Annotated in this window: 54 protein-coding genes and 1 pseudogene (1 of these 55 cut by a window edge); 26 read left to right on the top strand and 29 right to left on the bottom strand. The window is 71.8% G+C overall.

The genetic code is table 11. The features are described from left to right. The 6 genes and pseudogenes from ASG28_RS14160 to ASG28_RS14135 form a co-directional block, all read left to right on the top strand. A protein-coding gene (locus ASG28_RS14160) for a universal stress protein (protein WP_055976344.1) crosses the window boundary here: on the top strand, positions 1-153 show its 3' portion. Its footprint begins 318 nt before the window's first position; 153 of the gene's 471 nt are visible here — the last part of the coding sequence; its start codon lies beyond the left edge, outside the window; it ends in the stop codon at positions 151-153. After that, positions 150-890 carry a 2,3-bisphosphoglycerate-dependent phosphoglycerate mutase gene (locus ASG28_RS14155; RefSeq protein WP_158614655.1) on the top strand — a complete coding sequence of 247 codons (741 nt, stop codon included), beginning with the start codon at positions 150-152 and terminating at the stop codon, positions 888-890. The genes ASG28_RS14160 and ASG28_RS14155 overlap by 4 nt, the downstream gene beginning before the upstream one ends. 1 nt (position 891) lies before the next feature. Beyond that, positions 892-2,244: pseudogene (gene eno, locus ASG28_RS14150) on the top strand (phosphopyruvate hydratase). After that, positions 2,241-2,777 carry a fluoride efflux transporter FluC gene (locus tag ASG28_RS14145; RefSeq protein ID WP_082454848.1) on the top strand — a complete coding sequence of 179 codons (537 nt, stop codon included), beginning with the start codon at positions 2,241-2,243 and terminating at the stop codon, positions 2,775-2,777. The pseudogene eno and the gene ASG28_RS14145 overlap by 4 nt, the downstream one beginning before the upstream one ends. Continuing rightward, positions 2,774-3,151: a fluoride efflux transporter FluC gene (locus ASG28_RS14140; RefSeq protein WP_326937862.1), complete on the top strand. Its 378-nt coding sequence runs from the start codon at positions 2,774-2,776 to the stop codon at positions 3,149-3,151. Before ASG28_RS14145 ends, ASG28_RS14140 begins: the two co-directional genes overlap by 4 nt. Before the next feature lie 173 nt (positions 3,152-3,324). Further along, positions 3,325-3,768, top strand: a complete 444-nt coding sequence (locus ASG28_RS14135; RefSeq protein ID WP_055976340.1) for a hypothetical protein — start codon at positions 3,325-3,327, stop codon at positions 3,766-3,768. A 32-nt stretch (positions 3,769-3,800) separates the two neighbouring features. Here the strand turns inward: ASG28_RS14135 and ASG28_RS14130 are convergent, their stop codons facing one another. Next, positions 3,801-4,949: a TDT family transporter gene (locus ASG28_RS14130; protein WP_055976337.1), complete on the bottom strand. Its 1,149-nt coding sequence runs from the start codon at positions 4,947-4,949 to the stop codon at positions 3,801-3,803. Between the two features lie 69 nt (positions 4,950-5,018). On the opposite strand from ASG28_RS14130, the gene ASG28_RS14125 reads away from it, so the two are divergent. Beyond that, on the top strand, positions 5,019-5,927 hold the full coding sequence (locus ASG28_RS14125) for a LysR family transcriptional regulator (protein ID WP_159825012.1): 909 nt from the start codon (positions 5,019-5,021) through the stop codon (positions 5,925-5,927). On the opposite strand, the gene ASG28_RS14120 is transcribed toward ASG28_RS14125, so the two are convergent. The 3 genes from ASG28_RS14120 to ASG28_RS14110 form a co-directional block, all read right to left on the bottom strand. Beyond that, positions 5,928-6,473 carry a uracil-DNA glycosylase gene (locus ASG28_RS14120; protein ID WP_043594580.1) on the bottom strand — a complete coding sequence of 182 codons (546 nt, stop codon included), beginning with the start codon at positions 6,471-6,473 and terminating at the stop codon, positions 5,928-5,930. A gap of 671 nt (positions 6,474-7,144) precedes the next feature. Then, positions 7,145-7,726, bottom strand: coding sequence for a DUF305 domain-containing protein (locus tag ASG28_RS14115; RefSeq protein ID WP_055801328.1), 582 nt, complete (start codon positions 7,724-7,726; stop codon positions 7,145-7,147). After that, entirely contained in the window at positions 7,723-8,487 is a 765-nt protein-coding gene (locus tag ASG28_RS14110; RefSeq protein ID WP_326934206.1) for a cation diffusion facilitator family transporter, read from the bottom strand. The genes ASG28_RS14115 and ASG28_RS14110 overlap by 4 nt, the downstream gene beginning before the upstream one ends. Before the next feature lie 7 nt (positions 8,488-8,494). Here ASG28_RS14110 and ASG28_RS14105 point away from each other — a divergent pair, with 7 nt between their 5' ends. The 5 genes from ASG28_RS14105 to ASG28_RS14085 all read left to right on the top strand — a co-directional run bounded on the left by ASG28_RS14105 (position 8,495) and on the right by ASG28_RS14085 (position 12,602). Further along, on the top strand, positions 8,495-9,562 hold the full coding sequence (locus ASG28_RS14105; protein WP_055976336.1) for a sodium:calcium antiporter: 1,068 nt from the start codon (positions 8,495-8,497) through the stop codon (positions 9,560-9,562). Between the two features lie 428 nt (positions 9,563-9,990). Then, positions 9,991-10,497, top strand: a complete 507-nt coding sequence (locus ASG28_RS14100; RefSeq protein WP_158612599.1) for a COG4315 family predicted lipoprotein — start codon at positions 9,991-9,993, stop codon at positions 10,495-10,497. 298 nt (positions 10,498-10,795) lie between these two features. Next, positions 10,796-11,302, top strand: coding sequence for a sigma-70 family RNA polymerase sigma factor (locus ASG28_RS14095; RefSeq protein WP_055801561.1), 507 nt, complete (start codon positions 10,796-10,798; stop codon positions 11,300-11,302). Continuing rightward, on the top strand, positions 11,299-12,009 hold the full coding sequence (locus tag ASG28_RS16195; protein WP_082452595.1) for a zf-HC2 domain-containing protein: 711 nt from the start codon (positions 11,299-11,301) through the stop codon (positions 12,007-12,009). Before ASG28_RS14095 ends, ASG28_RS16195 begins: the two co-directional genes overlap by 4 nt. Positions 12,010-12,194: 185 nt before the next feature. Beyond that, positions 12,195-12,602 (top strand): arsenate-mycothiol transferase ArsC, encoded by a 408-nt coding sequence (locus ASG28_RS14085; protein ID WP_055801565.1) that lies wholly within the window; start codon positions 12,195-12,197, stop codon positions 12,600-12,602. On the opposite strand, the gene ASG28_RS14080 is transcribed toward ASG28_RS14085, so the two are convergent. Then, entirely contained in the window at positions 12,585-13,559 is a 975-nt protein-coding gene (locus ASG28_RS14080; protein ID WP_055976332.1) for an arsenic resistance protein, read from the bottom strand. The genes ASG28_RS14085 and ASG28_RS14080 overlap by 18 nt on opposite strands. Positions 13,560-13,654: 95 nt before the next feature. On the opposite strand from ASG28_RS14080, the gene ASG28_RS14075 reads away from it, so the two are divergent. Further along, positions 13,655-14,056, top strand: a complete 402-nt coding sequence (locus ASG28_RS14075) for a MerR family transcriptional regulator (RefSeq protein WP_055976329.1) — start codon at positions 13,655-13,657, stop codon at positions 14,054-14,056. A 30-nt stretch (positions 14,057-14,086) separates the two neighbouring features. Here ASG28_RS14075 and ASG28_RS14070 read toward each other — a convergent pair whose 3' ends face one another. The 6 genes from ASG28_RS14070 to ASG28_RS14040 form a co-directional block, all read right to left on the bottom strand. Continuing rightward, positions 14,087-14,653, bottom strand: coding sequence for a recombinase family protein (locus ASG28_RS14070; protein WP_055976327.1), 567 nt, complete (start codon positions 14,651-14,653; stop codon positions 14,087-14,089). A 301-nt stretch (positions 14,654-14,954) separates the two neighbouring features. Then, entirely contained in the window at positions 14,955-15,479 is a 525-nt protein-coding gene (locus tag ASG28_RS16680) for a signal peptidase I (RefSeq protein WP_056051210.1), read from the bottom strand. 137 nt (positions 15,480-15,616) lie between these two features. Beyond that, the gene (locus ASG28_RS16675) at positions 15,617-16,885 is read right to left on the bottom strand and encodes an RICIN domain-containing protein (RefSeq protein WP_055976319.1); all 1,269 of its coding nucleotides are present in this window, start codon (positions 16,883-16,885) and stop codon (positions 15,617-15,619) included. Between the two features lie 2 nt (positions 16,886-16,887). After that, entirely contained in the window at positions 16,888-17,451 is a 564-nt protein-coding gene (locus ASG28_RS14050; protein ID WP_055976316.1) for a hypothetical protein, read from the bottom strand. Further along, positions 17,451-18,017, bottom strand: a complete 567-nt coding sequence (locus ASG28_RS14045; RefSeq protein WP_055976313.1) for an alternate-type signal peptide domain-containing protein — start codon at positions 18,015-18,017, stop codon at positions 17,451-17,453. The genes ASG28_RS14050 and ASG28_RS14045 overlap by 1 nt, the downstream gene beginning before the upstream one ends. Positions 18,018-18,378: 361 nt before the next feature. Further along, positions 18,379-19,422, bottom strand: a complete 1,044-nt coding sequence (locus ASG28_RS14040; RefSeq protein ID WP_055976310.1) for an NAD(P)-dependent alcohol dehydrogenase — start codon at positions 19,420-19,422, stop codon at positions 18,379-18,381. 163 nt (positions 19,423-19,585) lie between these two features. Between ASG28_RS14040 and ASG28_RS14035 the strand changes: the two genes are divergently transcribed. Beyond that, positions 19,586-20,272, top strand: coding sequence for a CG0192-related protein (locus tag ASG28_RS14035; RefSeq protein ID WP_055976307.1), 687 nt, complete (start codon positions 19,586-19,588; stop codon positions 20,270-20,272). A gap of 216 nt (positions 20,273-20,488) precedes the next feature. After that, the gene (locus ASG28_RS14030) at positions 20,489-21,619 is read left to right on the top strand and encodes an adenosine deaminase (RefSeq protein WP_082454849.1); all 1,131 of its coding nucleotides are present in this window, start codon (positions 20,489-20,491) and stop codon (positions 21,617-21,619) included. A gap of 397 nt (positions 21,620-22,016) precedes the next feature. Here ASG28_RS14030 and ASG28_RS14020 read toward each other — a convergent pair whose 3' ends face one another. Then, complete coding sequence (locus ASG28_RS14020; RefSeq protein WP_157485832.1) at positions 22,017-23,258, bottom strand: M23 family metallopeptidase; 1,242 nt, start codon at positions 23,256-23,258, stop codon at positions 22,017-22,019. Positions 23,259-23,553: 295 nt separating this feature from the next. On the opposite strand from ASG28_RS14020, the gene ASG28_RS14015 reads away from it, so the two are divergent. Further along, complete coding sequence (locus ASG28_RS14015) at positions 23,554-23,940, top strand: PLD nuclease N-terminal domain-containing protein (protein ID WP_043596920.1); 387 nt, start codon at positions 23,554-23,556, stop codon at positions 23,938-23,940. Positions 23,941-24,138: 198 nt separating this feature from the next. Here ASG28_RS14015 and ASG28_RS14010 read toward each other — a convergent pair whose 3' ends face one another. The 4 genes from ASG28_RS14010 to ASG28_RS13995 form a co-directional block, all read right to left on the bottom strand. After that, positions 24,139-25,830, bottom strand: a complete 1,692-nt coding sequence (locus ASG28_RS14010) for a glycoside hydrolase family 13 protein (protein ID WP_055976297.1) — start codon at positions 25,828-25,830, stop codon at positions 24,139-24,141. A 76-nt stretch (positions 25,831-25,906) separates the two neighbouring features. After that, positions 25,907-26,833 carry a carbohydrate ABC transporter permease gene (locus ASG28_RS14005; protein ID WP_054145132.1) on the bottom strand — a complete coding sequence of 309 codons (927 nt, stop codon included), beginning with the start codon at positions 26,831-26,833 and terminating at the stop codon, positions 25,907-25,909. After that, a complete protein-coding gene (locus ASG28_RS14000) occupies positions 26,833-27,771 on the bottom strand; it encodes a carbohydrate ABC transporter permease (protein WP_055977712.1) in 939 nt (312 codons plus the stop codon). Before ASG28_RS14000 ends, ASG28_RS14005 begins: the two co-directional genes overlap by 1 nt. Before the next feature lie 95 nt (positions 27,772-27,866). Further along, positions 27,867-29,153 (bottom strand): ABC transporter substrate-binding protein, encoded by a 1,287-nt coding sequence (locus ASG28_RS13995; protein WP_200925347.1) that lies wholly within the window; start codon positions 29,151-29,153, stop codon positions 27,867-27,869. Positions 29,154-29,314: 161 nt separating this feature from the next. Here ASG28_RS13995 and ASG28_RS13990 point away from each other — a divergent pair, with 161 nt between their 5' ends. Then, positions 29,315-30,676: an ROK family protein gene (locus ASG28_RS13990; RefSeq protein WP_055976294.1), complete on the top strand. Its 1,362-nt coding sequence runs from the start codon at positions 29,315-29,317 to the stop codon at positions 30,674-30,676. Between the two features lie 127 nt (positions 30,677-30,803). Then, positions 30,804-31,460: a hypothetical protein gene (locus ASG28_RS13985; RefSeq protein WP_055976292.1), complete on the top strand. Its 657-nt coding sequence runs from the start codon at positions 30,804-30,806 to the stop codon at positions 31,458-31,460. A 138-nt stretch (positions 31,461-31,598) separates the two neighbouring features. Here ASG28_RS13985 and ASG28_RS13980 read toward each other — a convergent pair whose 3' ends face one another. Beyond that, a complete protein-coding gene (locus tag ASG28_RS13980) occupies positions 31,599-32,207 on the bottom strand; it encodes a TetR/AcrR family transcriptional regulator (RefSeq protein WP_055976288.1) in 609 nt (202 codons plus the stop codon). A 78-nt stretch (positions 32,208-32,285) separates the two neighbouring features. Between ASG28_RS13980 and ASG28_RS13975 the strand changes: the two genes are divergently transcribed. Beyond that, complete coding sequence (locus ASG28_RS13975; protein WP_055976285.1) at positions 32,286-33,083, top strand: SDR family NAD(P)-dependent oxidoreductase; 798 nt, start codon at positions 32,286-32,288, stop codon at positions 33,081-33,083. 136 nt (positions 33,084-33,219) lie between these two features. On the opposite strand, the gene ASG28_RS13970 is transcribed toward ASG28_RS13975, so the two are convergent. Continuing rightward, on the bottom strand, positions 33,220-34,830 hold the full coding sequence (locus tag ASG28_RS13970; protein WP_055977706.1) for a glycosyltransferase: 1,611 nt from the start codon (positions 34,828-34,830) through the stop codon (positions 33,220-33,222). Continuing rightward, a complete protein-coding gene (locus tag ASG28_RS13965; RefSeq protein ID WP_055976283.1) occupies positions 34,827-37,124 on the bottom strand; it encodes a glycosyltransferase in 2,298 nt (765 codons plus the stop codon). Before ASG28_RS13965 ends, ASG28_RS13970 begins: the two co-directional genes overlap by 4 nt. A gap of 219 nt (positions 37,125-37,343) precedes the next feature. Here ASG28_RS13965 and ASG28_RS13960 point away from each other — a divergent pair, with 219 nt between their 5' ends. Continuing rightward, a complete protein-coding gene (locus ASG28_RS13960; protein ID WP_055976280.1) occupies positions 37,344-38,600 on the top strand; it encodes a polysaccharide pyruvyl transferase family protein in 1,257 nt (418 codons plus the stop codon). A 431-nt stretch (positions 38,601-39,031) separates the two neighbouring features. On the opposite strand, the gene ASG28_RS13955 is transcribed toward ASG28_RS13960, so the two are convergent. The 4 genes from ASG28_RS13955 to ASG28_RS13940 all read right to left on the bottom strand — a co-directional run bounded on the left by ASG28_RS13955 (position 39,032) and on the right by ASG28_RS13940 (position 41,843). Next, a complete protein-coding gene (locus tag ASG28_RS13955; protein ID WP_055976277.1) occupies positions 39,032-39,991 on the bottom strand; it encodes a helix-turn-helix transcriptional regulator in 960 nt (319 codons plus the stop codon). 85 nt (positions 39,992-40,076) lie between these two features. After that, on the bottom strand, positions 40,077-40,535 hold the full coding sequence (locus ASG28_RS13950) for a hypothetical protein (RefSeq protein ID WP_055976274.1): 459 nt from the start codon (positions 40,533-40,535) through the stop codon (positions 40,077-40,079). A gap of 166 nt (positions 40,536-40,701) precedes the next feature. Beyond that, on the bottom strand, positions 40,702-41,256 hold the full coding sequence (locus ASG28_RS13945) for a TetR/AcrR family transcriptional regulator (RefSeq protein WP_055976271.1): 555 nt from the start codon (positions 41,254-41,256) through the stop codon (positions 40,702-40,704). Positions 41,257-41,258: 2 nt separating this feature from the next. After that, the gene (locus ASG28_RS13940; protein ID WP_055976268.1) at positions 41,259-41,843 is read right to left on the bottom strand and encodes a sugar O-acetyltransferase; all 585 of its coding nucleotides are present in this window, start codon (positions 41,841-41,843) and stop codon (positions 41,259-41,261) included. 46 nt (positions 41,844-41,889) lie between these two features. On the opposite strand from ASG28_RS13940, the gene ASG28_RS13935 reads away from it, so the two are divergent. Together ASG28_RS13935 and ASG28_RS13930 are read left to right on the top strand one after the other, a co-directional pair. Beyond that, a complete protein-coding gene (locus tag ASG28_RS13935; protein WP_055976265.1) occupies positions 41,890-43,107 on the top strand; it encodes an MFS transporter in 1,218 nt (405 codons plus the stop codon). A 16-nt stretch (positions 43,108-43,123) separates the two neighbouring features. Further along, positions 43,124-44,518, top strand: coding sequence for an MFS transporter (locus tag ASG28_RS13930; protein WP_055976262.1), 1,395 nt, complete (start codon positions 43,124-43,126; stop codon positions 44,516-44,518). A gap of 84 nt (positions 44,519-44,602) precedes the next feature. Here the strand turns inward: ASG28_RS13930 and ASG28_RS13925 are convergent, their stop codons facing one another. Both ASG28_RS13925 and ASG28_RS13920 read right to left on the bottom strand, forming a co-directional pair. Next, the gene (locus tag ASG28_RS13925) at positions 44,603-44,914 is read right to left on the bottom strand and encodes an AzlD domain-containing protein (RefSeq protein WP_055976259.1); all 312 of its coding nucleotides are present in this window, start codon (positions 44,912-44,914) and stop codon (positions 44,603-44,605) included. After that, a complete protein-coding gene (locus ASG28_RS13920; RefSeq protein ID WP_235497085.1) occupies positions 44,911-45,615 on the bottom strand; it encodes an AzlC family ABC transporter permease in 705 nt (234 codons plus the stop codon). Before ASG28_RS13920 ends, ASG28_RS13925 begins: the two co-directional genes overlap by 4 nt. Before the next feature lie 787 nt (positions 45,616-46,402). Here ASG28_RS13920 and ASG28_RS13915 point away from each other — a divergent pair. Both ASG28_RS13915 and ASG28_RS13910 read left to right on the top strand, forming a co-directional pair. Further along, positions 46,403-46,915: a BLUF domain-containing protein gene (locus ASG28_RS13915; RefSeq protein ID WP_055976256.1), complete on the top strand. Its 513-nt coding sequence runs from the start codon at positions 46,403-46,405 to the stop codon at positions 46,913-46,915. Between the two features lie 90 nt (positions 46,916-47,005). Continuing rightward, the gene (locus ASG28_RS13910) at positions 47,006-49,348 is read left to right on the top strand and encodes an alpha-galactosidase (RefSeq protein ID WP_055976253.1); all 2,343 of its coding nucleotides are present in this window, start codon (positions 47,006-47,008) and stop codon (positions 49,346-49,348) included. A 185-nt stretch (positions 49,349-49,533) separates the two neighbouring features. On the opposite strand, the gene ASG28_RS13905 is transcribed toward ASG28_RS13910, so the two are convergent. Continuing rightward, positions 49,534-50,823 (bottom strand): ROK family transcriptional regulator, encoded by a 1,290-nt coding sequence (locus ASG28_RS13905; RefSeq protein WP_055976251.1) that lies wholly within the window; start codon positions 50,821-50,823, stop codon positions 49,534-49,536. A gap of 236 nt (positions 50,824-51,059) precedes the next feature. On the opposite strand from ASG28_RS13905, the gene ASG28_RS13900 reads away from it, so the two are divergent. Beyond that, positions 51,060-51,296, top strand: a complete 237-nt coding sequence (locus ASG28_RS13900; protein ID WP_157485833.1) for a hypothetical protein — start codon at positions 51,060-51,062, stop codon at positions 51,294-51,296. Between the two features lie 152 nt (positions 51,297-51,448). On the opposite strand, the gene ASG28_RS13895 is transcribed toward ASG28_RS13900, so the two are convergent. The 3 genes from ASG28_RS13895 to ASG28_RS13880 all read right to left on the bottom strand — a co-directional run bounded on the left by ASG28_RS13895 (position 51,449) and on the right by ASG28_RS13880 (position 54,949). After that, positions 51,449-51,721, bottom strand: coding sequence for a zinc-ribbon domain-containing protein (locus tag ASG28_RS13895; protein WP_055976243.1), 273 nt, complete (start codon positions 51,719-51,721; stop codon positions 51,449-51,451). Positions 51,722-52,253: 532 nt separating this feature from the next. Beyond that, positions 52,254-54,641 (bottom strand): heavy metal translocating P-type ATPase, encoded by a 2,388-nt coding sequence (locus ASG28_RS13885; protein ID WP_255351276.1) that lies wholly within the window; start codon positions 54,639-54,641, stop codon positions 52,254-52,256. Positions 54,642-54,721: 80 nt separating this feature from the next. Further along, positions 54,722-54,949 carry a heavy-metal-associated domain-containing protein gene (locus ASG28_RS13880; protein WP_054145925.1) on the bottom strand — a complete coding sequence of 76 codons (228 nt, stop codon included), beginning with the start codon at positions 54,947-54,949 and terminating at the stop codon, positions 54,722-54,724. Between the two features lie 174 nt (positions 54,950-55,123). Here ASG28_RS13880 and ASG28_RS13875 point away from each other — a divergent pair, with 174 nt between their 5' ends. Next, positions 55,124-55,960: an alpha/beta fold hydrolase gene (locus tag ASG28_RS13875; protein ID WP_055976236.1), complete on the top strand. Its 837-nt coding sequence runs from the start codon at positions 55,124-55,126 to the stop codon at positions 55,958-55,960. Positions 55,961-56,222 lie beyond the last annotated feature (262 nt).

Here is a 56,222-nt window from a genome sequence, read left to right as displayed (position 1 = left end):
GCCGACACGCACGCCGTGATGATCGTCGTCGGATCCTCGAACGGTCCGGCCGCGGGCCTGAAGGCTGCACTGCACGGGTCCACGGCATCGTTCCTCATGCACCATCAACCCGTGCCGGTACTCGTGGTGCCGGTCTCGAAGGCATGGCCGTGACGACCCGGATCGTCCTCGTGCGACATGGCGAAAGCCAGGCCAATGCCGACGGGCTGTTCACCGGTATCACCGACTCACCCCTCACGACCGGAGGCCGGGAAGAGGCCCGCCGTGCTGCACACCTGCTCGACGAGGCGGGTTTCCGCCCGGCATCGATCCTGTGCTCACCGCTGGCCCGTGCAACTGAGACTGCCCGCGTCATGGTGGCCGAGAACAAGTGGCCCGTGCCCGTCACCGTCGACGTGCGACTCCGGGAACGCGATTACGGCGACCTGACCGGACGGACCAAGGCGGATGTTCGCCGCTCAGACGGCGAGGAGGACTTCACCCTGTGGCGGCGCTCCCTGGAAACCCCGCCCCCGCCGTCCTCTGACGCGCTGTTCGCGAAGCTGTGGGCTCAGGATGCCCTCCGTCATGTGGAACCCGAGAACCGGACCAGGGCCGAGAGCCTGCTCGACGTCATCGCCCGGGTCCGCCCCGTCACCGAGGCGGTCCAGGCCGGGACCGCCGGCGGCACCGTGCTCGTGGTGGGCCATGGCAACAGCCTCCGCGCACTCTGCCTGCTGCTCGACGCGTTGACCCCGCTCGAGGTCGCCGCGCTCAACATCCCGACCGGACACCCCCTGATGTACGACCTCGCCTCCGATGGGCATCCGCTGACGCGGGGCGGCACGTATCTCGACCCGGCCGCAGCGGCCCTCGCCGCCACGGTCATCACCCACGAAGGAGGAACCTGACATGAACGACTACATCAGCAACCGCACCATCCACACCCACGACGTCGGCACCTACGTCACCCACGGAGGTGCACACCCCGTCCAGATCGTGTCCGCTCTCGGGCGGTCGATCTTGGACTCCCGCGGCTTCCCCACCGTCCAAGTCGACCTCGAACTCGCCGATGGGTCCGTCGTGTCAGGCTCCGCCCCTGCCGGAGCGTCAACCGGTGCCCATGAAGCTGTAGAACTCCGAGACGGTGGCGCAGCGTTCGGCGGCAAAGGTGTTCGACAGGCCGCGCAGATGGTCACCACCGAGATCGGCGACCTCCTCACCTCACGCCCCTGGGCCGGGATCAGCGAGATCGATCGTGCCCTCGCCGACCTCGACGGCACTTCGAACTGGTCGAGGCTAGGCGCCAACGCCGTCGTCGCGACCTCGATCGCGGCGTCCCGGGCGCTGGCCCGCGAAGCCGGCCTGCCCCTGCACCGGTGGATCGCCCTGCTGTCGGGGACGAACGAAACGCTCCCCGTCCCGCACTTCAACGTCCTGAACGGAGGCGCCCACGCAGCTAACGACCTCGACTTCCAGGAATTCATGATCGCTCCCGTCGGAGCGACCAGCGAGGAGGAGGCGGTACAGACCGGCGCCGAGGTCTACCACGCCCTGAAGACGCTCGTACAGACCCGCTACGGCACCGCAGGCCTCGGCGACGAGGGCGGCTTCGCCCCGGCGATCAGCAACCCCGAGGAGGCCCTCGACCTCATCGTCCAGGCGATCACCGACGCTCGCCACCGGGCAGCGCTGGACGACGTCGCCATCGCCCTCGACCCTGCCGCGAACGGATTCGGCGACGGAGACGGCCGATACCGAGTCGCCGGGCAAGACCTCGATCGTGGAAGTCTCGCGGACCGGTACGGGGCCCTGCTCGAGGCGTACCCGATCAGGAGCATCGAAGACGCGTTCCACGAGGACGACCACGACGGGTGGGCGCTGATGGCGTCGCGGTTCGGCGGACGGGTTCAGCTCGTCGGCGATGACCTCTACGTGACTGACCCCAGAAGGATCGCCGAAGGCGCGGAGCAGGGCTGGTCGGACGCCGTTCTCATCAAGCCGAACCAGATCGGTTCTGTCAGCCAGACCCTCGACGCGATCGCGACGGCCCGGTCCCACGGCATGGCCTGCATGGTGTAGCACCGCTCCGGGGAGACCACCGACACGTTCATCGCCGACCTCGTCGTCGGCACCGGGGTCGGCCAGATCAAATCCGGTGCCCCCGCACGCGGGGAACGGGTCTGCAAGTACAACCGCCTGACCGACATCGAAGCCGATCAGCCCGGACTTTCCTACGGCCTCAGCACGAAGGACGATGCATGACCTCACCTTCACCTGACACACCGTTTCCGCCGCTGCCCTCGAGCAGAGGCGACGAGTTCGACGGGCTGGGCCAGAACCCCGACCTCGATGTCGACGACTCCACGGGCACCGAACGGCCCGTGCACCTGCGGTGGCGGTTCATCGGACTCGTCACCCTCGGCGGCACGATCGGCACGGGCCTGCGCGAAGGCCTGGCGTTGAACTTCCCCGCAGCCCCGGGCAGCATCCCGCTGACGATCCTGCTGATCAATGTCGTCGGTGCGTTCGCGCTCGGGCTGCTCCTCGAGTCGTTGGTGCGACGAGGGCCGGACGCGGGTCGCCGACGCGACCTGCGGCTGCTCATCGGAACAGGCGTTCTCGGCGGATTCACCACCTACAGCGCTCTTGCGGTCGACACCGCGACCCTGCTCGGTGACGCGCTGCCGATCGCCATCGCCTACGGTGTGGGATCGGTCGTGCTCGGCGCCGTGGCTTCCTGGGCCGGCATCACCGTCGGTGCCGCCCTCCACCGCCGTTCTGAGGCGGCGTCGTGATCGCCCCATGGCTCTTCGTCGCGACCGCGGTCGCCGGTGGTGTGGGCGCGGCCCTGCGCCTCGTCGTCGACGGCGCCGTACGCAGCACGTGGTCGGCCCCCATTCCGCTGGCGACCCTGGTCATCAACGTCAGCGGGTCGTTGGTGCTCGGCTTGCTCACCGGTCTTGCCGACCACGCGGGGCTGCCCCGAGAGTGGCTGCTCGTCGCGGGCGGCGGGCTCATGGGCGGCTACACCACGTTCAGCACCGCGAGCGTCGAGACCGTGCGCCTCGTAGCCGAGAAGAAACGGGTCGCTGGGATCGCCAGCGGCGCGGGCATGCTGCTGCTCGCCGTCGCTGCCGGGCTCGTCGGCCTCATCATCGGCAGGTCATGACACCCTTCTGACTTCCGGGGCGACGACTGACCAGGCGTCACCCCGGAACCGCCCAGGACGACCTGGTCACAGCCGGAGCCTTCCTTCTCCGTCCGTGAGACGATCACCACCTCAGTCGGCGGCCGCCGACTCCCTTTTCCGTTTCGACGAACGAGTGAGCAGGAGAGAGCACCATGAGTAACACCGTCGTCCATGACTTGGTTTCCGAGATGCTGAGTCGGCTTCCGTCCGGTGGAGGCATCGTGGCTGTGGATGGCGATGCTGGCGAGCAAGTCTCGGACATGGGCAGTCAGTTGGCTCGGGAGATCAGCGCGAGAGGCCTCACGTCGTCCGTCCGAGCATTCGCGGGCACGGACTTCGAGTCCTTGCCCGCCGGCACGGACGTGGTGTTGGTCGTCGGCGAAGGCGCGTTGCAGCCTGGCGTCCGGACGCGGTGGAACTGGACTCTGTGGGTGGAGGCCTCCGGGGCGCGTGATCCGGCGAGTAACGACCGCAGTGCGGTGGCGTTCGAGAGCTACAGGTCGCGTGACGAGCCCAAGGGCGCCGCCTCGGCCATCGTCGACGTCAGTGACCCCGAGGCCTATCGCCGTGACTGGAACGACGCCTGTTCGATCTGAGCCGCTCCCCCACGCACCCTCGTCGTCCGCGGTCAGGGCAGGGGACGGGGAGGCGCGAGGAGCGTTCCGCGGATGACGCTGCCGTGGAAGGTGCGCACGGCGACCGTGATCCAGGCCCCGACGAGCCCGATGTAGAACGCGACCGCCAGTACCTGCAGCGCGACGAGTCCCGTGTGCAGGGCCAGACCGTTCAGGCCTGTCACGCAGGTGCCGACGGGGAAGGTGAACGACCACCAGGTGAGTGAGAACGGGAGCCCCTGGCGGATGGTGCGGAGGGTGATGGCCGATGCCAGTGCCGCCCACATCAGGGCGAATCCCAGAGTGGGCACACCGTAGACGAGCCCGAAGACGAACAGGGCGTGCGAGGTTCCCTGGTCGACGGCGAGGTGGGCGTTGCCACCGAGCAGGTTGGCCGCGGTGATCGACTGCCCCAGGGGGCCGAGGACGATCCAGAGGGTCGGGACCATGCCGGCCGGGCCGATCTTGTGCTGGGCCAGGCGTGACCAGATCAGCGTGATGATCACGATCGACGCCAGCAACGACAACCCGAACATCGCGTAGCACCCCCAGAGCATGTTCTGCCTGGCCTGCCCCGCGGGCAGGAAGGGCAGCAGCAGCGCACCGGTCGAGGCAGACACCATCGGGGGAACCACGGGCATGAGCCAGCCGCCGAACGCACTGTCGGGGGCCGTGTCGTGCCGGGTGAACGTCAGGTACGGGACCGCGATCGCGCTGACGAGGCCGAGCACCGTACCGATGGTCCACAACACCCAGTCGATGCCGACCGCCAGGGGCGTACCGAGGACGTCTCTGCCCAAGAGCAGGGTGCCCGCGCCGACGGTCAGCAGCGCCATGGGCGGTGCCCCGTAGAAGTGCGCCATCACCGGATTGAGTCGATGCCCCCGCGCGGTGGCTCGGTAACGCACCCAGTGCATGACGGTCGCCGTGCTGAGAGCGACCAACAACACGCTGGCCAGTGCCCAGACGATGGTCGCGGCAGGGCGCAGCCCCGGGAACTGCAACGGCAGGGTCGCCGCGGCGTTGGCGACGATGCCGGTCCCCATGATCGACGCGAACCAGTTCGGGGTCAGGTTCGACACGATCTGCCCGCGGTGCTCGAGCTGGCGGAACAGACCGTGCGTGCGGGGAGGGGCGACAGTCGGTGTGATCGCGGCAGGCATGCCTCGATCTTCGTACGTGCGTCCGGCTGCCGATACGGGCGGATGCTTGTGGTGTCACAATCGATCCTTGTGACCGGACTCCCTGTTGATCTCGAGACGCTCCGACTGCTGGAGGCGATCTCGAGATCGGGCAGTCTGGGCCGGGCCGCGACATCGGTGGGCATCAGCCAGCAGGCGGCGTCGTCTCGCATCACGGGCGCCGAGCGGCGGCTGGGTCGTACGTTGCTCGTCCGCTCTCGGGCGGGCTCGGCGCTGACCGAGCACGGACTCCTGGTGTGCGAGTGGGGCCGACCCCTGCTCGAGGCGGCGACCACCTTCGAACGATCGCTGCACACCCTGATGACCGGCGCCTCCGACGCTCTCCTCGTCGCGGCGAGTCAGACGGTGTCAGAGGCGCTGATGCCACGCTGGATGACAGCGGCAGCGGATCGTGTCCGGGTACGCCTGGAATCGGGCAACAGCGACTGGGTCGTCGACGAGGTCCGTTCGGGGCGCGCGCACCTCGGGTTCACGGAGACCCCTGATGAGGCCGACGGGCTCGCCACGACCGTCCTGGGTGTCGACGAACTGCTCGTCGTCGTCTCGCCGAGGCACGCATGGGCATCGAAGTCCGAACCCGTGACGGCAGCGGATCTCGCATCCACACCGCTCGTGTCTCGGGAGTCGGGCTCGGGCACCCGCCGGACCCTCGAGCTCGCCCTGGGGATCGACCCTGCCCTGATGGCAGAACCCGCTGCGCAGTTGTCGTCGACGGGCGCCATCCGGGCGGCCATCGCCGGCGGTGTGGGTCCGGGAGTCATCAGCTCGTTGCTGGTCGAGGACGACCTCCGTGCCGGGCGCCTCGTCACCGTCCCGGCAGCCGTCGACCTGAGGCGCCCGTTCCGCGCCGTGTGGTCGGCCGGTCTGAGCGCCGGGGCGCAGGATCTCCTGGCCGTGATCGCCGCGTCGCAGCACAGCCCCGACTCCTCGCCGAGATGATCAGAGAAGCGAAGCGTGCCGTAGGGCCGTGACGGCCCGCAGGTGCTTCTCGCCGGCGCGGGTGGCGTTCGCCGGCGACAGATGGGGTGCCGCGAGCACGGGCACGACCCTCGCACGCGGTTCCAGGGTGAAGTACCTCATCACGCCCGTCAGGGCCGGAGTGCCGAAGGTCACGATCGCCCGCAGCTGCGGCAGAGAAACGAGCAGCTGAGCCAGGGCAGGGCGTGCCTCGTCGAGATCGGTGACGGTCGGCGCCCGACCAAGGGCCCACGGGACGATGTTCCATCGCAGGTAGACGTTCCTGCCCAGACCCGACTCGATCCGTGCTCGCCTGAACGCAGACGCCGTCGGCCCCGGGTTGTCCTCACTGCTGATCGCGTCCTCGCCCTGCTTGATCGTGGCAGGACCGGGTGATTCCATCAGCACGAGAACTGTCGCCGCTGCTCCTCCACCTGATGGGTCGAAGCCCGGCACGAAGCGCGCACGTCCTGGTCCGGAGCTCCGCCATTCCGACACGAGCTGATCGAGGCCCCTGGGCTGCTGCATCCCTAGACGCTACGACGTCGAGGACCATTTCCGCCCACGCTCACCGACGACGCGGAACGACCAAGACGGCGTCCGCTCCGAGTGCACTCGCCCCACAGCAAGTGATCCAGTGGGCGATCCTCTATCGGGCACCGTCCACGCGTGCGTTCAAGCGATCAACCAGTTGCGCCATTCGGGGCGGTCCGAGTCGAAGGACGAGCGACTCCGAGAACCAGCGCATCCACACCGCCTCGACATCAAGGATCGTGACGGCATCGGCCCTGAGGAGAATGCGAACCAGGTCGACCGCCTCCATCTCGCACTCATCTGACGGAGCACCGTCCGGCTGACCAGGCTCGAGACCATACGGATCGACATCGCTGAGAACAGCCAAGACACCAGCGAGGGTCTTCCCGTAAGTCACTGTCCCCGCTCTCATGCCCCTCATGATGCCTGGGGCTGCCTCAACCGGTGACCGATTGCTAGGCGGACGTTTTCAGCACGGGTCACATCCTCACCAGCAGGACTGCGGGAGCGACGTCGACCACGAGGCCGGCGACCGGTATCGCTGCCACCCCAGGTGGCGACCAAAATTCCGCTGCTTGTGGCTCCCCGAGCCATCCCGGGACTGCATTACCAAGACCGAGATTCTGGTGACCGTCTTGGGGCACGCTGGCCTGCGACGAGGACGGCTACTTGATTACCGCGAGGAGGTCTTCCATCGTGTCGATCTGGTCAGTCTGAGAGGAGACGATCGCTGTCGCCAGCTGGACCGCGTCAGGGTTCTGCCCACCCTCGATCTCGGTCTGCGCCATCTCGACAGCCCCCTCGTGGTGTGTCGTCATCTGTTCCAGGAACAGCCGCGCCGCGTCGGTTCCGTCAGCATTCTCGAGGGCGTCCATGTCGGAGTCGCTCATCATGCCGTCCATGGAGTGATCCATGGACGCCTCAGTGTCCTGCCCCCAAGCCTTGAGCCATGTCGTGAGCTGATCAATCTCCGGGGCCTGCTCGGCCTTGATCGTCTCGGCAAGGGTGATCACGTCCCCGTCGATACCGTCTTTCGCGAGGAGCATGTCGCTCATCTCGACGGCCTGGGTGTGGTGCGGGAGCATCATCTGGGCGAACATGACGTCTTGATCGTTGAAGGCAGCAGCCTGGGACGACGACGCGGACGACGTGTCGCCTGCGGACGACGACGCCTCGGCGCACCCCGCGAGGGCGAGGGCAGCAATGGTCGCAGTTGCGCTGATGAAGATGGTGGCGGTGCGGTTCATGGTCGTTCTTCCAGGATCAGAATCGAAAAAAAGATACCCCCCGGAGGTATCGTGCCGCGTACGGCTGATGAGAGCCTCTGAGCCGGCACCGGTGGTATCGGTGTAACGGTGAACGCGTCGAGGTTGCCGAGCGCAGCGCGCAGATGCGCCTCGGCCTGGTCGGCGGTCTGGGACGCCGTCAGGAGGTCTTCGGCGTCGACCTCGATGGTTGCGGAGCCGGTGAGACGGTGCCCGATCCACCGGAGATAAAGATCGTGGACGCCCCGCACGCCCAGGGCGTGTTCCAGGGCGTGTTCGGCTCGCTTGTGGAGGTCGGGGTCGATGCCGTCCATCAGCCGTCGGCCGATGGATTTCACCGTCCCCCAGGGCAGGACCATGATCGAGGCTGCGATGAGCAGGCCGATGATGGGGTCCGCGAGCGGGAACCCGGCGAGGACCCCGATGGCGCCCAGCACGACAGACAGGGACGTGAAGCCGTCCAGGCGGGCGTGGACCCCGTCAGCGACAAGGGCTGCCGATCCGATCCGTCGCCCGACGCGGATGCGGTAGATCGCGACGAGTTCGTTGTCTGCAAAGCCGATGAGCCCAGCGGCGACCAGCAGCCAGGGATTCGCGATCGGCCTGGGGTCGATGAGGCGGTTGATCGATTCCCAGCCCGCGACGGCTGCCGACGAGTGCAAGGCGCCTGGACCGGCCGGGGGCCGCCGGCATCCGTCTCGACGATCGCCCCGCGTCGAGAGGCGCACCCCGAGGAGTTGCATAGCACGCATGGACACCCTTCCCCTCTGGCTGTTAGCCGCCATCTTCGTCGCCGGCGCCGCCGTCATCTGGGTCGCCGGCATCCAGCTGTCGAAAACGACCGACGTCCTCGACTCCCGACTCCACCTCGGTAGCGCGCTCGGCGGACTCATCGTCCTCGCGGTGGCGACCAACCTGCCCGAGATCGCCATCACGGTCAGCGCCGCCCTCTCGGGCTCGCTCGAGGTGGCCGCGGGCAACATCCTCGGCGGCATCGCCCTTCAGACGGTCGTCCTCGTCGTCCTGGACGCCCTCGGGAAACGCGGCAAGGGTGTCCACCCCCTCACCTATCGCGCGGCCTCCCTAGGGCTGCTGCTCGAGGCACTGGTCGTGGTGGCGGTCCTCGCCGTCGTCATCGCTGGAACCCAGCTGCCGTCCTCGCTCACAGTGGCGCGCCTGACGCCGGACGTCGTCCTCATCGCCGTCATCTGGCTCGTGGGCCTGTTCCTCGTCCGGCGTGCCGGCAAGGGCCTGCCGTGGCACGAGGCCGGAGCGGCACCTGACACGTCGACGCCGCGACCGCGCGGACACCGGACGCGCTCGAACCCGTCGCCGACGACCATGAGCACGAAGAAGGCCGCGGTCGTCTTCGGCCTGTCGGCCCTCGCCACGCTCGTCGCCGGCGTCGTGCTCGAACGCGCGGGCGACGCGGCCGCGTCGCAGATCGGCTTGTCGGGTGTGCTGTTCGGCGCGACAGTCCTGGCCCTGGCGACGAGCCTGCCCGAGATCTCGACCGGGTTGCAGGCCGTCAAGCAGGGCGACGACAACCTGGCCATGAGCGATATCTTCGGCGGCAACGCCTTCCTGCCCGTGCTCTTCCTCGTCGCCACGGTCATCTCCGGGCAGGCGATCCTGCCCCAGTCGAACACCAGCGACGTCTACCTGACCGCCCTCGCCGCGCTCCTCACGCTCGTCTACGCCGTCGGCCTGCTCTTTCGGCCGCGACGACGCATCGCGGGCATGGGCCTGGACTCGTTCGTCGTGCTCGTGCTCTACGCGGTCGGCATCGGTGGCCTCGTCGCCATCACGCTCGGCTGACAGGACCAGCCCGGCGACACTGGCGACCGTCAAGCCCAATGAGCCGTGGAAGTTGACCAAGGCGCCCATGCTGCTGTAGCCGCGGGCGTCCTTGTACTCGACCTGGCCGACGTCTGAGATCGCCGTAATCCGGTCCCGGGGGATGTTTCGAGACCAGATCACGTCGTGAACATGGATAGTCACGTCGTCCAGCAGGGCGTGACGCCGCAGCTGCGAACAGTGGCCCAGAGTGATGATGTGTGACAGCGGTGCCCTCGGTGCAGGGTTGCCACTCGCGTCTGCCACCCGTTTCGCCGGGAGTGAGGACGGCTGCCTGCGACCGCCAATCTTTTTCGGCCACGGATGAACTTCTGGATGAGCTGCATCGTGTTCGTAGTAAGCGGGCTACCTGGGCCGGCGTACCAGCAGGAGGAATCATGCACAAGCGAATGACCATCACCCTCACGACGGCCGTTTTGGCGGCGGCCGCTCTCTCCGGGTGCACCACATCTGCCGAATCATCCACGACGACCGACTCCACCGAGCCGGCCCCCGCCGAGACCACCGCGGCAGCGGCAGTCCTCGGCACCGCAACGTCTCCCCTGGGCGAGATCATCACCGACGACGCCGGGTACACGATCTACACGTTCAAGATGGACGAGCAGGACTCGGGCACCAGCAACTGCTACGACGAATGCGCCACGACCTGGCCGGCAGTTGAAGCCTCCGACACGTCCTCCCCAGAAGGCATCACGGGCGAGATCGGTTCCCTCACCCGCACGGACGGGACAACCCAGCTGACCGTCGACGGCTGGCCGGTGTACCGGTTCGCGAAGGACACCGAACCTGGACAGGTCAACGGACAGGGCGTGAAGGATGCCTGGTACGTCCTCCAGCCGGACGGCACGATCAACATGGAAGCAGCCACTGAGGGCGCAGCGACCCCAGCCTCCTGATCGCGCGCGTGCCTGCCGGACAGAACTCTCCGGGTTGCAGGCCCTCGCAGCTCCACAACCCCACCCGAGCAAAGGAGCCACAAGGCAGTGCTCATCGACATCAAGGCAGAGACAGTGGGTGCGAATACGTCGACTGCTTCCGCTCAGACGGTGAACCCATGTCCTGGCCTGGTCGATGGCATGAGGTTCGATCACTGGTGCGCATCGGCGTTCCTCGGTGCGCTCGATACAGGCACGACAAGAGGCGGTCCTGGATCAGGCACTAGCCGGACTTCACTGGCGCGAGGCGGTGAAGGTCATGGCCCGAGCCAGTGACGAGCTTTTGTCGACATTGTTCGAGTGCCACGGCGGGGCGCTTCGCCGTTACACACACAGCCTCACTCGGAACGCGGCGCTGACCGAGGACATCGTTCAAGAGACGATGCTGAGAGCATGGCAGCGTCCTAAGGTGCTGGAGCTCGACAAGGATGCGGCTCAAGCGTGGCTGTTCACGGTCGCTCGGCGCCTCGTCATCGACGACGCACGATCTGCCCGGAGTCGACGAGAAGTGGCAGCCCTTGGCGAGGTAGAAGGCACTGCTCTCGATCGCACTGATGCCGTCCTGGACAGCATCATCGTTGCGGACGCGCTGGCGTCGCTCTCCGACCACCACCGTCAGATCGTCATCGATGCGTACTTCGCTGGTCAGAGCATTCCTGAAATTTCGAGACGGCTTGGCATCCCAGAAGGAACCGCGAAATCGCGGCTCCACTATGGGTTACGCGGGCTGAGGCTAGCCCTCCAAGAAAGGGGCGTCACACGATGACTGAGCATCCCGATCTTCAAGCTAACGAGGACCGTTACCAAGACTGGGACGCGTCCTACGTCCTCGGAGCGCTCCCCACCGATGAACGTCGCGAATACGAGCAGCACCTCAGTACCTGCGCCAACTGCCGTGAAGCGGTGACGGAACTTGCGGGTCTCCCAGGCATCCTGAGCCGAATCTCGCCGGAAGAGGCCCTTGCCATCCATTCACCTCTGGGTATGGATGAAACTCAGGCGCCATCAGAAACGTTGTCGCTGATGGCCCACCGCTTCCGCAAGAGTCAACGCCGCCGCCGAGGAGTCATGGCTCTCGCAGTTGCCGCTGCTGTTGCTGCCGCCGTCTTCGGGGGGCTCGCCGTGGGCGCAAGAAACGACGTCGGCCCAGCGACGGCCCAAATGACGTTCCAGCCCATGGACCCCGGAACTGACTCCACCACCCTTACTGCCGGTCTGCAGATCGAGGAGAAATCTTGGGGCACGAGGCTCGATTGGAACTGCGACTACGGCGCGGATGCGCCAGACAACTCCCGATACGAGCTCGTGGTCACACAAACGGACAACACCACGCTTACCGTCGCGACGTGGGACGCAGCTGGCTCGCGTGCCGCAGATCTGTCTGCGTCGACGGCTATTCCCAGCCTGAAGATCACGAGTGTAGAAATCCGCTTGCAGGGATCCACGGTCGCGTTGGCTCGGCTAGACACCTGAGCACCTCCGAACGAGACGCCCGTTAGACGGTCGGTCACCGGACGCTCGTTGGCTGCGACCACTCCCTCTTAGTTGCGGGGCCCAGATCGTCTCGATAAATCGGTCCGAAATCGCTCTCGGTGGCGGATCGGCTATCGAGACGCAAACGCGGTGACTCGTTTCTCGACGTCAGTATGGTTCGCCACATGACCACTCATCAGCCCACTGTCGTTTTCGTCTGTCAGAAGAACGCGGGCAAGTCGCAAATGGCCGCAGCTCTGATGCGCGACCTCGCTGGCGACGAGGTCACCGTGCGCTCTGCCGGCACCAAGCCCGGGGCTGCCCTCAACGCCCAATCAGTCCAGTCTCTTCAAGAGCTGGGCATCGACGTTGGCGACGAGCACCCGAAGGCCCTCACCGCAGACATGATCGCCACGGCTGACGTCCTCGTGACTCTCGGTACCGAGGCGAAAGTTGAAGGGATCCCGACAGTCCGGTTCGAGACGTGGATCACAGACGAACCTTCCGAGCGGGGCATCGAAGGCATGGAGCGGATGCGCCTTGTCCGAGACGACATTCGCTCTCGAGTCGCAGACCTACGCAACCGTCTCTGAATCGCTCCGCACGAGACGTGGGACGAGGCGGACGAAGATCACCATGCCAACGAGCTCGATGAGCGTCTGGGTGACGACGACGACCGGAGCGAGCGAGAGCGATGCCGGTAGGGCGAGTGCGAGCGGCAAGACCACGAGGGAGTTCCTGGTCGCACCGCTGAACACCAGGGCCCGTGTTGCTGGCGCGTCGAGATGGAAGATGCGTCCGACGCCGATGCCGAGCGCTGCCATGAGGACGAGGAACGCGGCATAGATCGGCGCCAGCACGAGGAGCTGACCCAGGGAGTCTCCGACGGCGCCGGCTTGTGAGGCCACGACGGTGAACAGGGTTGCCATCATCAGCGGCACCATCAGGCCCAGCATCGTCCGCTCGATCACGACACCGGACCGGTGTCGCCGGGCGAGGGCCTGCACGAGCGCGGCCGCGGTGAGCGGGACGACGATTAGGAGGAGGAACGCCCGGGCGAAGGGGCCGACCTCGACCACGGTGACGCCCTCGGGGCCGATGAACAGCAGCAGGTACAGCGGCAGGAGAAGGATCTGCGCCAGCATCAGAACCGGTGCCGCAGCGAGGAGCCGTTCTGATGCGCCGCCAGCGAGGCCGGCAAAGACGATCACGTAGTCGATGCACGGGGTCAGCAGCACCAGCAGTACCCCGAACAGCAGTGCCGGTTCGTCCGCGACGAACCGGGACAGCCCGTAGGCGACGAGGGGGGCGACGACGAAGTTCAGCACCCCGACCGCGGCGAGGAATCGTCCGTCGCGGAGGGACTTCCCGATCGCGGCGAACGGGACGCCCAGGAACGTCGCGAAGAGCAGCAGTGCGAGCACGGGCTCGATCGCTCCCTCTAGGTGGTGTGCTCCCGGCACGGTGAGGCCGACGACGCCGGCAGCCAGGATTGCCGTCAAGTAGAGGCCGATCTGCCGGTGTTCGAGCCAGGAGACGACCGCGTTCACGGCTGGACTGGTGTGGGGGAGGAAGGCACGTCAGTGACCGTAGAGGTTCGAGCCGCTTGAAGGTCAAGCGGCACCGGCGGCTCTAGGGTCGCGGTGTGCGAATCTCCGAAGTCAGTAAACGCAGCGGTGTCTCCGCCACGGCGCTCCGGTACTACGAGTCCATCGGGCTCTTGACCCCGGCCAGGGCCCACAACGGGTACCGCGACTACAGCCCGGACCTGCTCAGCCGCCTCGACCTGATTGAAGCCAGCAAGGAACTCGGGTTGCCTCTTGATCAGATCGGCGCGCACCTCAGCGCCATGGAGTCGACGTCCTGCACCGATGTTCGCGAAGCCTTACGGCCGCTCTTGGCCGAGCAGGTGCGTCAGATCGAGAAGAAGCAGGCCCGGCTCGACCGGCTCCGGTCACGCCTCGCTCGTGCCGAACACGGCCTAGCCGCGTGCCCTGACCGGTCAGAGCGGTGCTCGACCGAGTGCGTGTTCCGAACGTTCCCCTGATCCGCCGAGCCTCGTCCACGAATCGATGGATCAGGGCGCCGCTCGCTGGATTGCGCGGTAGACCGTCGAACGCGCAACACCGAAGAGTTCGGCGATCTCGCTGGTTGTGTGGGCGCCGGTGCGGTGCAGCTGCACGAGGTGCTTCTCCTGTGAGGGGGTGAGCTTGGGCTTGCGACCGCGAAGCTTGCCAGCGGCCTTGGCGATCGCCATCCCCTCCCGCGTGCGGGCACGGATCAGGTCGGCCTCGAACTCAGCCACCATTCCGAGGACGTTGAATAGCAGGCGGCCCACTGGGTCGGTGGGGTCGTAGACCGCTCCCCCGAGGTTCAGGGCGACGCCCTTCTTCGTGAGCTCGTCGGAGATGTCGGTCGCGTCACGCAGCGAGCGGGCAAGACGGTCGAGCTTCGTCACCACCAGGACGTCGCCGGCACGGCACGCAGCGAGGGCCTCGCGCAGGCCCGGCCGGGCTCGAGTAGTGCCCGACAAGCCGTGGTCAACATGGACGTGTTGATCGTCAACACCAAGCGCTGCAAGACCGTCACGTTGTGCTGCGAGATCTTGTCCTGACGTCGAGACGCGGGCGTATCCGATGAGCATCCGACGACTGTAGCGTTCATCCCCCCGTCACCGGGCATTTTTGCGGGACAGGCATACGCGAATCCGCAGGCCAGGCGCCACTTGATGCCAGTCGGATAAAACGGGCCCAAGCAGGTGTCCCGATGAACGACCGTCTTCCGGACGGGAACGACGCGGGGACCAGGGATCGCGAGGTGCCCGGTATCGCGAGCAGCGCCTCCTGCAGGTGTCGCACCGGGGCCACGAGGGCCACCGACCCGAAGGCCGCGTCCCCGACGGCATCCCCGATCACGCGTCGAGGGCGGCCGTAGCCCGCACGGGCCTACGGCGCCGTCGGCCCGCCGGCTCGACCACGGCGACGGCGGAGCAGGCCGCGACCGGTGAGGAATGCCGCGTAGCCGAGCAGGCCGACTCCCACCGCCGGCACGAGCCACGCGCGGGCTCCCGCCGAGACACCCGTGTTGAGGCGTCCCAGCCACGGCACCGAGTACCAGACCTCGCCCATGACCTGCCCCTCGACCACGGGGTCGCGGTCGGGCTCGGCGTTGGCGTCACCCTTCAGCGTGAAGGTGCGCCCCTCGGCGCCGACCGTGATGCCCACCACACGGTGCGAGATGACCCCGGGCACCCCCGAGCGGATCTGGTACGTGACGACGTCGCCGACCCGGATGTCGGCCGGGTCGACCGGACGCACCACGACGAGCGTGCCGGGCGGCAACCCGGGCTCCATCGAGCCGGTCAGGATCGTCAGGGGCACACCGCCCACCAACCGCGGCACGATGACCGCGAGCAGCCCGACGGCGACGACGGCGATCAGCACGACCACCGCGACGGCCTGCGCGAGCATCGACCCGAGGCCCCGTCCCTGCCGATCCGTCCCGCCTCGCGCACGCGACGGCGATCCCGATCGTGACCGCAGCGACGCCCGCGCCGGCGAGCGCGGCCCCGACGACGCCCGCGACCCCGACGGCGGGGCAGCGTGCGTCACGACGACGCCCCCAGCGTGAACAGCTGCGCCTCGGACGTCGTGCACGCCGACACCTGCATCTGCGTCGTGACGCCCGACCCCGTGCTGGTCAGGCACATCGAGTTGCGGTCGCGGAACTGGAAATGACCCGACCCGGGGACGACCGGCACGGCACTCCACCGCTGGGCGCTGATCGCGTTGTCGCTGCGCAGTACGGAGCGGTGGTCGCTCGCGCTGTCCCAGTAGAGCCCGGGAACCACGGGTGACGTGATCTTGAGGTACTGCCCGTCGGCGACGAACTGCCACAGCTGCGTCGTGGTGCCCCGGCAGCCGCTCGACCAGAGAGGCGAGCCGCTGGTCGAGCCCCCGACCGTGACGCATCGGTCCGACGCCAGGTCCCTGACGACGTAGAGCGAGCTGTTGTCGAGCCAGCTGGTGGAGTGCTGCACCGCGGGGGACGCCAGGGAGACGCGGGCGGGGTTCGACGCGTCGAGCGCGCGGATCTCGTAGGCGTAGTACCGATAGACCCCGAGCCCGGTGTCGGTGAAGTTGCGCGTCGACGAGGGCACGGTGCCGACGAGCACGCCCTCGCGGTAGATGCCGTAGCGCGACACCGCGGACGAGTCCGCCGGTGCGGCCCACGTCAGCGAGATGCTCGTGTCCGTCTCGGAGGTCTTGGTGGGAGCCCCGGGCGTGAGGGTGTCGGCGACGGTCTGCACGGACGTCGCCGTGGCGGCGCTGCTCCACGCACCGAGCCGGGCCGTGAGCGCGGCCGTGATCGTCGCCGACCCACCCGCCGCGTCGAACCGGTCGGCCTGGGTGATCGACGTCTGGACGCACCAGGACGAGGAGGCGCCGGCCGGCAGGGTGCCGGAGGGCGCGTCGATCGTCGCCCACGTCCCCGACGAGGCGCCGCCGGGTCGGGTGCCGCAGCGACCCGAGGTCGCAGGCCAGACGGCGACACGGGTCGTCGAGTCGAGGCCCGAGCCGCTCGCGGCGGTGAGCCCGAGACTCCACGGTGCGGGCACCGTGCCGGTGTTCGCGACGGTGACGGTGGCCGTGTGCGAGAGGGCGGACGACGAGTACGTCGCCGCCAGCGTGTCCACGCCGGTCAGCGCGACGGCCAGGCGTCCCGTCGAAGTCGTCGCCGAAGCGGTCTGCACGGGGGCCGTCCACGTGGCCTCGGCCGGCACGGCGACCGCCGTCAGGAGTGCCGCGACGGTGACGACGGCGCCCCACAGGGGGAGGCGACGCGACCGGCGGCGGGGTGTGGCTTCGGTGGGCACGATCAGACCTGCGTTCCGGTGAGTCGCAGGGTGAGGCCGAGGTCGCCGAGGCCCTGCGAGGTGCTCCGGCCGTCGTCCCTCATCGCGACGGAGACGCAGAGCGTGCGGGACTCCCCCGCGGTGAGGACGACGCTCGTCGGCGCCGCCACGGCCGGGGTCGGGTCCGACGCGGTGCCCGACCAGACGGGGTCGGCACCTCCCGCGCGACAGTCGGTCGCCGAGGACGCCGTGCCGAGCCCGAGCACGAGGGCGGGCACGGACCGGGTGTCGGCCCGGGCGCTCGTCACCGTCGCCGCGGCCACGCCGAGCGTGAGGGCGACCGTGCCGGTGTTCGTCGCGGTGACGGGACCGCTCAGGGTGAGGCCGGGGTAGAGCGGGTCGGTCGGCAGGGCGAGCGCACCGAGCGTCAGCGACGCCGACCCCGACGTCACGACGACCGGTCCGTCCGACGTGCTCGCCGAGTCGCTCAGCCGGGCGGACGAACCGCCGACCTCGCCGAGCGACACGACGGCCACCACGACGGTCGCGACGACCCCCACGACGAGCCACGTGCCGCGGGCACCCACTAGATCTGGGTGAGGGTCACGGCGACGGCCCCGAGGTCGACCGAACCGAGCTGGGTGGCGTTCTCGAAACCGACGGTCGAGCTCTTCGGGAACTCGATCGTGACCGCGACGGTGACGTCCTCCTCGAGGCCGTCCCGACCGGTGACCGTCACGGCGGTGGGGGTCGTCGTGATGCCGTCACCCGTGGCGGTGAGCTGCGCGGTCGACGAGAGGTAGTCGGCGAGCGCGATGTCCGACGCCGAGCTCGAGCTGGGCTCGATCGACGAGGGGTCGAGGCTGAAGCTGGCGTTCAGGCCGTCGCCGTGGGCGGTGACGGTCATGTCGCGCGAGTAGACGACCACGTCGCCCGGCACGATCGGGTAGCCGGCGATCGATTCCTGCGGGGCGCCTCCGTTGACGGTCCAGGTCGCGGCCCGGGCGCTCGGTTCGACCTCGAGCCCACCCGAGACGATGGTGCCGCCGGCCGTCTCGGCGCTGGTGTTCCAGAGCGCGAACGTGCCCGCGCCTCCGAGGAGGAGGGTGACGCCGGCGGCGGTGGCGATGGTGCCCTTGACGATGGTCTTCATGACGCGGTCCTTCCGGGCGACCCGTGGGTCGTCGGCTGGTGTCCCGGCTCCTGAGCGCGAGGGCCGTCGACCTCGGCATGCACGCAGGGGGACGACCGTCGGGAGGAGGCACTTGAGATGCCGCGAGAGGCGGCACAGGCAGGGGACGGTATCTGCATGCAGGGCCGGTGGAGCCACCGGGATGTCTGCTTGTGTCAACTATCTCACCCCTCTCGCCTCCGCGGGGGGATGCGTCGAAAGGGCAGGTCGATTGCCAGTTTGACCCCTCCACCGGGACGTCGGGTCGACGGGGTGCGTGTACCGGGGACCGCAGGAGGCGCGGTGCCGGAAGTCCGACACCGCGCCTCCTGGGGTGGTTCGGCTACGGGACGATGACGGCGCGGCCGCGAACGGTGCCCGCGGCGAGCGCCTCGTAGGCCTTCGGGCCGTCGTCGAGCGAGTAGCGCTGCGTCGCGACCTCGACCTGACCGGCACGGGCGAGGTCGAGGACCTCGATCAGTTCGCTGCGGCTGCCCCAGTAGGGGATGCGCACGGCGACGTCGTAGCCGATCGTGCCGAAGCCGAGCTCGACGGTGCCGCCACCGATGCCGACGATGGTCACGTCGGCGTCCGCCGCGGCGACCGCGACCGCCGTGGCCATGGTCGGCTTCGCCCCGACGAAGTCGAAGACGGCCTGGACGCCGAGGCCTCCGGTGATCTCGCGGATCGCGTCGGCGGCGTGCTCGTCGCTGATCACCGTGTGGTGCGCACCGACGTGCTTCGCCAGCTCGAGCTTCTCGTCGGTGACGTCGAGCGCGATGATCTGCGCACCCGAGAGCGCCCGCAGGATCTGGATGCCGACGTGCCCGAGGCCTCCGGTGCCGATGACGACGGCGTAGGTGCCGGCGCCGAGCTTCGGCAGCGAGGTCTTGATCGCGTGGTACGGCGTGAGACCGGCGTCGGTGAGCGACACGTTCGCGACCGGGTCGAGGTCGCCGAGCGGCACGAGGTGGCGGGGGTCGTCGACGATCATGTACTCGGCCATCGACCCGGGGGCGCCGAGCCCGGGAGGCTTGATGCCCTCGGCGGCGGCGTTGACGCAGTAGTTCTCCTTGCCCTGGGCGCACTGGTGGCAGCGGCCACAGCCCCACGGACCGTAGACGGCGACGGCGTCACCGACCTGCAGGTGCTCGACGCCCTCGCCGAGCTCGGCCACGACGCCCGCCCCCTCGTGACCGAGCGTGAGCGGCAGCGGATAGCCCTGTGCCGTGTAGTCCTCTTCGCTGAGGCTCATGACGTACTCGTCGGAGTGGCAGACGCCGGCGGCCGTGACCTTGAGCAGCACCTGCCCGGGGCCGGGCGACGGCTTCTCGATCTCGACGACTTCGGGGTGCTGACCGACCTGGGTGTACTGGAGTGCCTTCATGGGCGCAGGCTACGCCCGGGGGCTGGACGGTGGGCGACAGGTGTCGTCTTGCTGCCGTGGGCCCGTGCGCGGGGCGGCGGCGGGTGGGCGGCGGTCGGCGGTGGTGACGGTGGGCGGCGGGCGGCGGGCGGCGGTGACGGCGGTCGGCCCTACGATCGACGGCATGGCACACCTGCACCGGGCCGGCATGAGCCCCTCCAAGATCGACCTGCTCGACGCCTGGGTGCCCACCCAGCCGTGGTTCGAGGGCCCGCCCCGGTCCGAGGGCGCCGACGACGAGGGCCTGCGCAGCGTCGCGGCCTTCCGCTTCGACGACCCGGCGGGCGAGGTCGGCGTCGAGACGATCATCGTCGCCACCGCCGACGGCGTGCAGTTGCAGGTGCCCCTCACCTACCGCGACGCCCCCCTGGCCGGAGCGGAGGCGCACCTCGTCGGGACGACGGAGCACTCGGTGCTCGGCACGCGCTGGGTCTACGACGGCACGGCCGACCCGGTCTGGGCCGCGGCCCTCGCGACCGCCGTGCTGACCGGCGGCACGCAGGCCGAGGCCTGGTTCGAGGTCGACGGCGAGCGGCAGGTCCGCGAGCCGAACTCGACCGTCGTCGGCAGCGGCAGCCCGGGCACCCCCGTGCCCGACGTCGACCGCCTCACCGTCGACCAGGTCGAGGGTCGCACGGTCGTCACCGGCGCGGCGGTCCGCATCGTCGTCGCCCGCGTGCTCGGCCGACACGACGCCGGCGCCCTCGCCTCGACCGGTGGCCGCACCGGCGACCACGGCGTCGAGGTGCTCACCGGCACGTGGACGGGGCACGACCAGCCCGAGACGCTCGCCGTCGTGCTCACGGCGTAGCGACCTGCAGGAGGCGCGGGGCGCGGTCGTCGCGCACCGCGCCTCCTCGGCGACCGAGCAGGAGGCGCGGGTGGCGTCCTCGAGGAGCCGGCCCGCGCCTCCTGGTCTCGTCCCGGAGCCTCGTCGTCTCGTCCCCAGGCTCTCGCCGGGTGACGGGACGGTGAACGATCGTGCACGGAGCTTCGTCGGGAGGCACGCTGCCGCTACGGTGGCCCGATGACGGCGATCGACACCTCCCCGACGACCGCGGCCCCCGCGCCCGGCACGCCCCTCCGGGGCACGACACTGACGAGCAGCGACCTCTCGGGCTCGCCTCTCTCGGGTCCGCCCCTCTCGGCCACCGTGCTCGCGACCCCGCCGACGGCCGAGCTGCACCTGCACGTCGAGGGAACGCTCGAACCCGAGCTCGTCTTCGCCCTCGCCGACCGCAACGACGTCGACCTGCCCTTCGCCTCGGTCGACGAGCTGCGTGCCGCGTACTCGTTCGGCTCGCTGCAGGAGTTCCTCGACCTGTACTACGCGTGCACGGCCGTGCTGCAGACCGCCCAGGACTTCCGCGACCTCGCGTGGGCCTACCTCGAACGCGCCCACGCCCAGGGGCTGCGTCACGTCGAGATGTTCTTCGACCCCCAGGCGCACACCTCGCGCGACGTCGACGTCGACGAGGTGATCGACGGGCTGACCCAGGCGCTCGGCGAGGCTCGTGAGCGGTTCGGCATCACGGGCGGGCTCATCCTCTGCTTCCTGCGACACCTGCCGGTGGGTGACGCGGCCGCGACGCTCGAGTCCGTCGCGCACCGCGCCTCCGATCTGATCGGGGTGGGGCTCGACTCGTCCGAGGTGGGGTTCCCGCCGGCCGCGTTCGCCCGCGTCTTCGACCGCGCCCGCGCGCTCGGGCTGCACGTCGTCGCCCACGCCGGCGAAGAGGGGCCGCCGTCGTACGTCACCGACGCCCTCGACCTGCTGCACGTCGAACGCGTCGACCACGGCGTGCGCAGCCTCGAGGACGACGCCCTCGTCGCACGACTGGTCGCCGACCGGGTGCCGCTCACGGTCTGCCCCTTGTCGAACCTGCGGCTCGCGGTCGTGTCCGACCTGGCCGAGCACCCGTTGCCGCGCATGCTCGAGGCCGGGCTGCTCGTCACGGTCAACAGCGACGACCCCGCCTACTTCGGCGGCTACGTGGGCGACAACTACCAGGCGCTGCGCGACGTGCTCGGGCTGGACGACGACGCGCTGGCCCTGCTGGCGACGAACTCGGTCGAGGCGTCGTTCGCCGACGCGGGCCGCAAGGCCGAGCTGACCGCCGAGGTGCGGGCCTGGCGCGAGGCGCGTCGCACGGCCTGAGGCCCGAGCGGCGGGTTGCGGGTTGCGGCCGGCGGGTGCTGTCGCACGCCAAGGCGGGCGAGTTCGTGTCGGCCGGGCCGTCACGGCCGACCGGTGTCGACGAACTGGCCCGCCGAGGTGCGGGCCTGGCGCGAGGCGCGTCGTACGGCCCGAGGCCCGAGCGGCGGGTGACGGGTGGCGGCCGGCGGGTGCTGACGCACGTGAAGGCGGGCGAGTTCGTGCCGGCCGGGCCGTCACGGCCGACCGGTGTCGACGAACTGGCCCGCCGACGGCGCACGCGCCTGCACCGGTGCCGGCACCGGCACCACGTGGCGGCGGTGCAGACGGGCGGCGACGCAGTGCCGTCCCGTGCGGTTCTGTCCAGTCCGGTCGGTCCGGCGCGGTCCGGCGCTGAGGGCTAGAGGGTGCGACCGGCGTTCGCGTCGAGCCAGGCCTTGGGGTCGACCTGGGTGGAGCCGCCCAGCAGCACCTCGAAGTGCAGGTGCTCGCCGGTTGCGACTCCACTGCGGCCGACCTTGCCGACCAGCTCGCCCACCTGGACCGTCTGACCGGCCACGAGCGGGCTCGACCCGATCTGCATGTGCGCGTAGAGGGTGCTGACCCGCTGGCCGTCGATCACGTGGTCGATCACGGCGTACTGACCGAACTGGCCGTGCATGCCCGAGGTCCGCACCACACCCGCCGCCGCGGCGCCGATCGGGGTCCCGCCGCCGGGCGTCATGTCGAGGCCCATGTGCATGCTCGAGCACGCGGCGCACGGTGCCGAGCGCGGTCCGAAGCCCGAGCTGAGGACGACCGAACCCGGGAACGGCCAGCGGATGTCGCCGGTGCCCGAATTGACGATGGTGCCGGCCCCCGAGGAGGCGCGGTTCGAGTTCGTCGACCCCGCGACGTTCTTCGAGGTGACGACGGGCTCGGGCTCGGGCGGCGGAGGCGGCGGCGGTGCGTCGGTCACCCCGAAGGCGTCGCGGTCGGACACGGTCAACACGACGAGCGACGCCGCGAGGGTCTGGGTCGGCATCGGAGCGGCACCGGCGGTCGGGATGTTCGACCCGCCCAGGTCGCTGGCCGAGGCCGGGGTGAGGTTCGAGGTGAAGAAGAGCATGACGGCGCAGACACCGAGCACGGGCAAGGTCGCCGCGCGGACGCGCGACGAGACGGCGCGCAGCCGCGACCGGCCGGACGTGCCCCGCGGGCTCTGGCTCGGGCGACCGCCGTCGCGGGTCCGACGCACGAGAGCCGGCACCGAGGGCCGCGAACGACGAGCGACGCGCGTCGCGGGCTCAGCCGCCACGGGGTCGGCCGTCGCGGGGTCAGCCGTCGCGGGCTCAGCCGTCGCGGGGTCAGCCGCGACACCCACGGGCGCCGGTGCACCCACTTCCGAACCATGAACCCTGTTGCTCGTGGGTGCATCGTTCGAAACCGGGTTCATCGCGGGGTCGGCGGGAGGCGCGGCGGACGAAGGTGCGGAGGCGGCGGGAGCAGCATCAGCGGCGGAGCCACTCGCGGATGCGCCGGCGGCGGCCGCGGCAACAGCGCGCTCGAGCGCGCGGGCCTCGCGGCGCGTCAGCGGCAGGTCGGCCCGGGGCGTCTGCTCGGCCGGCATCGCGGGCTCGGGGGTGTTCGAGGGGTCGGTCATGAGCGCTTCCTGGGACGGACGGCGCATCGACTCACGGTTCTCCTCGTTCGGGCGGACCGACCCACCTTACGATCGGAGCCGCCCGCTGACCAGGGGTGGAGGCGAACTTTCAGGAGCTGTACCCTTCGAGGTCGACCGGCACCGCGCCTCCTGACCGGGGTCGCTCGCCGTGATGCCGATGACGCCACCGCCCACCCGACGGGCCCGCCACACCCGGAACGACGGACGGGCGGCCCCCGGTCACCCCACCTCGCGGGGGTTCCGTCCGGCGGGCGGCACCCCCTACCCTCGGGCCGTGACCTTCGTGCTGGCTGCCCTGCCCCTGCTGCTCATCGTGGGGGCGCTCGTCGACATCGTCACGCGCCCCGAAGGCGACGTGCGACACCTGCCCAAGGGCCTGTGGATCATGATCGTGCTTTTCCTGCCGTTGATCGGCAGCATCGTCTGGTTCGCCGCCGGCCGCGAGTACGGCCGACGCGTCGAGCAGATCGGCCCGCGCGACCAGAGCCGGTACCACGAGGCCGCGGCCCGCACGCTCGACCACCGCGTCCGTAGCACCGAGCAGCAGCTCGCCGACCTCGACCGCGAGGCCGAGCACTACGAACGTCTCGCCCGCCTGGCGAAGCTCGAGGCCGAGGTCGAACAGCGCCGGTCCACGGCCGGCGACGACGTCCCCGCCTGACCGGCACCGAACCTCCCGGCCGGCGGCGGACCCGCACGCAGAAGCGGGCGGGTCCGCGGCGGGCGGGCGTCCGAAGACGCCCGCCGACCACGAACACGCCCGCTCAGCATCCAGGAGGCGCGGGGCACCGCCCCGGGGACGACCGACCCCAGCCGCGCAACCAGACCGGCGTCAGCCCACCCCCGGGAACGGCCGACCTCAGCCGCGCACCCAGGCCGCCGTCTCGCCCGGCAGCTGCCCGGCGTCAGTCAGCGGCCCGCTCGCGACCAGCACCTCGCCCGAGCCCAGCCCGAGCGCGGCCAGGTCGACGGGCTCGGTGCCGAACACGCACACCACGTGCCATCCGCCGGGACGGACGAAGTGCAGCACGTCGTCGCGACCGTCGACGGGCAGCCACTCCAGCGTCTCGTCGGTCTGCAGGTCGCGCCGCGCGGCGAGGGCCGCACGGTAGAGCGCGAGCGTCGACGTCGCGTCGGCTTCCTCGGCCTCGACCGAGTACTCGCCAAACCAGCTCGGCTGCGGCAGGTGGGCGTCGCCCGGGCCGAAGCCGAACGACGAGCCCGACCGGGTCCACGGCAGCGGCACGCGGCAGCCGTCGCGGCCGATGTCGACGCCGGGGTTGCGGAAGAACGACGGGTCCTGGCGCTCGTCGGCGGGGATGTCGGCGACCTCGGGCAGCCCGAGCTCCTCACCCTGGTAGACGTAGGCCGACCCGGGCAGCCCGAGCATGAACAGCGACGCCGCACGGGCCCGACGCAGGCCGGTCTCGACGTCGACCTCGGGCGAGGTGCCGCCCGAGAGCAGCCACTCGGCGCCCTGCTTGACGTCACGACCGTCGAGGGCGGGCAGGCCGTAACGGGTCGCGTGGCGGACGACGTCGTGGTTCGAGAACACCCACGTCGTCGACGACCCCGAGGCGTCGGCCGCGTCGAGGTTGTAGGTGATGATGTCGTGGAACTGCGTGGCGTCGAAGTCGGCCTCGAGCAGGTCGAAGTTGAACGCCTGGCCCAGCCCCTCGGCGCTGGCATAGCGGGCACGACGCGACGGCTCGACCCAGGCCTCGGCCACGGCGATGCGCGGCGGGTCGTACTCGTCGAACACCTCGCGCCACGTGGCGTAGATCTCGTGCACCTCGTCGCGGTCCCACAGCGGGTGGTCGCCGTCGGCCTTCGGCAGCGCGTCGAGCTCGGCCCTGGACGGCAGCACCTCGGGCAGGCTCTTCGCCAGCCCGTGGGCCACGTCGACGCGGAACCCGTCGACGCCGCGGTCCGACCAGAACCGCAGCGTGGTCAGGAAGTCCTCGCGCACCTCCGGGTTGTCCCAGTCCCAGTCGGGCTGCTCGCTGGCGAACGAGTGCAGGTACCACTGGCCGTCGGCGACGCGGGTCCAGGCCGGGCCGCCGAAGATCGACGTCCAGTCCGAGGGCGGCAGCTCGCCGGACTCGCCGAGACCGTCGCGGAAGATGTAGCGCGCCCGGGCGGGCGATCCCGCGGGGGCGGCCAGCGCCTCCCGGAACCAGACGTGCCGGTCGGACGAGTGGTTCGGCACGAGGTCGGCGATCACGCGGATGCCGGCGGTGTGCAGCGCGTCGATCATCTCGTCGAACTGCGCCAGCGTGCCGATCTTGGGGTCGACGTCGCGGTAGTCGTCGACGTCGTAGCCGCCGTCGGCGAGGGCCGACGGATAGAACGGACTCAGCCAGACCGCGTCGACGCCCAACTGCTGCAGGTAGGGCACCGCCGCCGTGATGCCGGGCAGGTCGCCGATGCCGTCGCCGTTCGAGTCGGCGAAGCTGCGGGGGTAGATCTGGTAGACCGCCGCCTGGCGCCACCAGGTCGGGTCGTCGGTCAGCAGCTCGGTCGAGGGTGCGGTGCGGAGCGTGTCGGTCATCGTGGAGCGGGGTCCTCTCGGTGGTGGTGGGTTGTCCGGAAGGTCAGGAGGCGCGGGTCGCGCCCCCGACGGACGCCTACTTGATCGCGCCCTGCGTCACGCCCGCCATCACCCAGCGCTGGGTGAAGAGGTAGACGACGATCGCGGGGGCCATCGCCATGAGGTACGAGGCGAAGGCGACGTTGTAGTTGTTGCTGAACTGCGTCTGGAAGATCTGTTGCAACACCGGCAGGGTCTGCAGCGACGGGTCGGCCGTGATCAGCGACGGCATCGCGAAGTCGTTCCACGAGGCCAGGAAGGCGAAGATGCCGACCGTGGCGCTCATCGGAGCGAGCAGCGGGAAGACCAGGCGCCAGAAGACCTGCCACGTGGTGGCGCCGTCGAGCCGCGCGCTCTCTTCCAGCTCTTCGGGCAACGACCGCAGGAACGCCGTGAACAGCAGGATCGAGAACGACAGCTGGAACATGACGTGCAGCAAGGCGACGCCGGCGGGGTTGTCGAGGCCGACGATGCCGGTCAGCTTGATCTGCGACAGCGCGACCACCGGGAACGGCAGGAACATCGCGGCGAGCAGGTAGAAGAACGAGAAGCGGAACAGCTTGCGGTCCCAGTTGCGCGAGATCGCGTACGACGCCATCGACGCGAGCACCACCGTGCCGACGACGGTCGCCGCCGTGACCAGGGTCGAGATGCCGAACGCCCGCGGGAAGTCGGTCAGCTGCCAGGCGGTCGCGAAGTTCGAGAAGTCGATCGGTGCCGGCAGGCTGAACGCGTTGCCGTCGACGGCCTGCGCCGTCGTCTTGAGCGACATCGTGATGGTGACGTAGATCGGGATCAGCACGGTGATCGTGCCGAGCACGAGCAGCGCGGTGACGAGACGGTTCGGACGTTCCCGACCGACGCGACCGCGTCGACGACGGGTGACGGCGTCGGCGTCGCGACCCGCGCCTCCCGGGGTGGGGGCCGGCGAAGCGGCCGGGGTGACGAGTGCGGTGTTCGCCATCAGACGGCCGCCTTTCCGCGGGTGATCCGGAGTTGGACGAGCGCGATCGCGACGGCGATCACGAAGAAGATGGTCGCGTTGGCCATCTGGTAGGCGTAGTCGCCACCGGTGAAGCCCGTGAAGATCGTCATCGCGATGCTGCGGGTCGACGTGCCGGGGCCGCCGTTCGTCAGGCCGACGATGATGTCGTACGAGTTCAGGAAGTTCTTGAAGCCGATGATCGTGTTGATCAGGACGTAGCCCGCGATGAGCGGCAGCGTGATCGACCGCAGCTGCTTCCAGCCCGAGGCGCCGTCGAGGCTGCTCGCCTCGTAGACCTCGCCGGGGATGGCGAGCAGGCCCGCGATGTAGATCAGCAACGTGCTCGGGATCGCCTGCCACGCGGTCACGACGACGATGCCGATCCAGGCGGTGTCGGCGTTCGCGAGGATGCTGTCCTGCAGCCCCGGGATGCCGAGCGAGGCGCCGAGGGCGGGCAACGAGTTCGAGAAGAGGAACTGGAAGACGAACGCGATGATGATGCCCGAGATGACCATCGGGATCACGAACACGGCCCGCAGCGCCGTCTTCGCCTTGATCTGCGAGGTGAGGCCGATCGCCAGCAGCAGCGCGACGACGTTGACGGCGATCACCGTGACCAGCGCGAATCCCATCGTGAAGCCGTACGAGCCGAGGATCGCCGGGTCGGTCGCCATCGCGAGGTAGTTCGTGATGCCGACCATGTCGAACTCGCCGAAGCCGATCGAGTTCGTGAAGCTGTAGAAGACTCCCATCACGGCCGGCAGCGTGATCGCCAGCGAGAACAGGACGAGCGTCGGCACGAGGAAGAAGTAGAAGACCGGGTCGACGCGCTTGCCGCGACGCCGGGGGTTGCCGGCCGTGCTGCCGCTCAGCGAGGCGCGGGCGCCTCGCGCGGCCGTGGGGGTGGTGGTGGCCATCGGGTCTCCTTCGACTCGGGCGGTGGTCGGGGTGGCGGAGCCCGCGGTGCGGCCCGTGGTGCGTGCCGTGGCGCGGCCCGCGCCGTCGATCGCGCTCATGCGCGGAGCGCCAGACGGCGCCAGTCGGCGTCCATGGTGCGGAGAGTGCCCTCGACGCTGGCGCCCGTGACGATGCCCTGCACGTAGTTCTCGGCGGGGATCGTCAGCGGGATCGCCTTGGAGGCCCCCTGGTAGAACCGCGCGTCGTCGTAGTAGCTCTGCATGCCGACGATGCGCTCGTCGGTCACGGCGGGGGCCGACCTCGTGGTGCCGAACGCCAGGAAGTCCCGGTTGTAGGCGTCCTGGATCTCGGGCTGCATGAGATAGGTCAGGAACTCGCGGGCGGCGTCCTGCTTGCGCGACTGCTCGGGCACCCACAGGGCCAGGTCGAGGTTGACCCGCACCTTGCGGTCGGCCGGGTCGTCGGTCATCGGCAGGGGGAACGTGCCGACCTTCGCCTCGGGGTTCGCCTTCGTGATCTCACCGAGTGCCCACGGCCCCTGCATGAGCATCGCCGCCTCGCCCTGGGCCATGGCGAGGTTTCCGTCGCCGTAGCCGCGGCTGTTGCGGTTGTCGTTCGACAGCCGGCCGAGCTGCACCATGCGCTCGACGGGTTCGCGGAAGTCCTTCTCGAACGAGACCGAGCCGCCCTGGCCGACGCTCGTGCCCTCGGCGTTCATCTTCTCGTAGAAGGCCGCGACGTCGAGCGAGCCGCCGGTCGTGTAGTCGAACAGGCCCTGCGCGACGGTCCACGGTTCGCGGAAGGTGCTGTAGATCGGCGTGACGCCGGCCGCCGTGAAGGTGTCGCACGCGGCCAGGAACTCGTCCCACGTGGTCGGCACCTCGACCCCGAGGTCGGCGAAGATCTGCTGGTTGTAGATCACCGACGCCGCCGTGATCGAGTACGGCAGCACGCTCGTCCGGCCGGGGTAGGTCGCGTACTGGTCGACGAGGCTCTGCACCTCGGGGCGGATCGTGCCCGCCTCGGGCAGGTCGCCCAGGTCGCTCAGCGCCCCGCGCTCCATGAAGCGGGCCATCTCGAGGTTGTACGTGAAGGCCGCGACGTCGGGCGGGTTGCCCCGGACGAAGCCGGCCGAGATGCCCGAGGTCGAGTCGTGGATCACCCGGACCGCCGACTGGGACTCGTTGAACCGCGAGACCAGGTCGGAGAAGTACGGGATCGCCTCGGGCTTGGTCGCGTAGAAGGTGATCTCGGTGCGCCCGCGGCCCGAGCCGGACGGAGCGCAGCCGGCGAGGAGGAGCGCCGCCCCGGCGGCACCGATCCCGCCGAGGAGGGTGCGTCGGCTGAGGCCGGCACCGGAGGGCAGTGGGGGTGTGGGCACGTCGTCGTCTCCCGGGTCGCGACCCCGACGACAGCGTCGGGACCGAGTTGATCTGGTGTGTAGATTTAGACCCTAGATCAATTCGGGTCGTGGCACCATGGGTCGTCGTCGAAAAGATCCGCCGTGTCGCGAGACACCGGCCACAGCACGAGGAGGCGCGGGTGGCGCTGAGCACCGGGGTGTCGTCGCCGAGCCTGCTGCGCCGCATGAACGCGGCCGAGGTGCTGCGGCACGCGTGGTCCGTCGACGCCGTCACGGCGAGCGACCTGATCGCCCTCACCGGACTGACCCGGTCCACTGTGCTCGGGGTCTGCGACGACCTCATCGACCACGGCTGGATGGTCTCGCTCGCCGACGCCCGCTCGACCGGCGAGTACCGCAAGGGCCGCCCCGCGCGGCGCTACGCCCTGGCCCGTTCCGCCGGGCACGTCGTCGGAGTCGACGCCGGCCAGCACCAGCTCACCGCCGTCGTGGCCGACCTGCGGGGCGACGTGCTCGCGCGGGCCGTCCGCCGCATCGACCCCTGCGGCTCGGCCGACGACCGCCGACGCATCGTGTCGGCCCTGGTCGACGACACCCTCGCCTCGGCCTCGCTCGCCGACGACGACGTGCTCGCCGTGACCGTCGGCGTCCCGGCCCCCACCGACGCCGAGGGCCGGTCACCGGTCGAGGCCGGCGCCGACTTCTGGGAGCTGATGAACCCGGACTACGTCGGCCTGTTCGCCCCGCGCGGCTGGGCCGTCGTCGTCGAGAACGACGCGAACCTCGCGGCGGTCGCCGAGGCCGCGGCGCGCGAGGTCGGCGGCGTGCGGCGCGCTGGTGCCGCGAGTGCGGCTGGCGACGCTGGCGATGCAAGCGACGCTGGCGATGCAAGCGACGCTGGCGCCGGCGCCGGCGTGCGCGGTGCCGGCGTGCGCGGCGACGGTGGGGCGGGGCCCTCGTTCGTGACCCTGCTGGCCGGCGAGCGCTTCGGCGCCGGGTTCGTGCTCGACGGAGCCCTCGTGCGGGGCAACCGCGGTGCCGCGGGCGAGATGCGCCTCCTCGACCTGGTCGACGGCGTCGGTTCGGCGGACGGGATCGGCGCCGTGCTGCGGGACTGGGCCCGGGCCGCCCGGGCACTCGGCACGGTGCCCGAGTCGTCTCCGTTGTGGGCGGTGCCGCTCGATCGGCTCGACGCGGCGGCCGTGCTCGCCGCCGCCGACGCGGGCGACCCGGCCGCCCTGCGCCTGGTCGAGCGCATGGCCGAACGGTTCGGACGCGTCTGCGCCGTGCTCAGCGGCATGCTCGACGTCGACCGCATCGTCGTCGCCGGGGCCGTGGCACCCTCGATCGGCCTGCTGCTCGAGCGGACGACCCCGTGGCTCAGCCGGTTCACGCACCGGGCCGCGCCCGAGGTCGTCGCCTCGACACTGGGCGACGCGGTCGTGACCACGGGCGCCGTCGAGCGTGCCCTGGCGCACGTGCGCGGCCACGCACTCGAGCTGACGCTGCCGGGTGCGGCGGACGCGACCCGCGCCTCCTGAGGTCTGATCGGCCCTGCTGCCCGGGCCCTGCTGCCGGGCCCTTCCGTGCGAGATGTCACGACATGCCGCTCACCTTCGGGCGTGAGCGGCGAGTCGTGACATCTCGGCAGGCCAGTAGGCTCGCGGGATGGTCACCGTCGTGCTCCCCTGGCGTCCGCAACCCAGTCGCGTGGCGGCGTTCGAGGTCGTGCGCGACTGGTACGCCGAGGCCCTGCCCGAGGCCGAGATCCGCACGATCGACTCCCCCGACCCGGTGTTCAACCTCGCGCAGTGCCGCAACCTCGGCGTGGCCGGCCTGGCCGACGACGAGGTCGCCGTGATCGGCGACGCCGACACCCTGCCGCAACGCGAGCCCCTGCTCGCGGCGATCGAGGCGGCGCGCACGAGCGGCCGGGTGCACCTCCCTTACACCGAGTACCACTGGCTGGGACGCGACGGCACCGCGCAGGCGGCCGCGGGCACCCCCCTCGAGCGGTGCGACTTCGAGCTCGTCCGCGGGGCCTGCTCGGGGGTCTACGTGACCCGCGCCTCCTCGTGGCGCAGTCACGGCGGGCAGGACGAACGCTTCCGGGGCTGGGGCTTCGAGGACGCCGCCTGGTACCTCGCCCACACCACCCTGCTCGGCGAGGCCCCGCGCCGACACGAGGGCATGGTCTTCGCCCTGCACCACCAGGCCGAGGTGCGCGAGGGGCCGCAGTACGACGCCAACGCCGCGCTGATGCAGCGGTACCGCGACGCGTCGGTCGGCGCCGACGCGATGCGCGCGGTCGTCTTCGGCGGCTAGGCCGGGCCACCCTGCCGGTCGAGATGTCACGACTTGCCGCTCACCTTCGAACGTGAGCGGCACGTCGTGACATCTCGCCAGGGCGAGGGGGAGAGCAGGGCGGCAGGAGGCGCGGGGGGCCTCCGGGGACGCCCCGCGTCAGTCGCGGCGGACCGTGTGCAACGGGCCGAGCGCATGGTCGAGTGCGGCCTCGAGCGGCCACCCTGCCCGCTCGGACTGGCTGAGCAGCAACCCGCCCTGGATCGCGGCGATGATCGCCGTCGCCACGCGCACCGGATCGGCCGAGGCGTCGACCGACCCCGCGGCCTGCAGGCGCCGGATGCCCGTGGCCAGCTGCTCGCGCCAGGCGTCCCAGCTCTCCTTGACGGTGCGCTCGACCTCGGCGTCGGTGGCGGCGACCTGGGCCGCGAGCGTGCCGATCGGGCAGGCCCAGCGACCGAGGCTGATGTAGTACTCGACCAGGGCGGCGCGCCAGCGCTCCCACGACTCCCAGGTGCCGAGGTCGTGGATCTCGGGCTCCTGCGCCTCGAGCAGCTGCCGCCCCTCCCACTGGGCGACCTCGTGGATCAGCTCGGTCTTGCCCCCGGGGAAGTAGTGGAACAGCTGGCTCTTGCTGGTCAGCGTCGCGGCCCGCACGGTGTCGAGCGTCGTCCCGCCGATGCCCGCGGCGAGGATCTGCCGGCCGGTCTCGTCGATGATCCGCTGGCGGGTGAGCCGTCCGCGCTCGGTGATCTTCGTGTCGTCCACGAGGAGAGCCTAGCCCGACTGGACCCTCTGGTCCAGAAAAAGTGGACTCGACGGTCCAGTCTGTGCTAGCAATGGACCATGCAGTCCAATCAAGAAGTCCTCGACTCCCTTCCCACCGACGACCGCCTGGCCGGTCGCACCGCCGTCGTGACCGGCTCGACCAGCGGCATCGGCGAGGCGATCGCCCACGTGCTCGCCGCCTCCGGTGCCACCGTCGTCGTCAGCGGCCGAGACGCCGCCCGGGCGCGGCGCGTGGTCGACGCGATCACCGCCCGAGGTGGCTCGGCCCACGCCGTGCCCGCCGACCTCGCCGGCCCGTACGCCGATCTCCGCACCTTCGCCGCCACGGCGACCGAGGTCCTCGGCGGCCGTGTCGACATCCTGGTCAACAACGCCGGCGTCTACCCGACGATGCCGACCGACGCCCTCGACGACGCCGACCTCGACGCGATCCTGGCGACGAACGTCCGCGCGCCGCACGTGCTCGTCGGCTCCCTCGCTCCGGCGATGGCCGAACGCGGATCGGGCTCGATCGTCAACATCGGCTCGTGGATGACCCGGGTCGGGGTGCCGTTCGGCGCCATGTACACCGCGTCGAAGGCCGCGATCGAGCAGATGACCCGCACCTGGGCGGCCGAGTTCGGCCCCCGCGGCGTGCGCGTCAACAGCGTCGCGCCCGGTGCGACGTCGACGCCGGGCAACGCCGAGTCGGCGGCGATCCTCGACGCCCTGACCGCGGCCACTCCGGCCGGTCGACCCGTGCGTCCCGTCGACATCGCGTACGCGGTGCGCTACCTGGCGTCGGACGAGGCGACCTTCGTGCACGGGGCCCTGCTCGACGTCGACGGCGGCATCCTGAACACCCGGACGATGTAGGCCGACCCGCGCCTCCTGCCGTCCGGGCCTCGGACGGACCGTCGAGATGTCACGACGCGCCGCTCACCTTCGAAGGTGAGCGGCACGTCGTGACATCTCGGCAGGCGGGGGGACCAGGAGGCGCGGGCCAGGTCGGTCAGTCGCGCCCGGTGAGTGCCGCGTGGGCTCGTGCCCGTCCGGGCGTCTCGCGCAGGGACGCCGCCAGACCGGCCAGGCGCCCGGCCGCACCGGGGTCGCGCGTCGGCAGGTCGAGCACGTGCCGCAGCGCCTCCGCCAGTTCGTCGACGGTCGCCGTGTTCGGGGCGAGCGCGACGCCCACCCCGGTGCGCTCGAGGGCCGCGGCTCCGGCGAACTGGTCGGTCGAGAACGGTAGGACGACGACGGGCACGCCCGCGGTCATCGCCTCGGTCACGCTGTTGTTGCCGCCGTGCGTGACGGCCGCGGTCGCCGCGTCGAGCAGGGTCACCTGCGGCAGGAACTCCCGCACCAGCCAGTCGGCCGGCACCTCGCCGAGGTCGGCCCGGTCGCCCGAGCCGAGCGCGATCGCGGCCCGCACCCCGACGCGCCGCAGGGCCTCGGCCACGCGCCCGAGCACGTCCGACCTCACCGACAGGAAGCTGCCGAAGCTGACGTAGACGAACGGGGCGGCGGCCGGTGCGGGTGCGGGTGCGGCCTGGTCGCCGGCGGTCGCGAGGGCGGCGGCAGGTGCGGGTGCGGGTGCGGCCTGGTCGACCGCGGATGCGAGGGCGGCGGAGGACGCAGGGTCGACCGCGGGGTCGGCTTCGGCGTCCGGCACGGCGTCCGGCACGGGGTCCGGCGCGGCGCCGGCGGCCAGCCAGGCGGCGACCTCGGCGTCCACGGGTTCGGCCCGCACGGCCGAGCCGAGCCAGACGTGCGGCGGCAGCAGGGCCTCGCGCGCGGGGTCGGCGAGCTCTCCCGGGTAGTTGTAGAGCAGCAGGTCGCCGTGCTCGCCGAACGCGCTCGTCGACGGCGGCAGGTGCGGAGCGAGCTCGGCCAGTGCGGCGTTCCACTCGGCGGTGAACGAGGCGTCGACCCGCTCGCACAGCTCACGCAGCCCCGCGATGCCCTCGGGCGCGGACTCGGACCCGGACCCGGACCCGGGTCGCACCACCGATGTGCTGTCGAACCACGCATGTGGGTGGTTCGACACCACATCGGTGGTGCGTCCTGCATCGCCGACGGGCCGTGCAGCACCGGCACCGCCGAACGCCGCGGGCCACTCGGGCGGGCACCCGTAGACCTCGTCGCCCACGGGCAGCGCGGTCGGGTGCCCGAGCACGACGTCGGCGAACGGCACGCCGCCGGCCACGAGCGCGAGCCGGGCGCTGAACGCGAGGTGGTCCACGACGATCTGGTCGGGCTGCACGGCAGCGACCACGTCGAGCACGGCCCGGGCCGTCGCGACCGGCTGCCACATCAGGTCGGTGAGACGTTCGCGCGCCTGGTACGAGAGCGTCTCGACCATGCCGAGCCGGGTGGCGTCGAAGAAGCCGCGCAGCGAGGCGTCCTCTTCGGCCACCTGCTCCTCGGCGCGGATCACCCCGGGGTTCGAGCCGCGCCCGAGCTGCAGGTGCACGCGCTCGAAGCCGAACGACTCGACGATGGCGGCGGTCGCCGGGCCGGTCGCGACGACGACGCGCTCGCCCCGGTCGCGCCACTCGGTGGCCAGGGTCGCGAGCGGCAGCAGGTGCGACGCGTAGTCCGGGCTGATGACGAGCAGGGTCATCGTGCGCTCACGCTCCACTCGCGCTGTTCGAGTTCGTCGTGGTGCACCGTGTCGTAGACGCCCGACAGCGACCGCGCCATGGCCTGGATCGTGAAGGACCGCTCGACGGTGTCGCGTGACCGGGCCGCGCGCGCCTCCGTGGTCTCGATCGAGGCCGCGGTGAGCGCCTCGCCCATCGCCTGGCGCAGGGCGTCGACGTCCCACGTGCGGGTGAGCCAGCCGGTGTCGCCCTGGCGGACGTAGGTCGAGGGTCCGCCGCCCTGCGGCGCGACGACGAGCAGGCCCGAGCCCATCGCCTCGAGCAGGGCGATGCCGAACTCCTCTTTCAGGCTGCCGCAGACGTAGACGCCGCACGGCGCCGCGAGCCCGGGCAGCCCGAAGCGGGCCGCGGCGACCCAGCGGGCGACCGTGTCGTTCGGCCGGTGGCCGGGCAGCAGCAGTCCGGAGGCGCGGTGCCGGTCCGCGGGGACGATCGCGTCGATCAGGTCGAGCTGCTCGCGCTCGTCGGCGCTCGGGTGCTCGAGGTCGCCGCCGATCAGCAGCAGGTTCGCGCGGTCGCGCAGCGACACCCCGTCGGCACCGGCCGCGTCGGCACCGGCCCCGTCGGCACCGGCCCCGTCGGCGGCCCACGCCTCGACGATCGTCGCCATGCCCTTGACCCGGTGCAGGCGTCCGACGCTGACCAGCAGCGGCAGGCCGCGGCGCTCGGGCGGCAGGGTCTCGAGCAGGGCGCGCAGCTCGGCGAGCGGCGGGGTCGCGGGCAGGCCCGCGGCGTGCTCGGCGGCCTCGGCGACCGAGCGGTCGACCACGTCGAGGTCTATGCCCTCGGGCACGATCGTGTGGCGCTCGGGGTGCGAGGTGACGTCGATGCCGACCAGCTCGCGCATGTCGCGTTCGAGCTCGGGCCGGGGGAACAGCACGGTGTGCGACGCGTTCGAGGCGAGCTGCTGCACGAGCCGCGTGCGGAACCAGAAGTGCTCGACCTCGTCGACGTCGCCGAACGTCTCGCGGGTCAGCGCACCCGACAGGTCGAGCGACTGGATGACGGCGTGCGGGTCGGGGGCGACCGTGAACACGACGGGGATGTCGAGCTCGCGGGCGACGTCGGCCGCCGCGAGGCTGCCCACGTCGGCCATCCGCAGGTGCAGCAGGTCGACGCCGCCCGCGGCGCGCAGCACCCGCCGGATGCCGCGCCGGGCCGCGACGCGCAGCGGCCACGCGGTCGCCGACGAGACGGGGTCGCTGAGCAGCGGCACGCGCCCGTAGACGTGTCCGGAGGCGCGGGTCGCCAGGTCGTGGACGCTCGCGACCGCCGCGTCCGCCGACCCGCGCGACAGGGTGACGACGCGGGCGACGCGGGGGTCGTCGAGGACGTGCGCCGCGCCTCCTGCAGGGAGCACGCCGCCCGCGGCGAGCGCGTCGCCGAGCCGGACGAGGAGTGTCGCGATGCCTCCGTTGTCGCCGCTGCCGGCGTGGGTGAGGCCGGCGTCGATGTCGGCGTGCAGGAAGAGCTGAGCGATCGTGAGGCCGTCGCGCCCGGCCGGGTGGTCGCCGTCGGGTCCGTCGTCGAGTCCGCGGTCGCGCACGCGGTCACCGTCGGGCACCTCGTCGGGGGCCGAGAGGTCGATCGCCGAGAGGCGCGCGACGTCGCCGAGGTAGCCGTCATGGCGGGCGAGCTCGTGCACGACGGCGGCGACGGCCTGGTCGCCGCGACGCTGGCCGAGGGCCGAGACGGCGGCGACGCGGACGTGCTCGTCCTCGCCCCGGTCGCGGGCGATCGTGAGCAGCGGGCGCGAGGCGATCCGGGCCCGCACGAGGCCCAGCGTCTCGACCAGGCGGTACCGGGCGTCGGGCTCGTGCACGCCGATCAGGGCACCCTCGAGGGCGACCCCGACCACGGCGGGGGCGGCCGACGACCACTGCTCGAGCGTGCGCTGGGCGACCATGCCGGTGAAGCCTCCGGCGACGACGAGCCCGATCAGCCGACCGACGGTGTCGTAGCGGGGCAGCCGCTGGCTGAGCGCCGAGGCGGCGTGCTCACGGAGGAAAGTGCGGTCGCTCGACAGCAGGTCGCTCAGCACGACGTCGGCCTGCTCGTCGAAGACCTGCGCGAGGGCGTTCGTCGCCGCGATGGCGACGAGCTGGTCGTCGCTGCCGAGGGCACCGCGCAGCACGCGGATCGTCCGGGCCCCGCCGGTGCGCGCGGCGTCGAGCGCGAGGTCGTCGGCGAGGCGCATCGAGTCGACCAGGCGGTCGGCCTCGTGGATCGCGTCGAGCGAGGTCTGGATGCCCATGGCGGTGCCTCTCGGGTGTGGCGGGGTGGCGGTGCGGTGCCCGGCGCGCGGCGCACCGGGGCGACCCGGGAGCCCCGGGCCTGGTGGAGCCTATCGCCGCCCGGTGACCGGCCGGTGCGGGGCCGGTGCGGGGCCGGTGTGCTCGGTGCCGCGGGGGTCCGGTACCGTCGTGGGCGGCATCGATCCCGCTGCCGAGTCCCGCAGCGAGAGGTCCCACCCGTGCGAATCGTCACCATCGGAGACGTCGGCGTGCTCGACGGCATGGTCCACATCGGCGACGAGGCGATGTTCCACGAGGCGACCGTGCAGCTGCGCGCCCGCGGTGCCACGATCACCGGCGTCTCGTCGAACCCGGCCGAGACCGCCGAGCGGTACGGCGTCGACGCCGTCCCCGCGATCGGCTTCCACCCCGCGACCACCGGCGGCCGGCTCGGCCAGCGCGAGCGTCGCGCCCGCGTGCTGTCGGCGATCGACGGAGGCGCGGGTCACCTCCCGCAGGACGACCCGGCCTGGCAGGTCGTCGAGGCCGTCCGCGAGGCCGACGGCGTGCTCGTCGCCGGCGGCGGCAACATGGCCTCGCTCTGGCCGATGCACGTCTACGAGCGGAACACGCTCGGGCTCGTCGCCCGACGGTTCGACAAGCCGCTCGTCGTCAGCGGACAGACCATCGGACCGGTGCTCGAGGGCGAGGACCGCGAGCTCGTCACCGAGCTGCTCGACGCCGCCTCGCTCGTCGGGCTGCGCGAGGGCGCGTCGCTCGAGCTGGTGCGGACGCTCGGCGTCGACCCCGCGAAGACCGTGGGGACGGTGGACGACGCGAGCTTCCTCGGGTTCGACGCCGCGCCTCCTGCCGGGGGTGTCGCCGACGCCTCGGGTGTCGCCGGCGCCGTGGGTGCGGCCGGCGCGCAGGCGCCGTACCTCGCCGTCAGCCTGTCCGCGCACGTGGGCGACGCCGACCGCGCGGCGTTCGCCACCGCCGTCGCCCGACTGCTCGATCGGGTGGCGGACGAGGCGGGACTCGAGGTCGTCTTCCTCGCGCACTGGGCGTCGCTCGACCCGACGGAGGAGCGCGGCGACTCGCTGCTGCACCGGGCCGTCCTCGACCGGCTGACCGTGCCCGCGCGGGTCGAACCCACGACCGACTCCCCCGCGGCGGCCCGCTTCGCCCGCGGGGCGGCACTGCACCTGACCAGCCGCTACCACCCGGCCGTGTTCGCCGTCGCGGGCGGCGTGCCGACGGTCGGGCTCGCGGTCGACGACTACACGACGATCAAGCTGACCGGGGCGCTCGGCAACTTCGGGCAGACGAGCGTCGTCTCGGCCGCGCAGCTGCTCGCGGGCGAGGCCGACGCGGTCGCGCTGGCGGCGTGGTCCGGACGCGACGCCGTGCGCTCGGCGTGGGCCGAGCGTCTCGACGGGACCCGCACGGCGTCGGCCGCCTGGTGGGACCGGGTCGCCGGCGCGCTCCGCGGCTGACGCGCCCCGCCGCGCACCGTCGGGCACGACCCGCGATCCGCGACCCGTGCGCCGTCGGGCAGAACCCGCGATCCGCGACCCGCGCGCCGTCGGGCGCGACCCGCGTCGGGTGGCGACCCGCGCCTCCTGGGGGCTGCCCCGCGTCGCGCGCACGCCGCCGGGTGATGCGCACCGCGCCAGGAGGTGGTCACCGCGCCAGGACGTGGTCACCGCGCCAGGCTTTCTCGTGGCGCGGTGTCCACCTCCTGGCGTAGTGGCTGGCGGACTGGTCGCGCCACGCCCATCCCGCCATGAAGTGAACAGTCCGCCACGCGAAGACGTGGCGGACTGTTCACATCGTGGCGGCGTGCCCACCTCGGGGAGGCGCAGCCGGGGAAGCCCGACCGAGGAGGCGCGGCGCGGCCTGGTCGCGCCGGCCTGCCCGCGCGGCCTCAGCCCTGCAGCGTCGCGCTGGGGTACTCGCCGAAGCGCTTGACGTACGACGCCGTGAAGCGGCTCAGGTGCGTGAAGCCCCAGCGCTGCGCGACGGCGGCGACGGTGGCCTCGCCCGGAGCGAGCTCCTTCAGCTCGGCCTGCACGTGGTCGAGGCGGATCGTGCGGAGGTACTCGGTGGGCGTCACGCCGAGCTGACGGCTGAAGGCCTGCTGCAGTCCGCGCGGCGTGAGGTGCACGGCCTCGGCCAGCTGGGTCATGTTGACCGGCAGGTGCGAGTGCGTGTGCAGGTACTCGACGGCCTCGCGGAGGCGGGCGTTGCGCGGCACGAGCAGGGCGGGCGGCAGGTCGATCGACCGGTGCGAGAACGTGTCGAGCAACGCGAACGCCGACTCGCGCTTGAGCTCGGAGCGCAGCAGCTCGGTCGACTCGCCCCCGAGGATGGTCTTGGCCGCGTTGGTGATCGTGGCCTGCCAGCGACGCAGGTTCGCCAGGTCGGGCACGGCCGTGTGGTCGAACTGCAGCGGTCCGGCGAGGGCACCCTCGTGCTCGGCGGCCATGCGCTCGAGGTAGGCGGCGTCGAAGTGCACGAGGTTCTGGCGGTACTCGCGGACCTCGAACTCGAAGGCCTTGCCCGTCGGGAACATCAGCGGGCGGCCGATCTCGAACGCGGCCTCTTCGGCCCCGACGTCGACCCGACCCTCGCCCGCGGTGATCCAGGCGACGACGTACTCGCGCTCGGGCTGGATCGCCCCGCGGATGTCGCCGAGGAACATCGCCGACCGCAGCGTCATGTCCTCGTCGCCGGCCGTCGTGTAGCGGTAGGCGAACGTCTCTTGCCGGGTGTCGGTGCGGAACCCGGCGCCGTTGTAGGTGTCCTCGAACAGCGCGCGCGCCTGATCCATGTCGCGGCCGCCCATCTCGGAGCGCACCGGAGGCAGGGTCTGTTCGGGTTCCATCAGAGTGATCCTGCCATGCCGCGGGCGCTGAAAGAACGCCCTGATCGGGCGGAACCCCCGAAACGGGGGCGGACGTGCTCGGGGCTCACGCGCCGGTGGGACTCGACGCCGGGCCGAAGGCCTTCGTGAACGCCGCCTTGAGCACGGCCTTGAAGCCGGACGGCAGGCGCGTGCGGTGAAGCACGTCGGCCTCGACGACGAGCGCGAAGAAGGTCTCGCCCTCGACCAGACACCAGGCCCGCACCGTGTCGGTCGAGAACACGGCCTCGCCGTCGGGCTCGTCGGGGCTCTCGACGATGACGCGGTCCTCGTAGAGGGCCACCGCACCGTGCTCGCCGTTCATGGACGCCGAGCACTCGAAGATCAGATCGGGGTCGAGCGGGGGCGCGAAGTCGCCGAAGAAGAGGTCTGCCGCCGGCGTGCGGGCCGCGTCGCCGATCTCGCCGAAGTCGCTGGCGACGTTGAAGTCGCCGAACGCCGTGTCGGGGGCCGTCGAGGTGTCTCGACCGGGCACGCGGCGCGACATGTCGCTCTCTGCGTCCACTGGTTTCTCGACTCTCGTCCTGATCCGGTGCGTACCTTCTCACCGCCGTGCAGCTTCTGCACCTGTTCCATTAGAACGCCTGGCAAGGCAAGCCGCACCTCGACGAGACCCCAGTTCGGTTTGTGGCCATGACGATCTGGAGCGCAGGAGGCGCAGGTCGCGACGGTCAGGACACGCGCGTGATGCGCTCCACGGCCTCGCGGGTCAGGGCTCGACTCGGCGGAGACGGGTCGAGGGCGCGGTGGATCGAGAGCCCCTCGATCAGGGCGTCGACCTGACGGGCGGTGTCCGGGTCGAAGTGGCGCTCGAGCTCGACCCGGCTGCGCCGCATCCACTCCCGGGTGATCTCGCGGAAGCGCGGCTCCCGTGCGGCCAGCGTGTAGAGCTCGTAGCTGAGCACCTGGTCGCGGACCGCGGCCGGGCCGGTCAGGTCGTCGTGGACCAACGCGACCACCGCCTCCTTGGCCTCGTCGCGGGTGGTCGCGGCGCCGAGCCGCCCCTCGAAGCGCACGATGATCGTCTCGGCGAAGCGCGAGAACGCCTCGTGCAGCAGCTCGTCCATGCCGTCGAAGTGGTAGGTCATCGAACCGAGGGGCACGTCGGCACGCGCCGCGATCTTGCGGTGCGAGGCGCCGGCGACGCCGACCTCGGCCACGACGTCGAGCGTCACGTCGATGAGGCGGTCACGGCGGTCGGGCTCGGTGCGGCGGGCGGTCCCCATGGCTAGATGCTCCTCACCACGCGGGCCGGGTTGCCGACCGCGACGACGTTCGCGGGGACGTCCTTCGTCACCACCGCCCCGGCGCCGATCACGCTGTTGTCGCCGATCGTCACCCCGGGCAGCACGATCGCACCGCCGCCGAGCCAGACGTTGTCGCCGATGGTGATCGGCTTCGCGGCCTCGAGCTTGTCGCGACGGGGCTGCGGCTCGACCGGGTGCGTCGGGGTCAGCAACTGCACGTTCGGGCCGATCTGGCAGTCGGCCCCGATCGTGATCGGGGCCACGTCGAGCGCGGTCAGGCCGTAGTTGACGAAGGTGCCGGCCCCGATCGTGATGAACGTGCCGTAGTCGACGTACACCGGAGGCCGCACGTGCGCCGTCTCGTGCAGGCTGCCGAACAGCTCGCGGGCGACGGCCTGCGCGGCGTCGACGTCGTCGGCGAAGGCCGCGGCGAACCGTGCCTGCAGCGTGACGGCGCGCTGCTGCTGCTGCGCGATCTCGGGGTCGTCCGAGACGTAGAGGTCGCCCGCGAGCATGCGCTCGTGGTTCGTCCGCGGATCGCCGGCGAAGTGGTCGATGGTCGTCATGACCGCCACCCTAGACGACGAGCGTACGAACGTACACACTGGACGCATGACGAACCGACCGCCGTTCAGCCCCGAGCTCGCCCGACGCCGGGCGGCGGTGTTCGTGTTCATGGCGGTCGTCGGCGTCTCGCTCGCCTCGTGGGTCGTGCGGACCCCGGCCATCCGCGACCTGCTGCAGGCGTCGACGGGCGAGATGGGCCTCGTCATCTTCGGCCTGTCGGTCGGGTCGATGGGCGGCATCCTGTCCTCCGCTCCGATCGTGCGACGCCACGGAGCCCACCGCGCCGTCGCGATCGGCGGCAGCTCGCTGGTCGCCGGCGTGGCCCTCGTCGGCCTGGCCGCGTCGCTCTCGATCACCCCCGGCGTCTTCGTCGGCCTCGCCCTGGTCGGCGCGGGAGTCGGCCTCGCCGAGATCGCCGTCAACATCGAGGGCGCCGCGATCGAGACCGCCTCGGGCCGGTCGGTGCTGCCCGTGCTCCACGGCTGCTTCAGCCTCGGCACGGTCGCGGGGGCCGGCCTCGGCATCCTGCTCACGGCGACGCACGTGCCCGTCCAGTGGCACCTGCTCGGAGTCGCGCTCGCGGGTGGCGCCGCACTGGTCTGGGCGGTGCCGATCGTGCCGCGGACGACCGGACGCTCCGACGAGCGGGCCGAGCGCGCCTCCGGGGTCCGGGCCCGACTCGCCGGGTCGCTGGCGGTCTGGCGCGACCGCCGGCTCGTGCTGATCGGGCTGATCGTGCTGGCGCTCGCCCTGGCCGAGGGGTCGGCCAACGACTGGCTGCCGTTGCTCTTCGTCGACGGCCACGGAGTCTCGGCGACCGCCGGCACGGTCGTCTTCACGGCGTTCGCGGCGGCGATGACGGTCGGGCGGTTCCTCGGCGAGCCACTGCTCGCCCGCTTCGGCCACGCGACCGTGCTGCGCGCCAGCGCGCTCGTCTCGGCGGTCGGCATCGCCCTCGTCGTCTTCGCGGACTCGGTCGTCGTCGCGGGCGTCGCCGTCGTGCTCTGGGGTCTCGGCGCCGCCCTGGGCTTCCCGGTGACCGTCTCGGCCGCGGCCGACAGCGACGACCCCACGACGGCGGTCGGAGCCGTCGCGACGATGGCCTACGTGGCGTTCCTGGTCGGGCCGCCGCTGCTCGGTTTCGTCGGCGAACACGTGGGCCTGCGCAGCGCGATGATCGTCGTGCTGGTCGTGGTCGCGGGCGCCTCGCTGATCACCTCGGCGGCGCGTCCCCGCGAGCGGACCGCCGCCGCCCGGCCTTAGTGTACGTTCGTACACCATGACGTCACCGACGACCTCTCCCGCCGCCCCGGCCCGCACCGTGCCGACGCGCGAGGACCGCCGAGCCCGACTCGGCGTCGCCCTGCTCTTCTTCACCAACGGCGCGCTGTTCGCGAACATCCTGCCGCGCTACCCCGCCATCAAGGACGGCCTCGACCTGTCGAACGCCGACTTCGGCCTGGCCGTCGCGGCGTTCCCGGTCGGCGCGCTCGTCGCGGGGCTCGGGGCCGGGTGGCTGATCCGTCGCTTCCGGTCGTCACGGGTGGCCGTGATCGGCACGGTGATCACCGGGGTCGCCGTGCTGCTGGCCGGCATCGCCCCGGTCGGCGGGCTGCTGGCGGCGGGCTTCCTGCTCGCCGGCGCCCTGGACGCCATCGTCGACGTCTCGCAGAACTCGCACGGACTGCGCGTGCAGTACCGCTACCGCCGGTCGATCCTCAACTCGTTCCACGCCGTGTGGAGCGTCGGGGCCGTCCTCGGCGGCCTGATGGGCGGCGCGGCGGCCGGGCTCGACATCCCGATCGCCTGGCACCTCGGGGTGTCGGCCCTGGTCTTCGCCGTCGTGGCGCTCGTCGCGTACCCGCTGCTCTTGGCCGGGCCCGAACCGGCCGAGGGCTCGCGCGAGACGGCCGACGCGGTGGTCGAGTCCGGCGCCGACGTGGCGGCGGGCGCGGGGCCCGGCGTCGCGCCCGTGGCGGGCGGCCCCGACGTCGGAGCGCAGGAGGCGCGGGCCGGCTCGACGACCGGGGCGGGCTCCGTCGACGACTCGACCCGCGCCTCCTCGGCTCGTGACGGTCGCCGGGTCTCGCCCGGGTTCGTCGCGAAGTGGGGCGTGCTGCTGGCCCTGGTCGTGATCGCGTCGTCCGGCGCGGTCGTCGAGGACGCGGGCAGCACGTGGGCCGCGCTCTACCTGGGGTCGCTCGGGGCCGGCGTGACGGTCGCCGCCCTCGGGTTCGTGTCGCTGCAGGGGGCCCAGTTCGTCGGACGCCTGCTCGGCGACGGCATGGTCGACCGCTTCGGCCAGAAGGCCGTCGCCCGGGCCGGAGGCGTGTTCGTCGCGGTGGGCATGGGCGTCGCGCTGGCGTTCCCCTCGGTGGTCGGCACGATCGTCGGCTTCGCGGCGGCGGGGTTCGGCGTCGCGACCCTGATCCCGGCGGCGATGCACGCGGCGGACAACCTGCCCGGGTTCCGGGCCGGCACGGGGCTGACGCTGGTCAGCTGGCTGCTGCGGCTGGGATTCCTGGCGTCGCCGCCCGTCGTCGGGTTCGTCGCGGACTCGGTCGGACTGCGGTACGGACTGCTGCTCGTGCCCGTGGTCGGGGTGGCCGTCGTGCTGCTCGGCGGGGTGCTCGAGGGGCGCCGGGCCCGGGGGGCGGCACCGCGCGGCAGCTGATCCGGTACGGGCCGGATCGGCGGGTCGGCGGGTCGGCGGGCCGGCGGGTCGGCGGGTCGGCGGCGGTGGCGGCGGCGCGGCCGGTCAGGACAGGCCGAGCAGGCGCAGGCCCGCGGCGGCGGCGGCTCCGACGATCACCACGACGAGGAACGGCGCACGCAAGAGCAGGGCCACCGCGGCCGCGACCAGCGCCCCGAGCCGGGCGTCGAGCACGAGCTGCTGCCCGGTGGCGACGGCGTTCGCCATGGTCAGCGACGCCAGCAGCCCGATCGTGAGCGTGCCCGCGACCCGCGCCACGCGAGGATTCGTGAGCCAGCGGCGGGGCACGAGGTACCCGAGCAATTTGGTGGCGTAGGCGACCACGCAGGCGACGGCGATCCAGACCCAGGTGCTCACGCCGCGCCTCCTCGGCTCGTGGGGTCGGCGCCCGGGGCCGCGGCCGGCGCCGCGCCGGGACGCTCGCGCGCACCCCGCCAGCCGAGGGCCGCGGCGACGACGGCCGCCACCAGGATCGGCCCCCCCGGAGGCACGAACGGCACCGCGACGACGGTCACCACCGCGCACGCGACGGCGACCGCGGCCGCGTCGCGGGAACGGAGGCGCGGCCACAGCAACGCGAGGAACGCCGCGACGGCCGCTCCGTCGAGTCCCCAGTCACGCGGGTCGCCCATGGCGTCCCCGGCGAGCGCGCCGACCAGGGTGAAGAGGTTCCAGAGCACGAAGACGCCGACCCCTGCGACCCAGAAGCCGCGGCGCTGCTCGACGGGATCGGTCTGACCGGTGCTCGTGGCGAGCGACTCGTCGATGGTGACGTGCGCGGCGACCAGCCGACGCCAGCCGCGCGGGTGCAGCAGGGCGTTGAGCTGCATGCCGTAGACCGCGTTGCGGATGCCGAGCAGGGCCGCGGCGGACGCGGCTGCCGAGCCCGCGCCTCCTCCGGCGACGACGCCGACGAAGGCGAACTGCGAACCGCCGGAGAACAACAGCAGGCTCAGGACACAGGTCTGCGCGGTGGTCAGACCCGAGGCCACGGCGAGCGCCCCGAACGAGACGCCGTAGAGGCCGGTCGCGACGGCGATCGACGCCCCCACGCGGATGCCTGGCGAGCGGCGCCACGGGGTCGGGGTGGCTGGCTCGGCTGGCTGCCGGCCCCCGGGGAGCGGTTCGGGCGCGGGGGTGGACGGCACGGCTCCAGCGTAGGGCGGTCGAACGGGGCCCCGGGGCGGGTCGCACCACCCATGCGTCGTCGAACCACGCACGGGGGTGGTTCGACGACGCATGGGTGGTGCGACCCGGCGGAAGCGGGCCCAGGAGACTCCGCCCGAAGCTGATCCGGCACGTACCGGATCAGCCTCCCCGCGTGCCCGCCCTGCGTGCCGAACCCGACCTGGCCCGCACGTCCCCGCGGACCTGACCCGCACGTCCCCGCGGACCTGCCCCGCGCCTCCCCGTGGACCGATTCCGCACCTCCCCCCGTACCGAACCCGACCTGACCCGCGCGTCCCCGCGTACCTGACCCGCACGTCCCCACGGACCTGACCCGCGCCTCCCCGCGGACCGACTCCGCACCTCCCCCGTACCGAACCCGACCTGACCCGCGCGTCCCCGCGTACCGAACCCGACCATCGGAGCTCGACACGCCGCTCACGTTCGTCCGAGGGCGCCGTTCGCCGGCGTCTTGTCGCGATTTGCACACTCGGCGGGCGGGGCGGGGCGGGGCAGGGCGGGCAGGGCGGGGCGGGGCGGGGCAGGGCGGGCAGGGCGGGGCGGGGCGGGCAGGGCAGGGCGGGCGGGCGCGGGCGGGGAGGGCCCAGAACTGGGGAGGGCGGTGGGGCCGGACGGCGTGCAGACTCGATCGAGCCCTGAGCCCGAGGAGGCCCGCCCGTGCTGTCCACCGTGTACGTCAGCCGATCGTCGTACCCCTTCACCGACGACGACCTGGCCAACCTGCTGATGACCAGCCGGTCGAACAACGCCCGGCTGGGCATCACCGGCATGCTGCTGCACCGCGAGGGGCGCTTCATCCAGGTGCTCGAGGGGCCCGACGAGGCCGTCCGCGAGCGCCTCGCGGTCATCGCCCGTGACCCCCGACACACGGCTGTCCACACCATCGTCGACGAGCGCGTCGAGGACCGGCTGTTCCCTGCCTGGACCATGGGCTACCGCGCCGTCACGGACGACCTCGCCTCGGTGATCCCGGGCTACGCCGACGTCTTCGACACCGACACCGGCACGAGCTCCGGCACGGGCACGGGCGCCGACGCGAACGCCGGCGGCCGCGACGGCTTCAGCAACCTGTCCCCGTCGTCGTCGCACAAGGTCCGCACCCTGCTGCGCTGGTTCCGCGACCAGCCGACCGACGTGACCGACGAGCTGTTCTCGCCCCGCGCCTCCTGACCCCGAAGGCGACCTCGACGGGGTTGTGACGCCCGCGCGACGTCGGAGATACTTTTCAGACGAAAGTATCTGCCGCCGTCTGGAGCACCCGTGTCGCACCCCACCCCGTCGCCCACCGTCGTCGCGCCGCCCGAGGCACCCGACGCGTTCGTCCACCTGAGCAGCGCCGGCGTCAGCCTGCTGCTCGACGTCACCGACGCGCGCCTGCCGGCGGTCCTGCACTGGGGCGCCGCCCTCGGTCGGCCGACGCTCGACGACGTGCGGTCCCTCGCCGCCGCCGCGGTGCCGCCGTACGTCAACAACCTGATGGACGACCCGGTGCGACTGGCGATCCTGCCCGAGCACCACGCGGGCTGGTCGGGCAAGCCCGGCGTCGGCGGCCATCGCTCGGACGGCGCCGACTGGTCGCCGCGGTTCACGGTCGACACGCTCGACGTGACGGGCGAGGCCGAGGCGACCCGCGCCTCCTCGGGTCCCGGGCTGGTCGACGCGGGAGCCGCCCTCGTCACGGTCGAGGCGCACGACGACGTGGCCGGGCTGGCGATCGTGCTCGAGATCGAGCTGACGGCGAGCGGACTCGTCCGCACCAGGGCCGAGCTGACGAACGTCGCCGGACGACGCGCGGGCGGCCGACGCGAGGGCCGGGGTGCCACCGGCGACGACCGGCCGGCGAGCACCGCGGCCGGTGCCGCGAGCACCGCGGCCGACGTCTACACGCTCACCGACCTGCACCTGGCCCTGCCGGTGCCGCCGCGGGCCCGCGAGATCCTCGACTTCGCGGGCCGCTGGGGCAAGGAGCGCACGCCGCAGCGCCGCGAGCTCGTCGTCGGCGTGCACGAGCGCGAGGGACGCAAGGGTCGCACCGGCCCCGACGCCGCCACCGTGCTGAGCGTCGGCGTGCCCGGGTTCGGCTTCGGCACGGGCTCGGGCGAGGTCTGGGGGCTGCACGTCGGGTTCAGCGGCAACCACCGGCACTACGCCGAACGCCTGTCGACCGGAGCGCAGGTGCTGGGCGGCGGCGAGCTGCTGCTGCCGGGCGAGCTGCGACTCGAGGTGGGCGAGTCGTACCGCAGCCCGTGGGTCTTCGGCTCGTACGGCGACGGCCTCGACGACCAGGCCCGACGGTTCCACCGGTGGCTGCGCTCCCGCGAGCAGCACCCGACCCGCCCGCGCCCGATGACGATCAACGTCTGGGAGGCCGTCTACTTCGACCACGACCTCGCCCGCCTCCGCGACCTGGCCGACCGGGCCGCCGCACTCGGCGTCGAGCGGTACGTGCTCGACGACGGGTGGTTCCGGGGGCGACGGGACGACCACGCCGGCCTCGGCGACTGGGTGGTCGACGCCGACGTCTGGCCCGACGGCCTGTCACCGCTGATCGACCACGTCACGGGCCTCGGCATGGAGTTCGGCCTCTGGTTCGAGCCCGAGATGGTCAACGAGGACAGCGACCTCGCCCGGGAGCACCCCGAGTGGCTCCTGCAGACCGGTGACCGCCTCCCCCCGCGGTCGCGCGACCAGCAGGTGCTGAACCTCGGCGTCCCCGGGGCGTACGAGCACGTGCTCGGCCAGATGACGGCGGTCCTCACCGAGTACGACATCGCCTACCTGAAGTGGGACCACAACCGCGACCTCGTCGACGCCGGCACCTGGCCGACCGGTGCCGCGGGCGTCCACGAGCAGACCCTCGCGGCGTACCGGCTGATGGACGAGCTCAAGGCGAGGTTCCCCGGGCTCGAGATCGAGTCGTGCTCGTCCGGCGGCGCCCGCGTCGACCTGGGCGTGCTCGAGCGCACCGACCGCGTCTGGGTCAGCGATTGCATCGACCCGCTCGACCGGCAGCAGATGAACCGCTGGACGATGCAGCTGCTGCCCCCCGAGCTGCTCGGCTCACACATCGCCTCGGGCGTCAGCCACTCGACCGGCCGCTGGCACGAGCTGTCGTTCCGGGCCGGCACCGCCCTGTTCGGCCACCTCGGCATCGAGTGGGACCTCGCCCGGGCGACCGACGCCGAGAACCGCGACCTCGCCGCGTGGATCGCCCTCTACAAAGAGCACCGCCACCTGATGCACACGGGCGACGTCGTGCGGGTCGACGGGGCCGACCCGTCGCTGCTGGTCTACGGCTCGGTCGCCACCGACGCGAGCGAGGCCCTGTTCTTCCTCGCCTCCGTCGGGCGATCCGACGTCGCACCGCTCGGCCGCGTGCTGCTGCCCGGACTCGACCCCGAGCGGCGGTACCGGGTGGCCCCCGTGACCGTCGGGGCGCCGGACCACGGCCTGACGCCGCCGCCGTGGTGGGGTGCGGCGGACGAGGGCGGCGCCTACCCGGGGGTCGTGCTCGACGGGCGCGCCCTGGCGGTCGCCGGGTTGCAGGCGCCGTCGTCGTTCCCCGAGCGCGTCGTGCTGCTGCGGGTCACCGCCGAGGGCTGAGGGCGGGCGGCTCTCGGTGCCGGCGAGCCCCGTTCCGTGCGATGAACCACGAAGATGCGTGGTTCATCGCACGGAACGGGGTTCTCGACGGGTCGGAGGCGCGGGTCGCGCAGGAGGCGCGGGTCGCGCAGGAGGCGCGGGTCGGGCAGGAGGCGCGGGTCGCGTCTCGAGGAGTGCGCGCGGCGTCAGCGTCCGAGCGCGTGCATCTGGATCGCGACGGCGGCGGCGCCTCGGGCCCACTCGTCGAACCGGAACTCCTGAACGATGAGTCTCGGCGGGGGAACTGCCCGGTGGGTGCCGCACTCGATCGCGGAAGCGACCGCGGCTCCGCCGACGGTCGCGAGCCGCACGCCCTCGCCCGACAGCAGGACCACCTCGGGGTCGAGCACGTTCAGTACGCCCGCGATCAGCTGCCCCAGGACGTCGGCGGCGGTGTCGACGACGACCCGCGCCTCCTCGTGTCCGTCGGCGGCGAGGGCGAGCAGGTCGTCGTAGGCGACCGGGCGGCCGAGGGCCCGGGCGGCGGCGGCCTCGACCGCGGCGACCGTGAGGAACGCTCCGGCGCAGTCGTGGTGACCGAGGTCGCAGGTCGGGGCCGACGCGTCGGCGGCGGCTGCGGCGGGGGTGCGCACCGGCACAGGCGCCGGGGTGGGCACCGGCACGGCTACGGGCGCGGGCGCTGACGCCGGCACCGGCACCGGCACCGGCACCGGCACCACGATCCGCTGGTGCCCGATGCTGCCCGCCGACGAGTGCGCCCCGCCGAGCACCTCGCCCGCGGCGACGAGGCCGAGCCCCACGCCCGCGCCGATCGTCACGAGGGCGAACGACCGCAGCCCGCGCCCCTCGCCGAACCAGTGCTCGGCCTGGGTCAGCGCGCGGACGTCGTTCTCGACCCAGGTCGGCAGGCCGGTCGAGGCGGTCAGCAGGTCGGCGAGGGGAACGTCGTCCCAGCCGAGGAACGGTGCGTGCCGCACGCGCGCACGGTCGACGACCTGTCCACCGACCGTGACGCCGACCGCTCGGATGCGGTCGTCCCGGGCCCGGGCCGCGGTCACGACCGCCCCGACCTGGCCCACGACCGCGACGGGCGACGGGTCGGGCAGGGGTTCGTCGTGCTCGACCAGCACCCCGCCCCGCTGGTCCGTCACGACGACGAAGAGGCGGTCACGGGTCAGCTTGACGCCGACGAAGTGGTGCGCGTCCGGGTCGAGGTCGAGCGGGACCGAGGGCCGACCCGAGCCGGACGGCGCGAGGGAGGGTCGCTCGACCAGCAGCCCGCTCTCGAGCAGGGGCTTGGTGATGCGCGTGAGGCTCGGGCCCGACAGGCCGAGCCGGGTGGCGAGCTCGGTCCGCGGGCGGGCCCCGTGCACGAGGATGTCGAGCACCACGGCCTGGGCGCTCCCGGCCAGCGGCGACCAGCCGCCGCCGGCGTGCCCGAGGGCCCCGTGCCCGAGATCGTGGGAGTCCGTCACGCGACGATCCTATGCAGCCGACCCGCGCCTCCTGGTCGTGACCCCGGGGGCCGATCGGGCCGAGTCGGGGCCGGGTCGGGCGCCGGGTCGGGCCGATTCAGGGCCGAGTCGGTGCCGCGTCGGGGCCGCGTCGTGCGGGGTCGAGCCCGTCCCGGACGCGGCTGCGTACCCCGGCACCCGAATTGGGGGACAACCGACCGCCCTCTCGTGGCCGAACATGAGTCGTGGTGACCCTCATGGACGACACGCGCGAACTGCCCCTCTGCACGTTGTGCGCCGCGCCGACCCGTCGCGAGCCCAACCCGTTCTACGGCACGGCCCTCTCGGTGCACCGCCACGTGCTCGTCTGCACCTCGTGCGCGACCGTCGGTTTCGCCCCGGTCGTCGACGACGTCCCCGAGGAGGCGCGGCGCCGGTCCCACCCCGTCGGCCTCCGTGCCCGTGTGGCCGGCTGGTACCGCGCGCTGCCCTGACCGCGCGCCGCGCCTCCCGCGCTCCCGCCTCCTGCGCCTCCCGTGCCGAAAAACCACTGACGGGACAGAACACCCCGGAACGCCGCGGTGTTCTGTCCCGTCAGGGGTGTTCGGCTGCGTGCTGCCCAGCGGTCGGTCAGCCCTGTGGTCGGTCAGCCCTGTGGTCGGCCGCCGCGGGATGCCGCCGCGTGCTCGGCGTCGGCCTGGAACCGCTCGGCCGCCTCGGAGTCGAGCTCCGTGCCCGCACCGCAGTAGGCGCAGGTGTAGACGTGCTTCGTCGAGTACGGGATCACCGGGATGAAGAACAGCGTGAACCACCGACGGTGCTTGACCAGGCGCTGCGCGGCCTCGTTGCCGCAGACCCGGCAGACGAAGAAGAGGACGCCCAGCAGGGCGCTCGTGCCCTTGGTGCCGAAGATGATCATGCGCTCACCCTAGGCGGGACCGGGGCAGCCGGCGGGAGCGGGCCCCGGGGCCTGATGACCCCGGGACCCTGTTCCCAGCCCTTGCGCACCAGGTCGACCGCGAACCGGGCGACGGTCACGACGAGAGTCGCGATCTGCCACCACGGCACGGTCTTCCTGGGCGGGCGGCGGTCGTCCTCGGACATCCGCTCCCTCCTCTCGGTGTTCGCGCCGGCGAACACCGCGAGAGAGCCAGGGACCCACCCCGTGGGAACGACGTTTGCACGTCGATCGTCATGGGATTACACTTCCGATCAGATGAAGCGGGATCTCTGTTGGGTCCCTGGTTCTCTTCACGGAGAGCACATCGAAGCCCGAGATCGGTTCCACGGTCTCGGGCTTCGCCATGCCCGGGGGTCGTGTCAGGCCGCCCGCCGGTGGTCGCACCATGAACTGAACATCGCACCGCCGAAACAGGCGGTGCGACGTTCAGCAGGCGGTGCGACACGTGCCCGCGCAGCTCACCGGCGGCACGACTCGTGCCCGCCCCACCTCACCCGGCGCGGAACCGCCGCAGGCGCAGGCTGTTCGTCACGACGAACACCGACGACGCCGCCATCGCCGCACCGGCCAGCACGGGGTTGAGCAGTCCGAGCATCGCGACCGGGATCGCCGCGACGTTGTAGGCGAAGGCCCAGAACAGGTTGCCCTTGATCGTGCCGAGGGTCGCCCGTGCCAGGCGGATGGCGTCGGCCACCCCGGCGAGCTCGCCGCTGACGACGGTCAGGTCTCCCGCCGCGATCGCCGCGTCCGTGCCGGTCCCGAGGGCGATGCCGAGGTCGGCCGTGGCGAGGGCCGCCGCGTCGTTGACGCCGTCGCCGACCATGGCGACGACGCGACCCTCCGCCTGCAACCGGGCCACCGCCTCCACCTTCTGCTGCGGGGTCGCCTGCGCGATCACGTCCGCCGCGGCGATGCCGACCTGCGCCGCGACGTGCCGGGCCGCGCCCGCGTTGTCGCCGGTCAGCAGCACGGGCGTCAGACCCAGGCCGCGGAAGCGCTCGACGGCCTCACGCGCACTGGGCTTCACGGTGTCGGCGACGGTGACGACTCCCCGCACCCGACCGTCCCAGGCGACGGCGACGGGGGTCGCACCGGTCGCCTCGGCCGCGACGAACGCGGTCTCGAGTTCGGGAGGCGCGGTGACCGACCACTCGTCGGCCAACCACCCGGGGCGGCCGACGAGCACGAGCATGCCGTCGACGAGGGCCTGCACGCCGGCCCCGGCGTGGGCGGCGAACCCGTCGGCGGCCGGGACGACGACCCCGCGTCGGGCGGCCTCGGCCTCGATCACCCGGGCGACCGGATGCTCCGAGCCGGACTCGACGGCGGCGGCCCGGGCCAGGACGTCGTCGACCTCGACGGCACCGGCATCGGCATCGGCATCGGCATCGCCCACGACCACCTCGCGCACGCTCATCCGCCCCGTCGTCACCGTCCCGGTCTTGTCGAGGACGATCGTGTCGACCGTGCGGGTGCGCTCGAGCACCTGCGGCCCGCGGATCACGATGCCGAGCTGCGAGCCGCGGCCCGTGCCGACGAGCAGTGCGGTCGGCGTCGCGAGCCCCAGCGCGCACGGGCAGGCGATGATCAGGGTGGCGACGGCGGCGGTGAACGCGGTCTGCAGCGACCCGGTGAAGAAGCCGCCGGAACCGCCGGCCACGGAACCGGCCCCGGCCCCGGCCCCGGCCCCCTCGACCAACCCGCCGAACGCGAGCCAGCCGACGAAGGTCAGCACGGCCAGCCCGATCACGACCGGCACGAACACGGCCGACACCCGGTCCGCCAGCCGCTGCACCTCGGCCTTGCCGCTCTGCGCCTCCTCGACGAGACGTCCGAGGCGGGCGAGCTCGGTGTCGGCCCCGACGCGGGTGATCTCGACGAGCAGGCGCCCGCCGACGTTGAGCGTCGCACCGACCACGCGGTCTCCCGGGCCCACCTCGACCGGCACCGACTCGCCGGTGAGCATGCTCAGGTCGACCGCCGAGGTGCCCTCGCGCACGAGGGCGTCGCTGGCGATGGCCTCGCCCGGACGGACGACCACGAGGTCGCCGGGTACCAGACCCGCGGTGGCGACCCGCGCCTCCTGACCGTCGCGCAGCACGGTGGCCTCCTTCGCGCCGAGCTCGAGCAGGGCGCGCAGGGCCTCGCCCGAGCGGCGCTTGGCGCGGGCCTCGAGCCAGCGTCCGAGCAGGATGAACACCGTCACGGCCGCGGCGACCTCGAGGTAGAGCTCGGTCGGGCCGCCGTGGGTCGCGACCAGGCTGAACGACATGTGCGTGCCGGGTCGCCCCGCGTCGCCGAAGAAGAGCGCCCAGAGCGACCAGGCGAAGGCGGCGATCACGCCGACGCTGACGAGGGTGTCCATGGTCGCGGCACCGTGGCGGGCGTTCACCGCGGCGGCGCGGTGGAAGGGCCAGGCACCCCAGACGGCGACCGGTGCCGCGAGGGTCAGCGCGAGCCACTGCCAGTTCGTGAACTGCAGGGCCGGCACCATCGAGAGCACGACGACGGGCAGGGCGAGGGCGGCGCTGACGAGGGTGCGGTGGCGCAGGGCGTCGACCTCGGCGACCCGGGCGTCCGCGGCGGCGTCGGCCGAGCCGTCGGCCGCGCCGGCCGAGGACGCAGGAGGCGCGGGCACGGTGGCCCCGTACCCCGCGGCGGCCACCGTGGCGATGAGCGCGTCGACGTCGGGCACGACGGGGTCGCCGTCGCGTGCGTCGCCGACCGCGCCGGCCGCGACCCGCACGTGCGCCTTCTCGGTCGCGTAGTTGACCGACGCCTCGACGCCGGGGAGCTTGTTGAGCTTGCGCTCGATGCGGTTCGCACAGGAGGCGCAGGTCATGCCGGTGATGTCCAACTGCACAGCGTCGAGTTGCACGGCGTCCGGCTGCACGGCGGCAGGCGGGACGGTGCCCCGCGGGACGCTCCCGCCCGGCCGGCCCGCGCCTCCTGCGGTGGTCATCGTGCGGAGAGCTGGTAGCCGGCCTCTTCGACGGCGGCCCGCAGCTGGTCGTGCTCGACGGTGGCGTCGGCCTGGACCGAGACGGTCGACGCGCCTCCCGGGTTGAGGTCGACCTCGACCGAGTCGACGCCGTCGACCTCGGAGAGCTCTTCGGTGACGCTCGCGACGCAGTGCTCGCAGGTCATGCCGTCGACCTGCAGGGTGGTGATGGTGGTGTCGGTCATGCTCGGTCCTCTCGATCGGCCCTCAGGTTATACCCCCTAGGGGTATCGATGCCAGGGGTGCCCGCTCTTGTCCCCCACCTCCGAGATGCCTCCGCGTCGAGGCGGCGCCCGGGGTGGCGGACTACGAACGGAGACGGACCCGCCAGGACGGCGGGAGAGAGAAGGCACCCGACCATGACCGAGATCACCGCACACCACGGCCTCTTCAAGGACACGAACCTCCACGTCGACGACACCGGCGGCACGGGCCGCACCGTCGTCCTGATCCACGGCTGGCCCCTGTCGGGCGAGTCCTGGAGCAAGCAGGTCCCCGCGTTCGCCGACGCCGGCTACCGCGTCGTCACCTACGACCGCCGCGGCTTCGGACGCAGCGACAAGCCCAAGACGGGCTACGACTACGACCACCTGACCGAGGACCTGCACACCGTCCTCACCGAGCTCGACCTGAACGACGTCACGCTCGTCGGCTTCTCGATGGGTGGCGGCGAGGTCGCCCGCTACTTCAGCAAGTACGGCACCGAGCGCCTGCACAGCGTCGTCTTCGCCTCGGCCGTGCCGCCGTACCTGATGAAGACCGACGACAACCCCGACGGCCCCCTCACGAAGGAGGCCGCCGCCGACATGACGGCCGGCCTGACCAAGGACGAGGACTCGTTCTACGAGGACTTCACGACCGGCTTCTTCTCGGTCGACGGCGTGCTCAAGGTCTCCGAGGCCGACCGCCAGGACGCCCTCCGTCTCGCCAAGCAGGCTGACAAGACGGCTGCGCTCGAGGCCATGGCCTCGTTCGCGAACACGGACTTCCGTGACGACCTGACCAAGGTCACCGTGCCGACGCTGGTCATCCACGGCGACGGCGACGCGACCGTGCCCTACGAGGGATCGGGTGCGCGCACGCACGCGGCCATCGCCAGGTCCGAGCTGCACGTGATCGCCGGTGCACCGCACGGTGCGAACGTCAGTGACGCCGACGAGTTCAACCGCGTCGTGCTCGAGTTCCTGAAGAAGTAGGGCGGAACCCGACGCGACCGCAGGAGGCGCGGTGCCGGTCCTCGAGACCGGTGCCGCGCCTCCCGCACGTCCGGCTCGACCCGTCGCGCACCCTCGCCCCTCGTTCGGGGGTGAAGGTCACGGGCGGGTAACGAAGTGACCGAGATCCAAACCTTCTCGCCCCCGGTGGCGAACCCTGTACATCCCCACCGGGACCAACAGACAAGGAGCTTCACCATGAACGCCTTCACTCGCAAGCGCATCACGAAAGCCGCCTTCGGCA

This window comes from Frigoribacterium sp. Leaf415 (genome assembly GCF_001424645.1).
In the GTDB taxonomy this organism is placed as follows: Bacteria; Actinomycetota; Actinomycetes; order Actinomycetales; family Microbacteriaceae; genus Frigoribacterium.
This window is presented reverse-complemented; position numbering and strand designations above follow the sequence as displayed.

Excerpts from the sequence above, each read along its gene's own strand:
- ASG28_RS14040 (WP_055976310.1), bottom strand. The coding sequence starts at position 19,422 with ATGAAGGCACTCCAGTACACCCAGGTCGGTCAGCACCCCGAAGTCGTC.
- ASG28_RS14100 (WP_158612599.1), top strand. The coding sequence starts at position 9,991 with ATGACCATCACCCTCACGACGGCCGTTTTGGCGGCGGCCGCTCTCTCC.
- ASG28_RS13940 (WP_055976268.1), bottom strand. The coding sequence starts at position 41,843 with ATGACGACCATCGACCACTTCGCCGGCGATCCGCGGACGAACCACGAG.
- ASG28_RS13895 (WP_055976243.1), bottom strand. The coding sequence starts at position 51,721 with ATGATCATCTTCGGCACCAAGGGCACGAGCGCCCTGCTGGGCGTCCTC.
- ASG28_RS14105 (WP_055976336.1), top strand. The coding sequence starts at position 8,495 with ATGGACACCCTTCCCCTCTGGCTGTTAGCCGCCATCTTCGTCGCCGGC.
- ASG28_RS13965 (WP_055976283.1), bottom strand. The coding sequence starts at position 37,124 with ATGGGCATCCAGACCTCGCTCGACGCGATCCACGAGGCCGACCGCCTG.
- ASG28_RS14145 (WP_082454848.1), top strand. The coding sequence starts at position 2,241 with ATGACCTCACCTTCACCTGACACACCGTTTCCGCCGCTGCCCTCGAGC.
- ASG28_RS16195 (WP_082452595.1), top strand. The coding sequence starts at position 11,299 with ATGACTGAGCATCCCGATCTTCAAGCTAACGAGGACCGTTACCAAGAC.
- ASG28_RS14000 (WP_055977712.1), bottom strand. The coding sequence starts at position 27,771 with ATGGCCACCACCACCCCCACGGCCGCGCGAGGCGCCCGCGCCTCGCTG.
- ASG28_RS14130 (WP_055976337.1), bottom strand. The coding sequence starts at position 4,949 with ATGCCTGCCGCGATCACACCGACTGTCGCCCCTCCCCGCACGCACGGT.
- ASG28_RS13975 (WP_055976285.1), top strand. The coding sequence starts at position 32,286 with ATGCAGTCCAATCAAGAAGTCCTCGACTCCCTTCCCACCGACGACCGC.
- ASG28_RS14120 (WP_043594580.1), bottom strand. The coding sequence starts at position 6,473 with ATGCAGCAGCCCAGGGGCCTCGATCAGCTCGTGTCGGAATGGCGGAGC.
- ASG28_RS13900 (WP_157485833.1), top strand. The coding sequence starts at position 51,060 with ATGGACGACACGCGCGAACTGCCCCTCTGCACGTTGTGCGCCGCGCCG.
- ASG28_RS14070 (WP_055976327.1), bottom strand. The coding sequence starts at position 14,653 with ATGCTCATCGGATACGCCCGCGTCTCGACGTCAGGACAAGATCTCGCA.
- ASG28_RS14110 (WP_326934206.1), bottom strand. The coding sequence starts at position 8,487 with ATGCAACTCCTCGGGGTGCGCCTCTCGACGCGGGGCGATCGTCGAGAC.
- ASG28_RS14115 (WP_055801328.1), bottom strand. The coding sequence starts at position 7,726 with ATGAACCGCACCGCCACCATCTTCATCAGCGCAACTGCGACCATTGCT.
- ASG28_RS14085 (WP_055801565.1), top strand. The coding sequence starts at position 12,195 with ATGACCACTCATCAGCCCACTGTCGTTTTCGTCTGTCAGAAGAACGCG.
- ASG28_RS13880 (WP_054145925.1), bottom strand. The coding sequence starts at position 54,949 with ATGACCGACACCACCATCACCACCCTGCAGGTCGACGGCATGACCTGC.
- ASG28_RS13930 (WP_055976262.1), top strand. The coding sequence starts at position 43,124 with ATGACGTCACCGACGACCTCTCCCGCCGCCCCGGCCCGCACCGTGCCG.
- ASG28_RS13955 (WP_055976277.1), bottom strand. The coding sequence starts at position 39,991 with ATGGAACCCGAACAGACCCTGCCTCCGGTGCGCTCCGAGATGGGCGGC.
- ASG28_RS13970 (WP_055977706.1), bottom strand. The coding sequence starts at position 34,830 with ATGACCCTGCTCGTCATCAGCCCGGACTACGCGTCGCACCTGCTGCCG.
- ASG28_RS13945 (WP_055976271.1), bottom strand. The coding sequence starts at position 41,256 with ATGGGGACCGCCCGCCGCACCGAGCCCGACCGCCGTGACCGCCTCATC.
- ASG28_RS13935 (WP_055976265.1), top strand. The coding sequence starts at position 41,890 with ATGACGAACCGACCGCCGTTCAGCCCCGAGCTCGCCCGACGCCGGGCG.
- ASG28_RS14045 (WP_055976313.1), bottom strand. The coding sequence starts at position 18,017 with ATGAAGACCATCGTCAAGGGCACCATCGCCACCGCCGCCGGCGTCACC.
- ASG28_RS14010 (WP_055976297.1), bottom strand. The coding sequence starts at position 25,830 with ATGACCGACACGCTCCGCACCGCACCCTCGACCGAGCTGCTGACCGAC.
- ASG28_RS16680 (WP_056051210.1), bottom strand. The coding sequence starts at position 15,479 with ATGCTCGCGCAGGCCGTCGCGGTGGTCGTGCTGATCGCCGTCGTCGCC.
- ASG28_RS14005 (WP_054145132.1), bottom strand. The coding sequence starts at position 26,833 with ATGGCGAACACCGCACTCGTCACCCCGGCCGCTTCGCCGGCCCCCACC.
- ASG28_RS13985 (WP_055976292.1), top strand. The coding sequence starts at position 30,804 with ATGGTCACCGTCGTGCTCCCCTGGCGTCCGCAACCCAGTCGCGTGGCG.
- ASG28_RS13875 (WP_055976236.1), top strand. The coding sequence starts at position 55,124 with ATGACCGAGATCACCGCACACCACGGCCTCTTCAAGGACACGAACCTC.
- ASG28_RS14095 (WP_055801561.1), top strand. The coding sequence starts at position 10,796 with ATGGCCCGAGCCAGTGACGAGCTTTTGTCGACATTGTTCGAGTGCCAC.
- ASG28_RS14020 (WP_157485832.1), bottom strand. The coding sequence starts at position 23,258 with ATGACCGACCCCTCGAACACCCCCGAGCCCGCGATGCCGGCCGAGCAG.
- ASG28_RS14135 (WP_055976340.1), top strand. The coding sequence starts at position 3,325 with ATGAGTAACACCGTCGTCCATGACTTGGTTTCCGAGATGCTGAGTCGG.
- ASG28_RS14035 (WP_055976307.1), top strand. The coding sequence starts at position 19,586 with ATGGCACACCTGCACCGGGCCGGCATGAGCCCCTCCAAGATCGACCTG.
- ASG28_RS14030 (WP_082454849.1), top strand. The coding sequence starts at position 20,489 with ATGACGGCGATCGACACCTCCCCGACGACCGCGGCCCCCGCGCCCGGC.